Consider the following 54,769-nt stretch of genomic DNA (forward strand, 5'->3'; position numbering starts at 1 on the left):
GAATTCCAGCTGCGGTTGTGCAGTAGCTGCTGCATCGACACGCACTTCCTGTACCGTCGCCGTGGACGGGGTGGCCAGCAGCTTGCCCAGTGCGGGCTCGCTGTTTGCCGATGCGCGGCTGATGACCGTCACCGGCTCGAACAACGGTGCCGCATGCGCGGCCGCTGCCACCGACAAACCCAACACCAGGCCACCTGCCGCTTTGCCAATCGATCTGGACAACATTGCGTCGCTCCTTGAATGATGTGAACAGCGTTGATGCAGCACGACCCGGTGTGCCGGGTCTGACCATATGGCCTGCGCGGGGCGTGTGAATTCAATAGGCGAGAGAAGTGAAAATCAGGATTTGTGATCGACCGCATCTGGATTAAGTAAGGTCAAAAGCGTTGCTACACGTCGCGAATACGCCGCTTTCGCGCTACCGTGACGCAGCCACGACGGGGAATGCACATGGCACCATCGCAGGACACGGACGAAGATGTCGGCTTGCTGCGGATCGGGCTGTTCTTCGATGGCACCCGCAACAACGCACACAACCTGGCCCGTGGCAGGCCCCAGCTGCCGCAGCCGCGCCCGGCGCAGCTGCGTGCGGATGACGATTCGACCTACCAGAGCCGGTTGACCAGCAGCTACGACAATGGCCTGACCAACATCGCCCGCCTGCAGCAGCTGTACCCGGACAGCCGCAGCGGGACATCGGCGCCCCCGTCCCTGTCGATCTACGTGGAAGGTGTCGGTACCCGCGATGACGCCGACGACGACCTGATCGGACTGGCGTTCGGCATTGGCGCCAGCGGTGTGCGCGCCAAAGTGCAGCGTGCGCTGCAGGTGCTGCTGCCGGCGGCACTGGGTGCACTTGCTGCACGCTGGCAGCGACCACTGCGTGGCGTGCAGCTGGATCTGTTCGGCTTTTCACGGGGCGCGGCCGCCGCGCGCGATGTGGCCAACCAGTTGCAGGCCTGGGATCGCACCCGCTGGCGGCAGCTGTTGCAGGCCGCTGGCCTGTCCTGCACAACGGACTTCGCCCCGGCCGATCCGCCGCTGCGCTTCATCGGCCTGTTCGACACGGTGGTTGCGGTCAGCGGTGGCCGCACCGACGAACAACCTCACCTCGCGCTGCATGCAGGCGTTGCCAGGCAGGTGCTGCAACTGAGCGCGCGTGACGAGCATCGCCAGCACTATCCATTGACCAGCGTGGCGCCAGCGTTCACCGAGATCGCACTGCCCGGCGTGCACGCCAACATCGGCGGCGGCTACAACCAGCTCGAAGAAGGGCCCAAGCTGCTCAGTCGCCCGCGCCGGCAGCTGCTGCGCCGCCCGAGCGTGGCCGAGTACCAGACGCCACCGCTGGCGATCCTGCAGGCGACCACGGCCTACGCCGAGGCACAGGCCGACGCCGAGCGCTGGCGGCAGCAGCTGGGCCTGGACGAAAAGGAAGTCTGGGTGGATGTCTGGCACCAGTGGCAGCAACAGCGTCGCGCCGGCAGCCGCAGCGTACTGCTGTCACCGGTGCTGTACGTGACGGCGGCCGTGGTATTGCGCCGGCGCATCGACTGGCGCTACCAGCTGATCGCGCTTCAGGTGATGCAGCAGCATGCCATTGATGCCGGCGTGCGATGGACGGCCAATGCCAACGCAGTCCCCGGCTGGGAGCTGCCGTCCGCCCTGCAACCCATCGCACGACGACTGGTGGCCGGACAGCCACTGACGCAAACCCAGGAGGCGCTGTTGCGGCGGCGTTACCTGATGCAGTCGGCGCACTGGAACTTCGACGCGCTGGGCGACACCGCACTGACCTACGCCGCCGATGCCGGCGTCAGCGAGCTGCCGTACCGGCCGGGCCCGGGCCTGTTCTACATCAACCGTCCAACGGTGGATGGCAAGCGCGTGGTTCTGCCGAACGCATGAAAAAAAGGGACGGAGGGAATTAAGTCGTTTTGGCACAAACGACTTAATTCCCTCCGTCCCCTTTTTTCAAACGGCCTGCTCGACCAGGTTGGCGAGTTCGTCCGCATCGAATCCAGCCAGCAGGCGCGCTTCCATGTTGAACGGCCCATGCAGGTAGCCGCCGGCGTACTCCACCAGCAGCTCCTTGAAACGCGCGCGCGGCTCGACACCGGCGCGGTCGCAGTACCAGCGATACCAGCGCGAACCGGCGGCAACATGCGCCACTTCCTCGCGCAGGATCACCTCCAGCACATCGGCGGTTTCGCCATCACCGACATTGCGCAGCTTCTCGATCATGCCCGGGGTGACGTCCAGGCCACGCGCTTCCAGCACGCGCGGCACCAGCGCCATGCGCGCCAGGCCGTCATGCGCGGTCTTTTCGCACATTTCCCACAGACCGTTGTGTGCGGGGAAATCAGCATAGTCGTGGCCATGCACCTGCAGGCGCTCGTGCAGCAGCATGAAATGCCGCGATTCGTCATCGGCACAGCTGACCCAATCAGCATGGAACGCCGACGGCAGGCCCCGGAACCGGTACACCGCGTCCCAGGCCAGGTCGATCGCGTTGAGCTCGATATGGGCGATGGCGTGGATGAAGGCAGCCCGCCCTTCCACGCCGCCCAGTCCACGCCGTGGTACCTCGCGCGGATGCACCAGCACCAGTCGTCCCGGACGACCCGGCATGCAGATCGGATCCGGCGGCGGCGCATCCGCGGCCACCTTCAGGCGACCGGCACGGAACGCGGCCGCATACGCCTGGGTCAATGCGACCTTGCGCAGCGGATCGGCTTCAGCCAGGCACTGCTGCGCAGCGCGCAGCAGGTCGCCACCAACGTCGGGCACATCCACCACGCCTGATCCTCAGGCGCGGCGCTTGTGCTTGGCATCGTCCGAACGCAACTGCTGGATGCGCTCGAAGTAGCCCGGCTCGATACCGGTCGGGTAGTGGCCGTTGAAGCAGGACGAATCGAAGCTGCGCAGCGCCGGGTTGCCTTCGCTCACCGCCGCTTCCATGTCTTCCAGGTCCTGGTAGATCAGCCAGTCGCAGCCCAGGTGGGCCTCGATCTCTTCCACCGTGCGGTTGTGCGCGACCAGCTCTTCGGCCGCCGGCATGTCGATGCCGTAGATGTTCGGGTAGCGCACCGGCGGCGCGGCGCTGGCCAGGTAGACCTTGCGCGCGCCGGCATCACGGGCCATCTGCACGATCTGCTGGCTGGTGGTGCCACGCACGATCGAATCGTCCACCAGCAGCACCACGCGGTTGCGGAACTCCAGGTGGATCGGGTTGAGCTTGCGGCGCACCGACTTCACGCGTTCCCCCTGCCCCGGCATGATGAAGGTGCGGCCGATGTAGCGGTTCTTGATGAAGCCTTCGCGGTACTTCACCCCGAGCACATTGGAGATCTCCAGCGCGGCATCGCGCGAGGTATCCGGGATCGGGATGATGGTGTCGATGTCGTGGTCCGGGCGCAGGCGCAGGATCTTCTCGCCCAGCTTGATGCCCATGCGCATGCGTGCCTTGTGCACCGAGACGTTGTCGATCATCGAATCCGGTCGCGCGAAGTACACGTATTCGAAGATGCACGGGGTGTGCTCGGCCGGCTCGGCGCAGATTTCCGAGAACAGCTCGCCGCGCGCGGTGATCACCAGCGCTTCGCCCGGCTGCACGTCACGCACGCGCTGGAAACCCAGTACGTCCAGTGCGGCCGACTCGGACGCCACGATGTACTCGTCGCCTTCTGCGTGGCTGCGCTTGCCCAGCACCAGCGGGCGGATGCCATGCGGGTCGCGGAAGGCCACCAGGCCCAGGCCCAGCACCACGCTGACCACTGCATAGCCGCCCTTGCAGCGGCGATGCACGCCGGCCACCGCGCGGATCGCGGCTTCCGGGCTGAGCTGGCGCTGCTGCTCCAGTTCGTAGGCAAACACGTTCAACAGCACTTCGCTGTCCGAATCGGTGTTGACGTTGCGCCGGTCCTGTTCGAACACCTGCTGGCGCAGCGCCTCGGTGTTGATCAGGTTGCCGTTGTGGGCCAGCGCGATGCCGTAAGGCGAATTCACGTAGAACGGCTGTGCCTCGTCCATGCCTTCCGAACCTGCCGTCGGATAGCGCACGTGCGCGATGCCGACGCTGCCTTCCAGCGTGGACATGGTGCGGGCGTCGAACACATCGCGGACCAGGCCGGTGGCCTTCTGCACCCGCAGGCGGCTGCCATTGGCGGTGGCGATACCTGCCGCGTCCTGGCCGCGATGCTGGAGAACGGTCAAGCCGTCATACAACTGCCCGGCGACGTTCTGGTTGCCGACGATTCCGACGATGCCACACATGGTGCGAGGTCTCCGCTGGGCTGTGCCCAGTTACAAGGAAGGTGGCCGTACCTGGCCGCGGTGGTCGCCGCGCCTGCGGTCGACATTGGCCGGATCGTCCGGCTCGATACTGTCCGGCAGTGCTGGGGCGTCCGGGCGCACTTCGGCCGGATCGTATGCATCGCCCTGTTCCGCTTTCGCGGGCCGCAGCCATCCGCCGCCCGCCACTACCTGGTTGAGGATGCCATTATCGCCTGCCGCGCCCGGCTTTCCCAACCCGGCGCCTGCGTTCTTCCCCAATTCCATCAATGCAGATGGGGACAGCATGTCGGTCGGCAAGGCCTTGGGCAGCATGTCGGCGCCGGGTACCTGCCAGTGCGGCAGCTTCCCGTTCATCCAGGCCACGGCCGGATTCAGCACCGGGCGAACCGCCGAGCGCTTCCAGGAGGGCTCGGCGGTCAGCGGGGTGAAGCCGGCCAGCAGCACCAGGATCGCCGCGATCAGGCCACCGCGCACGGCCCCCAGTACACCGCCCAGCAACCGGTCCAGGCTGGTCAGCATGCTGCGGTGGATCATCGCCTTGATGACCATGCCGATCACCGCGACCACGATCATCACGCCAATACCCACGCCCAGGTAGCCGCCGACGAAATGTTCGCCGCCAGGTGCCGCGGGTGCCGCCCACCAGCGCGCGGCATCGTTGCCGAAGGCGAAGGCCGCCCACGCGGCCAGCAGCCACGACAACGTGCCGATGACGATTCCCACGAAGCCACGCAGCATCCCGAGCAGGGTCGAGGCAGCGATCACGATCAGCAGCACCACGTCGATCATGGCGCCCCGCTCCTTCGGCGGCGCTGGCAACGGGCCTGCACGTCGGTCATGGGTGCGGTCGGACCATGCCGGCGACGCCAACCTTGGCGGCGACCTGCGCCTTCAGCTGTTCGGCGTCAGCCCGGTTGGCCACCGGTCCGACACGGACGCGATGCAGGGTGCCCTTTTCGGTACGCACCTGCTCGACGAAGGCGCTGAAGCCGGCAGCACGGACCTTGTCACGCAGCGCATTGGCATCGCTGGCCTGGCCGAACGCGCCCAGCTGCACGGCGAAGCCGACGCCGCTGGCCGCCGGTGCAGCCGGCGTGGCCGGTGCCGTCGCCGGCTTGCTGGCGGTGGCCTCCGGCTTCGGCTCGGGCTTCGGGGTTTCGGGCTTCGGCGCCGGCTTCGGCGGCTCGGGCTTGGCCGCCGGAGTGGCCGTCGCAGTCGGCGTACTCGGCGGCAGGCTTTCGCTGCGCACCGGGTTGCTGCTGGCGGACGGCGAGGTGGCTGCGGACGGGGTACTGGCGCTTGGCGTAGCCGGTGCCGGGGTAGCTGCCACCGGGGCGCTGCTGCCCGTTGCGGCATCCAGAGTGATCACTTCGGCCTTCACATCGGCGCGGATCTTCACCGCCTGCAGCCGGGCCGCCTCGGCCTGTGCACGGTCGGCATACGGCCCCACGCGCACACGCCATGCCTGACGGCCGTTGATGGTAGTCGCTTCTGCGAAGCCCGGCAGCTGCGAGCGCTGCAGGTAGGCGATCACGGCATCGGCGTCGGCCTTGCTGCCGTATGCGCCGAAAGTGACGGCGTAGTTGCCGGCGGCAACCGCCGGGGACGTGTCCACGGTCGGCGGCGTGGCCGGCGTGGCGGCCTCCTGCAGCGGCTTGGCCTGCCCGGTCTGCAGGCCGGTAGCCCCACCGGCCGGGGCCACCAGCGGCAGTTCACGGGTTTCGAACTGGCCATCGGCCGGTGCATCCGGCGCGGCGATCGGCACCGAGGCCACGCCGCTGTCCGGTGCAGGCCCCTTGACCAGCATCGGCAGGAAAATCACGGCCAGTGCAACCAGCACGATGGCACCAATCAGACGCTGTTTCAGAGGCGTATCCACGTGAGGCGGCAACTGTCCGGAGGTTGCGGTCGATTATACGGGTGCCGGACCGGACGGCGTCGGGATTGGCTGAACGTGGCTCAGGCGCTGCCCTGCAACCACTGCAACGCGGCGGCAGCGGTATGGAAGGAGCCAAACACCAGTACGCGGTCACCGCGCTCGGCCCGGGCCAGTACCTGCGCCAGCGCCTGTTCGACCGAAGCGGCCAGCTGCGCGCTGCCAGCAGCGGTCTCGGCCAGGCGCGCCTGCAACTGGGCGGCACTCTGGCCACGCGGGCCGTCCAGGCCGGCAAGGGTCCACTCGCCAACCACGCCCTGCAATGCCTGCACCACACCCGCCGCGTCCTTGTCCTGCAATGCGGCATACACCGCCAAGGTGCGCCCGGCCGACGCCTCGGCCTTCAGCGCGCGCGCCAGCTGGCCCGCCGCCTGCGGGTTGTGCCCGACGTCGACGCGGATCTGCACACCGCCACGCTCGAACGCCTGCAGGCGGCCCGGAATGCGCGCCGCCGCGATACCGGCGGCCCACGCCGCGCGCGGCACCGGCTTGTCCAGCGCGCGCAGCGCGGCGATGGCCGCACCGGCATTGGCCAGCTGGATCGGGCCGGCCAGCGCCGGGGTCGGCAGCTCCATGCGCAGGCCGACATCGCGCCAGCGCCAGCGCTGGGCGTCGATCGGCTCGTAGAAGTAATCACTGCCGCCGCGGATCGCGTTGGCACCGACCAGGTAGGCACGCGCGAGCACGCTCGAGGGCGGGTCGGTCTCGCCCAGGATCACCGGCTTCCAGCCGCGGATGATGCCGGCCTTCTCGGTGCCGATCGCCTCGCGGTCCTCGCCCAGCCATTCGGCGTGGTCGATGTCCACGGTGGTGATCACCGCCACGTCGGCATCGACGATGTTGACCGCATCCAGGCGGCCGCCCAGGCCCACTTCCAGCACCGCCAGGTCCAGCCCGGCGTCGGCGAACAGCTGCAGCGCAGCCAGCGTGCCGTACTCGAAATAGGTCAGCGTGGTCTCGCCACGCGCGGCCTCGACCGCACTGAACGCAGCGACCAGCGCGGCATCGTCCACGTCCTGGCCGTCGATGCGCACGCGCTCGTTGTAGCGCAGCAGGTGCGGCGAGGTGTACGCGCCGACCTTCCAGCCGGCGGCACGTGCAATGGCTTCGATGAAGGCCACGGTGGAGCCCTTGCCGTTGGTGCCACCGACCACGATGGTGCGCTTGGCCGGCGCCCCCAGGCCCATCGCCGTGGCCACGGCGCGCACGCGCTCCAGGCCCATGTCGATGCTCGCCGGATGCTGGCGTTCAATGTAGTCCAGCCAGTCGGCCAGGGTGGTCGGGGTGTTCGTCACGGCAGCGGTTCCAGCAGAAGCAGTTGGTGCGAGGGGATCGATCAGAGTGCGCGGTGCTTGGCTTCGCCGAAGAACGGCGTGTGGTGGGCGCAGTCGTTCAGGCGCACCACTTCCAGGCTGTCAAGGTCTGCGCCTTCGAGCAGGTTGAGCGTGGTCGGTGCCTGGCGGAAGGTCCACAGGCGGGAGATCGGCAGGCCCAGCACCTTGCACAGGATCACGCGGTTCACCGCGTCATGGGCAACCACCAGCAGGGTGTCGTGCTCGCCGAGGCCGTCGGTGGCGCGGGCCAGGCCGCGCCAGCTGCGCTCCAGCACCAGGCGCAGCGATTCGCCGCCGGGCATCAGCACGGTATCCGGCTCCTCGCGCCAGGCCTGCAGGCGCGACGGATCCTTCTCGTGGATCTCGCTGGCCAGCAGCCCTTCCCATTCGCCGTGGGCGATTTCCTGCAGTTCCGGCTCGGTCAGCAGCATGTCGGCACGGGCGGCGCCAAGCGCCAGCTGCGCGGTGCGCTGCGCGCGCGACAGCGGCGAGGCGACGGCACGGGTGATGTCGACCGAGGCCAGGCGGGCACCCAGTGCCTGGGCCTGGGCTTCGCCGATCGGCGACAGCGGGATGTCGATCTGGCCCTGATAGCGGCCTTCGGCGTTCCACGGCGTTTCACCGTGGCGGGCAAGCAGGATGCGCATGCGTGCAAGGGGTCCTGGGGGGAGGAGGTTCCCGCGTTTCGTTCACATCCTGTGAAGTGCGCGGAACACGGATGATACCTGTTCGGCGCGCCGGGTCGGGGCGGGCATGAAAAAACCCCGCGACGTGGGTCGCGGGGTTTCGGAATTCCCGGCCATCGGGTCGGGTTTGCCGGCCAGCGGCCGGCACTACCGCAACCGGTTTATTTCGCCAGGTTCAGTTCCTTCAGCAGCTGCGGCGCCGGCGCCACTTCCTGCATGATCCACTGCATGTAGCGGCTGTCGACGGCGATCATGCGGGTCATCACCGGGTCGAACACCCAGTTGGAGCTGACCGATTCCCAGTTGCCATCGAATGCCAGGCCGACCAGCTTGCCGTTGGCGTCCAGCACCGGCGAACCCGAATTGCCGCCGGTGATGTCCAGGTTGGACAGGAAGTTCACCGGCACCGAACCGATGCGCTTGTCTTCCAGGCCGCCATAACGCTTGGCCTTGACCGCATCGAGCAGCGCCTTCGGCGAATCGAACGGATCTTCACCGGTTTCCTTCGCCGCCACGCCTTCCAGGGTGGTGAACGGGGTGTACTTCACGCCGTCCTTGCCGTAGCCCATGACGTTGCCGAAGGTGATGCGCAGCGACAGGTTGGCGTCCGGGTAGACGAACTCGCCCTGGCTCTTCTTGTAGTCGGCCACGGCCTGCAGGTACAGCGGACGCGCGGTCAGCGATTCACCTTCGCGGATCTTCTTCTGCTCTTCCTGCTTCAGCAGTGCCGGCATGACAGCCACGGCGTACTGGATGGCCGGATCGCTGCTGGCTTCGAATGCGGCACGGTCGGCCTTGAACCATTTCAGGCGTGCGTCCAGGCTGCCGAGCTCGGTGCCCGACAGCTTGCCCACCAGCGCCTTGACTGCGTTGGCATCGCTACCGGCCAGCCACTTGTTCAGCACTTCATTGTCGCGCTGCGCGGCCGGCAGGGCCACGTACTGCTCCAGCCAGTAGGCCTGCAGCTGCTGGTCCATCTTCGCCACATAGCGGCGGTCCATCTGCTTGAGGCCACCTTCGATGGTGGTCAGGTCGCGTTCCTGGTAACCGGCTTCGCGCTCGGCATCCGGCTTGCTGCGCTCGATCGACAGGCGGTACAGGGTGATTGCCGCACCAACGGCCGAGGTGTTGTTGAACTGGCCGACGAACAGGTCGCGCTCGCGGGTCGCCTTGCTGGTATCCAGGTGCTTGACCAGCTGCGCGTGCGCCGCCAGGGCCGGCTTGCCGGCGGCACCCTGCTTCTTCAGCCAGGCCAGCACGGCAGCTTCTTCAGCCTGCTTCTGGCCGGCGGCGTCGATGCGCTTGAAGCCTTCCAGCTGGCCCAGGTAGTTCTTGGCCACGTTGTTCATGCTGGCGGCGGTGGCGGCGTACTTCACCTTGACGTCGGCGTCGGCCTTGCCGGCGTCGGCGATCATCTTCAGCACGGCGTTGTAGTGCTTGGCGATGGTCGGGTAGGTGAAGCTGGCGGTTTCGTTGAACTCACCGGCCAGCGCGTAGCGGTTGGTGCGGCCCGGGTAGCCGGCAACCATCACGAAGTCGTCGGCGCCCAGCGGCTGGTCGGCGAACTTCAGGAAGTGCTTGGGCTGGTACGGCACGTTGTCGGCGGCGAAGGCGGCCGGCTTGCCGTCCTTGCCGACGTAGGCGCGGTAGAACGAGAAATCGCCGGTGTGGCGCGGCCACATCCAGTTGTCGACGTCGCCGCCGAACTTGCCGACGCTGCCCGGGGGCGCGTAGACCAGGCGCACGTCCTTGATTTCCATGTTGCGGAACAGGCGATAGGTGTTGCCGCCGGAGAAGCTGTACAGGCGGCAGCGGAAGCCGGCATCGGCTTCACAGGCGGCAACCTGGGCCTTGTCGAAGGCGTCCAGCGCGCGACTGCGGGCCAGCGGGTCGTTGCCGGCGGCGGCGATGGCGGCCTTGGCCTGGGCGGTGACGTCGGTGATCTGGTCGAGCACGAACACGCGGGCGTTCGGGCCGGCGCTCAGTTCGTCCTTCAGGGTCGGCGCGTTGAAGCCGTCCTTGATCAGGTTCTTCTGCGCGGTCGAATTCAGCTGGATGGCGCCATACGCGCAGTGGTGGTTGGTGACCACCAGGCCCTGCGGCGAGACGAAGCTGGCAGTGCAGCCCCCCAGCGCAACCACCGCACCCATCGGGTCACCGGTCAGGTCGGCCAGCTGCTCCGGGGACAGCTTCAGGCCGGCCTTCTGCAGCGGCCCGGCAATTTCCGGCAGCTGCTGCGGCACCCACATGCCTTCTGCGGCGTGGGCGACCTGGACCAGCCCAAGGCTGGCGACGATGGAGAATGCAAGCAGGTTCGAGCGCATGGAGCGGCCCCTGGTAGTGGAACCCTCGATTGTAGCCCGCCGCCCTGCCCCGGCCCGAACCCCGGAAGTCATGCAATCAGGTGCGCCCACCGTTCAGCGTCTCCATTGCGATCGGTCAGAGACGAGAGGCCAGGCCGATGCAGGACACGCCGTAAACCCCGCTCCGCGGCCCGGCCCAGCCGCTGGCGGCTGTGCGTTCGGGCGCTTGCGAAGCAGTGCTTCGCAAGCAAAGCGCCCTCACCCATGGGGGCTCGGTCGCGCCATCCATGGCGCTCACGGTCCTGCATCGGCCTTGCCTCTCGCCTCCCCACAGTCCCTTGGCCTCGGACGGTAGCGCCGGGCCATGCCCGGCGAGCGAAGCGGCGCCGCTGTTCGCAGTACGTTCGAAACGCCCGCCGGCGCACGCCTTTCGTTCCGCCACTGCACCCGCAGCGCAACATGGGAAATCCGCGCGGCACCCTATAATCCGCGCTTTCCCCCCTGATGAGTTCCACCCCGATGGCGCAGCAAACGATGAAGGCCCTGGTCAAGCGCGAAGCAGCCAAGGGCATCTGGATGGAAGAGGTTCCGGTGCCGACTCCGGGCCCCAACCAGGTGTTGATCAAGCTCGAGAAGACCGCGATCTGCGGTACCGACCTGCACATCTACCTGTGGGACGAGTGGAGCCAGCGCACGATCAAGCCGGGCCTGACCATCGGCCATGAATTTGTCGGCCGCATTGCCGAAATCGGCCCGGGCGTGACCGGCTACGAGATCGGCCAGCGCGTCTCGGCCGAAGGCCACATCGTCTGCGGCCACTGCCGCAACTGCCGCGGCGGCCGCCCGCACCTGTGCCCGAACACCGTCGGCATCGGCGTCAACGTCAATGGCGCCTTTGCCGAATACATGGTGATGCCGGCCAGCAACCTGTGGCCGATCCCGGACCAGATCCCGTCGGAGCTGGCCGCGTTCTTCGACCCGTACGGCAACGCAGCGCACTGCGCACTGGAATTCGACGTGATCGGTGAGGACGTGCTGATCACCGGCGCGGGCCCGATCGGCATCATCGCTGCCGGCATCTGCAAGCACATCGGTGCGCGCAACGTGGTGGTGACCGACGTCAACGACTTCCGCCTGAAGCTGGCCGCCGACATGGGCGCCACCCGGGTGGTCAACGTCGCCAACCAGTCGCTGAAGGACGTGATGAAGGAACTGCACATGGAGGGCTTCGATGTGGGCCTGGAAATGAGCGGCAACCCTCGTGCGTTCAACGACATGCTCGACTGCATGTACCACGGTGGCAAGATCGCCATGCTGGGCATCATGCCCAAGGGTGCCGGCTGCGACTGGGACAAGATCATCTTCAAGGGCCTGACCGTGCAGGGCATCTACGGCCGCAAGATGTACGAGACCTGGTACAAGATGACCCAGCTGGTGCTGTCCGGCTTCCCGCTCGGCAAGGTGATGACCCACCAGCTGCCGATCGACGACTTCCAGAAGGGTTTCGACCTGATGGAAGAAGGCAAGGCCGGCAAGGTGGTATTGAGCTGGAATTGACCAACGCCGCACGCGATGGGTGGGTGCCGAGCTTGCTCGGCACACCTTGAAATTGAAAAAGGCGCCCGATGGGCGCCTTTTTCGCAAAGCGTGCCAGGCAAGCCTGGCACCTACCGAAGCACGGGTTATTGGCCGATCGCCACGGTCAGCAGCACGCGGCTGTGTGCCAGCTTGCCCGAGTTGTCACGGCCATTGCCGTCGGTACCGTAGTAGCCCAGGCCGACGTTGAACAGGCCGAACTGGCGGCTGACGCCGACGTTCCAGTCGGTGTAGTCCTTGGCCAGGCCCTTCTCGAAGCTGCTGCGGCCGACATTGGCGTTGAGGGTGAAGTCACGCGGCAGGCCCCACTGGCCGCCGACACCGTAGTACCAACCGTCGGTGCCGCTGTTCCACTGGTCATTGGTGTAGGCCACGGTCAGCTTGTAGGTCTCATCCAGCGTGGTGGTGGTCACCAGCTCGTTGTAGTTCTGGTTGCTGGCACCGATGTAGGTATAGCGGTTCAGCAGCACATCGAAGTTGACGCGCGGGGTGACGTCCACGCCGTAACCGATCTGGTAGTCGACCTCGGTGTTCGGGTCGCCCGGACCAAAGTCCACGCCCGACCCCCAGACACCGGCATACAGGCCTACCGGCGAGGTGTAGGTGAAACCGGCCTGCAGGGTCGGCTTTTCGTCGGTCTGCGAGACACCACGGAACAGGTAGTCCGACACAGCGGTGACGTTCCAGCTGTACGGCGATTCGTTTTCCTGGGCACTGGCGGCGAACGGGGCAGCCAGGGTCAAGGCAGCGGCAATGGCGAGGCAGGCACGGGCGTGCTTCATGAGCGTCTCCGGTGGGGGCGGTGGCGTGGAAGGCCGAGGGCGGGCGTATCGGCCGGAACGGGACAGCTCCGGTTCACGAATTTTTAACCACTTTGCTATTGCGATGCAACATGTGCCGGCCGTGGCGATGCCCCGCCCGGGCCGGTCGGCACGCGGCGATGCCCGGTAGAATCAGCGGTTTCCCGTTCAGAGCCGTGCCCACGCCATGACCGACGCCTCCTCCGCCCTGACCCGCCACTACGCCGAGGAACTGGACGCCATCCGCGCCCAGGGCCTGTTCAAGTCCGAGCGGATCATCACCAGCCCGCAGTCGGCCGAGATCACCCTCGACGACGGCCGCAAGGTGCTGAATTTCTGTGCCAACAACTACCTGGGACTGGCCGACCATCCGGACCTGATCCAGGCCGCCAAGGACGCACTCGATACCCACGGCTTCGGCATGGCCTCGGTGCGCTTCATCTGCGGCACGCAGGACCTGCACAAGCAGCTGGAAAAGCAGATCGCCGACTTCTTCGGCAAGCAGGACACCATCCTGTACGCGGCCTGCTTCGACGCCAACGGCGGCCTGTTCGAGCCGCTGCTTGGCGAGAACGACGCGATCATTTCCGATGCACTGAACCATGCTTCGATCATCGACGGCGTGCGCCTGTGCAAGGCCAAGCGCTTCCGCTACGCCAACTGTGACATGGCCGATCTGGAAGCCCAGCTGCAGGCCGCCGATGCCGCCGGCTGCAAGACCAAGCTGATCACCACCGACGGCGTTTTCTCGATGGATGGCTTCATCGCGCCGCTGGACGAGATCACCGCGCTGGCAAAGAAGTACAACGCCCTGGTGCACATCGACGAATGCCACGCCACCGGCTTCCTTGGCGCCACCGGCCGCGGCTCGGCCGAAGTGAAGGGGGTGCTGGAGAAGATCGACATCATCACCGGCACTCTGGGCAAGGCCATGGGCGGCGCACTGGGCGGCTTCACCTGCGCCAGCGCCGAGGTGATCGAACTGCTGCGCCAGCGCTCGCGCCCGTACCTGTTCTCCAACTCGCTGCCGCCGCACGTGGTGGCCGCCGGCATCAAGGCGTTCGAAATGCTGGCTGCCGCTGACGACCTGCGCAGCACCCTGGCCGAGAACACCGCCTACTTCCGCGAGAAGATGACCGCCGCCGGTTTCGACGTGAAGCCGGGCGTGCATCCGATCAGCCCGGTGATGCTGTATGACGCACCGTTGGCGCAGAAGTTCGCCGAGCGCCTGCTGGAAGAAGGCATCTACGCGATCGGCTTCTTCTTCCCGGTGGTGCCCAAGGGCCAGGCCCGCATCCGTACCCAGATCAGCGCCGCGCACAGCCGCGAGCACCTGGACCGGGCGATTGATGCGTTCACCCGCATCGGTGTCGAACTGGGCGTGGTCAAGGGATGATCCCAGCGGTCAAAGCGTGCCGACCAAGGTCGGCACCTACCGCAGCTTGATGGCGTGCCGACCGAGGTCGGCACCCACTGGCGTCACTTCTTTTTCTTCTTGCCCTTCGGCTCTTCCTTGCTGGCCACCACTACCGGCTTGGCGGCAGCGTCCTGGCCATTGCCCTTGGCAACGCGGATTCCGTTGGCCTTCATCCAGGCATCGAACTCATCGGCGGTCATCTTCTTGTCGCCGTTGCTCATCAGGAAGCGGTAACTGCCGCGACCATCCAGCTCCGGGGTCTTCACTTCCACCACCGGGGTCTCGGCAGGCGTTTCCGCCTTGGCCACCTTCTTGTGGCCGCCGCAGGCGGCCAGCAGCACCATCGGCAGCAGCAGGCCTGCACAGCGCAGGGTTTGATTGAGGGTCAGGTGGTACATGGCAGGCTCCGTTCGGGAATGTCGACAGCCAGGCGCCCCCTACGCCTGGAACGGCGGCCGGCAACTGCCGGCCACGGGCGATGATCAGCCCGGTGCAGCGGCCCCCAGCCGCTGCTGGTCGCTGACCTGCAGAACCCGCCACTGGCCCTTGCCGAGATCGCCGAGCACCAGCCCACCGATCGCGACCCGGACCAGGCGCAGCACCTGCAGGTCGAAGGCCGCCAACAGGCGGCGGATATGGCGGTTGCGGCCCTCGTCGAGGACCACCTCCAGCCATGCGGTCTTGTCGCCACTGCGCAGTACGCGCACGGCACGGGCGGCGAGGAGCTCGCCCGCGTCTTCGACACCGGCGCGCAGCGCGGCCAGGGTGTCCTCATCGGGCAGACGATCCACCTGCACGTGATAGGTCTTCTGCGGGCCGGTATCCGGATCGGTCAGGTGCGCCGCCCACTGCGGATCATTGCTGAACAACAGCAAGCCTTCGCTGGCCTTGTCCAGGCGCCCGACCGGCGCGATCCACGGCAGGCCGGCACCATCGAAGCAGCGATACACGGTGTCGCGACCACGCTCGTCCTGCGCCGTGGTGACCACCCCGCGCGGCTTGTTGAGCATCAGGTACAGGCGCTGCGGCGCCCCCATCGGCTGGCCGTCGACCTCGATCGGCGGGGGCGGACTGGCAATCGGGAATTCGGGATCACGGACGATGCGGCCGGACACGCGCACGCGGCCCTCGGCAATCCAGCGCGCGGCCTCGCTGCGCGAGCACACACCCGCCTTGGACAGCACCCGCGCCAGGCCATGGCGCACGCCACTGGAGACATTCGGAGTCGCACGCCCACGCGATGCGCGGGAGCGGGCGGCGGGGGCGGCAGGTGGGCGGCGCGTGCGCAAGCCTCTGCTCCCCGCGGCGCTTACTTCTTGTCGACCGGCTTGGTCTCAGCCGGTGCTTCGGCCGGGGCCGGAGTGGCGGCCGGAGCCGGACGCGCCTTGACCACGCGAACGCCGCGCGCCTTCATCCAGGCGTCGAACTCTTCGGCGGTCATGCGCTTGCCGTTCTGGCTCATGTCGAAGCGCCAGGGCGTGTTGTCGAATTCGGTCTGCGGCTTGTAGGCCGCCGGATCGTTCGGCTTCACCGCCGGTGCGCTCGGAATGGCCTTGGCGATGTTCTGGCAGCCGTCGATGCGCAGGCGCTGCAGCACCTGGTCCAGCGACTGCGACGGATCGTAGTTGCTGCTCAGCACACCGGCCGGCATGCCCAGCTGGTTGCCACGGATGTACAGCTCGTCGGCCACTGGCGCGATGGTCGTGGCCGGCAACGGCAGCGGCGAGGCGCTGGTGTTGACCGAGCAATCGACCGCAGCGTGGGCGGCGGGAACCAGGGCCAGCGCCAGGACGGCGGCCGATGCAGAGCGCAGCATGAGGGGCATCCACGGAAGGAAGTGACGCGGCGAGTTTAGCAATGCCGCGTCAGCTTTCAAGCGCCACTTTCAATGAATACGACAACTTATTGGTTTTACGGAGAAAAGACCGACGAACGGTTGCCTTGCCCCGTCACAGGCGAGCGTCCTGCCCGCAGAAACAACAAGACCCGGCCGAAGCCGGGTCCTGCTGTGTCCTACGGGCAGAGCGTCAGAACTTAGTTCTGGACGTTCAGCTCGGTACGACGGTTCTTGGCGCGACCTTCCGGGTTGTCCGAACCATCCGGGTTGGTGTTCGGAGCAATCGGACGGCTCTCGCCGTAGCCGATCGGGCCGACCAGGCGACCGGCGTCAACGCCGTTCTTGGTCAGGTAGTTGTACACGGCGGTAGCACGACGCTCCGACAGCTTCTGGTTGTAAGCGTCGGTACCCTTCGAGTCGGTGTGACCGGCAACTTCAACGCGCAGATCCGGGTAACGCTTCAGGATCTCGGTGGCTTCGCTCAGGATCGCCACGGCGTCCGGACGCAGGTTCGACTTGTCGAAGTCGAAGTTGACGCCCTTCAGGTCGATGGAGACCGGAACCGGGCAACCGTCCGGACCGATGGTCTGACCCGGCTGCGAGTTCGGGCACTTGTCGTCGCAGTTGTTGACGCCGTCACCGTCGTCGTCCAGGTCGGCGCAGCTCGGGGCAACCGGAGCCGGAGCCGGAGCAGCCGCGACCGGAGCCGGGCCCAGCGGGATCACGACGCCGACCGAAGCCAGCACGTCGCCGAACCAGCTTTCGTCACGTGCGGCGATGCTCTGGTCGTCGAAGTCAGCGCGGTAGGCCACTTCGGCGCGGACAGCAACACGCTTCTCGAAGGTGGTCTGCAGGCCGACGCCCAGCTTGGCAGCAACATTGCCGTCCTTACGCTGGCGCGGGCCGTTGTTGTCGAGCGCAGCGTACTCTTCTTCCGACTTCTGGTAGCCCAGGCCACCGACGATGTACGGGTTCCAGCCGCGGCCTTCCTTGATGAAGTGGCGACGCAGGTCCAGCGAGACGCCGTACTGCGACCAGTTCAGGTCCTGGTTGCTGTCGAAGTTCGGGTTCTGGTAGTTCAGCTCACCGTCCAGCGACCAGTTCGGGCTGATGAACTTACCCAGGCCCAGGGTCACGAACGGAGCGTCATTGGTCAGACGGTCGCTGTCCTGGAAGTTGAAGCCGGCCGAACCGGTCAGGTACCAGCGGTCATCGAACTCCTGCGCAGAAGCTGCCTGGGCGAAAGCCAGGCCGCCCAGCAGCGCGGCAGTAAGGATCTTCTTGTTCATTGAGTACAGCTCCTATTTCGGGGGTATGAAACCGGTAGAGGCATGGGCCAGCACTAGTGCGTCGATGTTCGACAGCCGATTCAGCACGCCACCGCCGCGAACATTATGCTCAGGCGGGTGAAGGCCATGTTAACAGTCCCGTAACATGTGAAGTGTTGCGCCCGACCGTCCACCGGTCCGACGTTGAAACCCTATACAGGATGATGAAAATCCGCAAGACCCACACGCTGCAAGGGTTTGACGGGGTTTAGGTGCGAGAAGCGACATATTGCGCAACGTGCTGCATCACACGGTTCAGCGCGTCTGAGGAAACGTGAGGAACCTTATGATGGGATCACGAACCCAGCCGGAGCCGTGATGAAAGCCGTCGCCCTGAGTCGTGAATACGCGCCCGCCCTGCGTGATGTCCTCCTGCCACCGCCGCTGCCTCCTCGCGGCCGCGATCTGCTGGTGCGGATCGAAGCGGTTTCGGTCAACCCCGTCGATGGCAAGCAGCGGGCCGCCACCGATCCGGCCACCCTTGAGGTTCCCCGGGTGCTCGGCTGGGACGCAGCCGGCGTGGTCGAAGCCATCGGTGACGAGGCCAGCCTGTTCGCCTCCGGTGACGAGGTCTACTTCGCCGGTGACGTGACCCGACCGGGCTGCAACGCCCAGTACCAGTGGGTTGATGAGCGCCTGGTCGCCCGCAAGCCGACCACGCTCGATTTCGCTGAAGCGGCCGCGCTGCCGCTGACCACTCTCACAGCCTGGGAACTGCTGTTCCAGCGCATGCCGCTGCAGCTCGATGGCCGCCGCCACGTGGGCCAGCACCTGCTGGTGATCGGCGGCGCCGGCGGCGTCGGCTCGATGGCGATCCAGCTGGCGCGCCATGCCGGTTTCGAGGTGATCGCCACCGCCTCGCGCGAGGCCTCGATCGACTGGTGCCGACAGATGGGGGCCGCGCATGTGATCGACCATCGGCAGCCACTGCAGCCCCAGTTGCAGGCGCTGGGCATCGATGCGGTGCAGGTCGCGCTCAATCTGGCCGACACCGACCACTACTGGGATGAACTGGGCCAGCTGCTGGCACCGCAGGGCCACGTCGGCCTGATCGTCGAGCCGCGGGGTGCACTGCGCATCGGCGATCCCTACAAGGCCAAATGCATCGGCATCCACTGGGAATTCATGTTCGCGCGTTCGCGCTTCGCCACCGCCGACTGCATCGAACAGCACCGCATCCTCAGCCGTGCGGCCAGCATGATCGATGCCGGCCAGCTGCGCGGTACGCTCAATGAGACGCTGGGCACGATCAATGCGGCCAACCTGGACATCGCGCATCAGCGCCTGGCCAGCGGGCGCACGGTGGGCAAGCTGGCGCTGGTCGGCTGGGACGACTGACGCCGCGGTGCGGAGCCGATCAGGGGCTCGGCTCTACACCACAGCCTCTACGCGGGATCGACGCTGCCTGTAGCGGCGGATTGGCCGGCATCTGTATCTATGGATGGTGCAGAAACGGCGATACGGTGGAAACAGATCCCCGCCCCCCGGACCGCCATGCCCACCGCCCTGCCCTTGCGCCTGCTGCAATTGATCACCGGCCTGTTCCTGTACGGCTTCGGCGCCTCGCTGATGATCCGCGCCGCCATCGGCGTGGCACCCTGGGATGTGCTGTCGCAGGGCATCGCCGCGCAGACGCCGCTGTCATTCGGCCTGGCAACCAATGCCATCGGTGCATTGGTGCTCCTGCTGTGGTGGCCCCTGCGGCAGAAGCCGGGCCTCGGCACCGTGCTCAACGTGATGCTGATCGGCCCCTCCGCACAGTTCGGGCTGTGGCTGCTGCCGCCGGCCGTCGGCCTTGGCTGGCAGGTGGCGATGTTCTGTGCCGGCATGCTGCTGGTGGCGCTGGCCACCGGCCTGTACATCGGTGCCCGCCTTGGCCCGGGGCCACGCGATGGCCTGATGACCGGTCTGCATGCCCGTACCGGCTGGCCGATCTGGAAGGTGCGCAGCCTGATCGAAGGCAGCGTACTGCTGCTGGGCTGGTGCCTGGGCGGCAATGTCGGCCTCGGCACCCTCGCCTTCGCCCTGCTGATCGGGCCGCTGTGCGGAGTGACGCTGGGCTGGTTCGGGATCGGTCGGCCTGCTCCGGTAGTGCCGGCCGCTGGCCGGCAACCGCAATCGCCCTGAGTTGACCGCAATGCCGGCCAGCGGCCGGCACTACCGCCCCCGGAGTTCGGGGGCAGCGCCGCAGGCGCGGGGGTTGGAGGCCGGTGAGTGGGGCCCGCGATTCGCGCAGCGAAACGCGGGAGCGACAGCACGCATGTGCCGAGCGCACCCGGCCAGCGGCCGGCACTACCGCCCCCGCAGTTCGGGGGCAGCGCCGCAGGCGCGGGGGTTGGAGGCCGGTGAGTGGGGCCCGCGATTCGCGCAGCGAAACGCGGGAGCGACAGCACGCATGTGCCGAGCGCACCCGGCCAGCGGCCGGCACTACCAAACCGTCAGACAGCGGCCAGCCCTCCCAAAGAAGCGGCCCTTGCCCCGGCCGCCGTTTCGCGGCACGCTTCGCGCTTCCGTACGCAAGCGTATCGACCATGTCGCCAGCCAACGAAAGCGCCTATCCCCACCTGTTCGCCCCGCTGGATCTGGGCTTCACCCAGCTGCGCAACCGCGTCCTGATGGGTTCGATGCACACCGGCCTGGAAGATCGCGCCCGCGACTTCCCACGGCTGGCGGCCTACTTCGCCGAGCGCGCCGAGGGCGGCGTCGGCCTGATCGTCACCGGCGGCTTCGCGCCCAATGTGGTCGGTTGGCTGAAGCCATTCGGTGGCAAGCTGTCCTGGCCCTGGGAAGTGCGGCCGCACCGCCAGCTCACCGCCGCCGCGCACCAGCACGGCGCGAAGATCTGCCTGCAGTTGCTGCATGCCGGCCGCTATGCCTACCACCCGTTGTCGGTGGCACCGTCGAAGCTGAAGGCACCGATCAACCCGTTCACCCCGCGCGCATTGTCGGCCAGCGGCGTAGAGCGCCATATCGCCGACTACGCTCGCAGCGCGAAGCTGGCCCGCGAGGCCGGCTACGACGGCGTGGAAGTGATGGGCTCGGAGGGCTACCTCATCAACGAGTTCATCGCCCCGCGCACCAACAAGCGCGCCGATGCCTGGGGCGGCGACGCGCGCCAGCGCATGCGCTTCGCGGTCGAGATCGTGCGCCGCATCCGCGAGGCCTGTGGCCCGGACTTCATCATCATCTACCGCCTGTCACTGGTGGATCTGGTCGACGACGGCAGCGACTGGGACGAGATCGTTCAACAGGCGCAGGCGATCGAGGCGGCTGGCGCAACGATCATCAATTCCGGCATCGGCTGGCACGAAGCACGCATTCCGACCATCGCCACCTCGGTGCCGCGCGCGGCCTTTGCCGGCGTCACCGCCAAGCTCAAGCCGCATGTGAAGGTACCGCTGGTGGCGACCAACCGCATCAACATGCCCGACGTTGCCGAACGCATCCTGGCCGGTGGCGGCGCCGACATGGTGTCGCTGGCACGCCCGCTGCTGGCCGACCCGCAGTGGCCGAACAAGGCCCGTGCCGGCCGCGCGGAGGCGATCAACACCTGCATCGCCTGCAACCAGGCTTGCCTGGACCACGTGTTCGAGAACAAGCTGGCCAGCTGCCTGGTCAATCCGCGCGCCGCCCACGAGACCGAGCTGGTCTATCGTCCCACTGCTACGCCGAAGAAGGTTGCGGTGGTCGGCGCCGGCCCCGCCGGCCTGGCCTGCGCCATTGTCGCTGCCCAGCGTGGCCACCAGGTCACCCTGTTCGATGCCAATGATGAGATCGGCGGCCAGTTCAACGTGGCCAAGCGCATCCCCGGCAAGGAAGAGTTCCACGAGACCCTGCGCTACTTCCGCCACGCGCTGCAGGAGACCGGCGTACAGCTGCGCCTGGGCACCCGCGTCGACGCTTCCCAACTGGCTGGCTTCGACGAGGTGGTGCTGGCCACCGGCATCACCCCGCGCAAGGTCGATTTCCCCGGTGCCGATCACGCCAAGGTGGTGAGCTACCTGGACGTGCTGCTGGGACGGGTCGAAGTGGGCGCCAATGCGGCGATCATCGGCGCCGGCGGCATCGGCTTCGATGTCGGCGAATTCCTCAGCCACGCCGGTGAATCCCCCTCGCTGGATCCGCAGCGCTGGATGGCCGAATGGGGCGTGGACCCCAGCTTCGAGGCACGCGGCTCGCTGGGTCGGCCCGAGGTCGAGCCGTCACCGCGGCGCTTGTGGCTGCTGCAGCGCAGCCCGGGCAAGCCGGGCGCGCGGCTGGGCAAGACCACCGGCTGGATCCATCGCGCCACGCTGAAGGCCAAGGGCGTGCGCATGCTCGGTGGCGTCGAGTACCTGGGGGTGGACGACGAGGGCCTGCGCATCCGCGTGGACGGCAGCGAACAGCTGCTGCCGGTCGACCATGTGGTGATCTGCGCCGGGCAGGAACCGAACCGCACGCTGCAGGCCGAACTGCAGGCGGCCGGCATCAACGCGCAGCTGATCGGCGGTGCCGACGTGGCCGCCGAACTCGATGCGAAACGCGCCATCGACCAGGGCAGCCGGGTCGCCGCCGCGCTCTGATGAGCGCCTGAATGGGGGACGGAATGTGATTTCCGTCACCCCGGTTGAACCTGAATGTCAAGCCGAGCGGTTCACGATGCGTTCGGCTATGCCCCCCTACCTTGCGCCATCTTTCCGCTCACCAGCCAGTTTCCGGTGAGCCGGCGCAGTCCCCACGATCGGTACTGATCGTTTCTTTTGGGGCTGCCCACGGGGCGGCCCCGATGGCCGCCTCCCCATGACGCCAAGTCGTCCCCCACCTCCTGTCGCCCCGCGGCCGGAACCGGAGGGTGCGGCCCATACGGAGCAAGGAGTTATATGAAACTGGCCTGGATTCTCTGGCTGTCGCAGTTGTTGCCTCAGCCGGCCGCTGATTCACTGTGTTTGAGCACCACCGTCTACCTGGAAGCCCGCGACCAGACCCTGCGCGGCCAGCAGGCTGTTGCCGAGGTCGCCCTGCGCCGTCTCGACAGTGGCCTGTGGGGCGACTCGATGTGCCAGGTGGTCACCGCGCGCAAGCAGTTCGCACCGACCATCGTCTCCCCCGGCACCCAGCTGGGCAATGACGCGGCGTGGAGCGAAGCGATGAACGTGGCTTTCGACGCCGAGCGCAACTGGGCGCTGCCGGCCGGCGAACGCCGCGAGATCGTGCCCGGTGCCAGCCACTTCGCCGCGCTGTCCATCGCCAGCCCGAACTGGCGCAACGCCTACCAGGTGGCGACCATCGGCGATCACACCTTCTACAAGGTGCAGAACCTCAAGCCGCGGCAATCGTAACGATCCGTGCTGGCGGCAGCGTTGCCGGCCGCCGCCGGGCTCTGGGATAGTGGGCGTTTCCCGCCCGCATCACCTGGAGTTCCCATGAAGCTGTACAGCAAGCCCGGTGCCTGTTCCACCGCCGACCACATCGCCCTGCAGTGGACCGGCCAGCCGTTCGAGGTTGAACTGCTGAACAAGGACACCCTGAAGGGTCCGGAATTCCTGAAGATCAATCCGGCCGGTGCCGTTCCCGCACTGGTCGACGGCGACTTCGTGCTGCTGCAGAACGCCGCGATCATGGGCTACATCGCCGACAGCTTCCCGCAGGCCGGCCTCGCCGGTGATGGCAGCCCGCGCCAGCGCGCCGAAGCCACCCGCTGGCTGGCCTTCGTCAATTCCGACGTGCACCCGGCCTTCTCGCCGCTGTTCGCGCCGGGCAAGTTCATCGCCGACGAGAGCCAGTACGACGCGATCCGCGCCGCCGCGCACAAGCGCCTGCGTGGCCTGTTCGAGACCGCTGACAAGCAGCTGGCCGACAAGCCCTGGCTGGCCGGCTTCCGCAGCTTCGCCGACCCGTACTTCTACATCACCCTGCGCTGGGCCGCCGGTACCAAGGTTGATCTGTCCGGCCTGGACAACCTGGCCGCCTACAAGGCACGCATGGACGCCGATGCCGGCGTGCAGGCCGCGCTGAAGGCCGAAGGCCTGGCCTGACCTTGGTCAGGGGTCAGAGCCGTTCGCGTGGCGAACGGATCTGACCCCATCGGCTACCAGGCGGCTCCGCCCCCCCTCGATTTCATTGGCGCGATCAGCCGATCTGGCGGATCACTTCCCCCTTGGCATCGCGCAGGTAGGTCGGCACCACCTCGATACGCAACCTTCCTGCCAGCGGGTAGACCCCGCGCTCGGCGTGCACCCCTGCCAGGGCCTGCAGGCCCGCCTCGTCCAGTGACCAGCGCGCGCTGTCGGCGGATACGTCCGCCACTTCACCGCCCCCGTCCGAGATGAACTCCCACTGCCGCTCGCGGCTGACCAGTTCCAGCGATCTGCCGTGGCGCAGGCGCAGCGGCAGCAGTTCGCACACGCTCGCCACCTGGCCGGCGCCAAGCACCAGCGTGGTCATGCCCGCCTCCTGGCGCCAGTCCAGTGTCTCGATGAACAACATGCCGGTGCTGGAGCCTTCGCGCTCGCTGCCGGCCCGCACCTCTGCCGCCAGCGCAGGGTCCTCCAGCAGGTTGCCGCGGTGCAGGTCGCTGACCCACAGCGGCATTGCCGGCTGCAGCGCCTGCAGCACGCCGCGCGTAGACCAGCGCTTGACTGCCTCCATTTCCTCATCGGTCAATCCGACCAGCTGCAGGAACTGCAGGTGGCCATTGGCGGTGTCGCGTGCCGGCAACTGCGGGTCGGCAATGAAGGCCAGGTGGCACAACCGCGTGTCGGTCTCCAGTGCGATCGGGCCGTTGGCATTCAGATGGTGGCCATCCTCGAACACGTTGCCGCTGCCGAACACATAGCGCGCCAGGTTCTGCAGCAGGTTCATCGGCCACACCGGCGGCGTGCTGTCGGCGTTCTCAGCGGCTTCGGCAGCGAGACGGAACGTCAGCTCGAAACCATAGCCGCTGGCGGCAGCATCACTGCTCTCCTTGGCATACAGCTCGGAGAAACCGTAGGTGATGTAGTGCCAATGCGGAACCGGCGCATCCGCCCAGTACACGCTGATGCCATCCAGCGGATCCTGGCCGCCGAGCGTGTAGGGAAGCGCGGTGCCGTAGTGTCGCGGCTCCTGCCCGGCATACAGCGGCGAAAGCGCCGCATTGATCGCGTCCCAGCCGGGGGTGTCGGTGTCATCGTGGTCGTCCTGCACGCGGGACTCCTTGTGGGGAAGTGAACCGATCACTTTACGCGGTGGCTCAGGCCTGCACGACCTCTTTGCCAGCGTTTACTACGGCGGACTGGGTTTCCTGCCACCAGCGCTGGGCCAGCGCCGGGCTGCGCGCCTTGCCCACCGCCGCCAGCAGTTCCGGGCAAAGGCGTTCCAACGCCAGCGCATCGGTGCAGCGTTCGATCTTCAACTGCATGAAGTAGCCCTTCAGCCCCAGATGGCGCCGCACCGCCTCGCTCATCGCGTCGTACAACTGCTGGTACAGCGCCGGGTCCTGTTCGCGGCCGGTGCTGATGCCACGCGTCGGAGCGGCCTCTACGCTCCCGCCGATCACCTCGATCAGTCCCTGTGCGGCCAGCTGCTCCAGTGCATCCGGAGGTGCGCGCAGGCCATCGAACAAGCCGCGCAGTTCGGTGTCATCGCGATGGCCATCGACCATCAGCAGGATTGAACGCAGTGCCGCCGGCAGGCGCCGGCCACGGTCTTCGATTTCCTGACGGCCAGCAGCCGTCTTGGCGTGCAGCAATGCCATTGCATCCCCCTCCCTTGATGCGCCATGCCGGCGCACCCTCACGGGCACGCCCCCCTGTGTGCCACCCCTGGGCGGCGCGCGCATTCCCCGGCGCGCACCGCGTGTTGCAGGTCGATGACAGGGCGAGCTTAGCGCAAGTGCAGCGGGTAGTGCCGGCCGCTGGCCGGCAACCTCGGGATTGATGGGGGGCCGGCCAGCGGCCGGCACCACCGGATCAACGGCCCAGCGCGCGGCGGATCTCCTCCAGCGCGCTGGGGTCGTCCAGCGTCGACAGGTCGCCCGGGTCACGCTGCTCGGCCAACGCCTGCAACGAGCGCCGCAGCAGCTTGCCCGAACGGGTCTTGGGCAGCGCGTTGACCACGTGCACATGCGCCGGGCGCGCGACCGCACCAAGCGAAGTCGTCACCGTCGCCATCATCTCGGCCACCACCGGCGCCGGATCCTCGCCTTCAAGCCCCTGCTTGAGGGTGACGAACACCAGCGGCACCTGCCCCTTCAGCTCGTCCTTGACCCCGATCACGGCAGCCTCGGCCACGCGCGGATGGCTGGAGATGGCCTCCTCGATCTCGCGCGTGCCCAGACGATGCCCGGCCACGTTGATCACATCGTCGGTACGGCCGAGGATGAAGGTATAGCCATCGTCATCGCGGATCGCCCAGTCCAGCGAGCTGTACAGCAGTTCCTTGAAGTGGCTGAAGTAGCTCTGCAGGAAACGGCTGTCGTCGTTCCACACCGTGCTCATGCAACCCGGCGGCAAGGGCGGCGACACCACCAGCACGCCCTTCTGCCCCGGCGCCACTTCCTCGCCGGTGTTCTCGTCGATCACCTTCATCCGGTAGCCGAGATTGGGGAAGCCCGGTGAACCGAAGCGCACCGGCTTCATCTCCAGGCCCGGCAGCAGGGTCAGTGCCGGCCAGCCGGTTTCGGTCTGCCAGTAGTTGTCGATGATCGGCTTGCCCAGCGCTTCGCTGATCCAGTGCGCGGTGGGTTCGTCCAGCGGCTCTCCGGCCAGGAACAGATACTTCAGGGCGCGCAGGTCGTGGCGATGGATGAAGTCCGCGTCATGCTTCTTCAGCACGCGGATGGCGGTGGGTGAGGAGAACATGGTGCGCACGTTGTACTGTTCGCACAGCGCCCACCAGATACCCGGGTCCGGATTCGTCGGCAGCCCCTCGTACAGCAACGAGGTGCAGCCACCGATCAGCGGGCCGTACACGTTGTACGAGTGGCCTACCGCCCAGCCGACGTCGGAAGTGGAGAACATCACCTGGCCCGGCTTGCAGTCGAACACGGTCTCCATCGACTGCGCCATCGCCACCGCGTAACCACCGACATCGCGCTGCACGCCCTTCGGCTTGCCGGTAGTACCGGAGGTGTACAGCAGGTAGCTCGGCTCGCTCGCTTCCAGCCACTGTACCGGCACATCGACCTCACCAACCTGTGCACGCAGCGCGGCGTAGTCCACGTCGCGACCCGGCACGCGGGGTTCGGCGGCATCCAGCCCGCGCGACACGATCAGCACGTGCGGTGGCGGCGACGCCGCTTCGGCGCAGGCCGCGTCGACCATCGGCTTGTACGGAATCAGCTTGCCACCGCGCATGCCGGCGTCCGCTGCGATCAGCAACTTCGGCTTCGCATCGTCGATGCGCAGCGCCAGGTTGTGCGCGGCGAAGCCACCGAACACCACCGAGTGCACCGCACCGATGCGCGCGCAGGCCAGCATCGCGAACACGGCTTCGGCCATGTTCGGCATGTATATCACCACGCGGTCACCGTGGCCGACGCCGAGATGCTTGAGCACGGCGGCGAAGTCGTTCACTTCGCGATACAGCTGGCGATAGGTGATCTCGCGGGTGCTGTTGGTTTCGGTGGAAATCGCAACCAGCGCGAGCTGGTCGGCGCGCGTTGCCAGGTGGCGGTCGACGGCGTTGTAGCAGAGATTGGTTTCGCCGCCGACGAACCAGCGCCGGAACGGCGGGTTGCTGTAGTCGAGCACCTGCTGCGGCGGTTTGTGCCAATGGATGCGCTTGGCTTCCTCGCCCCAGAAGGCCTCCGGCTCGTCGATCGAGCGACGGTAGGTTTCCTCGTAGTTCATGACGCAGCCCTCCCAGACAAAGTCATGGGTTCGAGGATAGTCCGGCGCTGGCGCGCGGGCCGCCCTACCTTGGTAGGGGGTGGGTTTGTTCTGCAGGGCTTTGCAGCCCTGCACCCGCAGAAGCCGAAGCCAAAGCCAAAGCAACAGCAGAAGCTGGCTTACTGGGGGATGGCGGGGTGGATCCGGTGGCGGGAGACGCCGTAAACCCGTCCTTGGGGGCTTGGCCGCGGCATCCATGCCGCGGACACTCCCGCCACCGGACCCACCCCGCCTTCGACAGTTTCCTGCCATCTGTCGGAACGGCGGATTGCGCTGGTAGGTGTCGACCTTGGTCGACACGGTAAATCCACGCCATGCGTGGATGATTCATTCGATATCTGACAGAAAAATCGTGTCGACCAAGGCCGACACCTACCAACAGCTGCGCGGAACAACGGCCACCGTTACCAACAGCCGAGTGAACCTGTCGAAGGTGGGGCGGTGTCGGAGTGCGGGGTGTCAGCCGCATGGATGCGGCTGCCAAGCCTACACGGACGTACTTGCGGCGTCCCCGCACTCCGACACCGTCCCGCCAACCCACGGATAGCCCGCTTTTGACGTTGACGTTGACGTTGATTCTGCAGGTGCAGGGCTGCAAGCCCTGCCGAATCCCTAGAACGGAGTCGCGGACTCGAACGCGAGCGCTTCGCCCGTCGCCGGATGGGTGAGCCGGAGGCTGCGCGCATGCAGGTGCACGCGTGGCGCCGGTGCGGCGTCGTACAGCACGTCACCAACGATGGGATGGCCGAGACTGGCCATGTGCAGGCGCAACTGATGGCTGCGGCCAGTGATCGGCTCCAGCGCCACGCGCGTACGCTGCGCTTCAACATCACGCGCCAGCACGCGCCAACGCGTCAGCGCCGGCTTGCCGCGCTCATGGTCGATCATCTGCTTCGGCCGGTTCGGCCAGTCCACGATCAGCGGCAGATCCACGTCGCCGGCATCGCCTTCAAGCAGCCCCTCGACGACCGCTTCATAGCGCTTGCCAACCCGGCGCTGCTCGAACTGCATCGACAACGCCGCCTGCATGTCCTTGCCACGCGCATGCAGCAGCAGCCCGGAAGTTACCTGGTCCAGGCGGTGCACGGTCAACGCATCCGGGTACAGCGCCTGCAGGCGCGCGACGACGCAGTCCTGGTTCTCGGCGCTGCGGCCGGGCACGGACAGCAGGCCGGGGGGCTTTTCAGCCACCAGCAGCGCGTCGTCGATGTAGTGCAGATGGATCATCCGGCTCTGTATCCGTCCAAACAGAAACGGGGAAGCCGAAGCTTCCCCGCTTTCTGCGTACCGACCGGAGCCGGTACCGCCTGCATCAGCCCAGCAGGTGGGCGACGCCGGCGCGCTCTTCTTCCAGCTCGGCCAGGGTCTTGTCGATGTACTTCTGGCTGAAGTCGTCGATCGGCAGATCCTTGACCAGGGTGTACTTGCCGTTCTCGGTGGTCACCGCGAAACCGAAGATCACGCCTTCCGGAATGCCGTAGGAACCGTCGGACGGCACGCCCATCGTGACCCACTTGCCGTTGCTGCCCAGCACCCAGTCACGCACGTGGTCGATGGCGGCATTGGCGGCCGAAGCGGCCGAGGACGAGCCACGGGCTTCGATGATCGCCGCGCCGCGCTTGCCGACGGTCGGGATGAACGTGTTGGCGTTCCACTCCTGGTCGTTGATCGCATCGGCGATCGAGGCGCCGTCGGCGGTGGCGAAACGGTAGTCCGGGTACATGGTCGGGCTGTGGTTGCCCCACACGACCAGCTTCTCCATGCCGCCGACCGGCTTGCCGAGCTTGGCCGACAGCTGGCTCAGCGCGCGGTTGTGGTCCAGGCGCAGCATGGCGGTGAAGTTTTCCGGCTTCAGGTCCGGGGCCGACTTCATCGCGATGTAGGCGTTGGTGTTGGCCGGGTTGCCGACCACCAGCACCTTCACGTCGCGGCTGGCGACCTTGTTCAGCGCCGCGCCCTGGGCGGTGAAGATCTTGGCGTTTTCCAGCAGCAGGTCCTTGCGCTCCATGCCCGGGCCACGCGGACGTGCGCCGACCAGCAGAGCGATGTCGGCGTCCTTGAACGCGACTTCGGCGTCATCGGTGCCAACCATGCCGGCCAGCAGCGGGAACGCGCAGTCTTCCAGCTCCATCATCACGCCCTTCAGGGCGGCCTGGGCCTTGTCGACCGGCAGTTCCAGCAGCTGCAGGATGACCGGCTGGTCCTTGCCCAGCATTTCGCCGGAGGCGATGCGGAACAGCAGGGCATAACCGATCTGGCCGGCGGCGCCGGTCACGGCAACACGAACGGGTGCTTTCATGGGGGTTTCCTCTTGCTTGCAAGCGTTTGATGGGACGCCGCGGGCATGGCCACGCAGGCCGGGCAGGCGGCGGGGAACAGGGAAACGGCCACCCGTGGGTGGCCGTTTCGAAGGGGGTCAGGCGGCGAGGTGCTTGTTCCACTCCGCGACGCGGTCGGCCTGGGCGGCCAGCACGGCGTCGACGTCGCCTTCAAGGGTGATCGAATGGATCACGTCGCCCTGCTTGACCGAATCGACGATGGCCTGGCCTTCCAGGACCTTGCCGAAGACGGTGTGGCGGCCGTCCAGCCAATCGGTCTTGATGTGGGTGATGAAGAACTGGCTGCCGTTGGTGTTCGGGCCGGCGTTGGCCATCGACAGCGAGCCGACCTCGTGCTTCACGCCATTCTTCTCGTCTTCGAACTTGTAGCCCGGGCCGCCGGTGCCACGACCCTGCGGGCAGCCGCCCTGGATCATGAAGTCGGCGATCACGCGGTGGAAGATCAGGCCGTCATAGAAGCCGTGCTTGACCAGGTTCACGAAGTTGGCCACGGTCAGCGGCGCCTTGTCGGCGAACAGCTCGACCTTGATCGGGCCCTGGGTGGTGTCGAAAGTGGCGATGAGGGACATGAAGATCCTTGGTGCAAAGGGGAATGCGTCTAGCCACCTAGTTTACACCTGCCTCGTGGCGGCGGTGCCTTCGACCATCGGTGGAGCCCCCGCCTTCAGCCAGCGGAAGGTGAGCCGGGGGCCCCGTCCTGGCGACCTCGGCCGAAGCGGCGGACAGCCAGCTGAATGGGCCGCTGGGCCGGCGTGAAATCCACCTTTTCGCGAATCGTCAAGTTCGACGTATAATGTTGGACTTCTTTTTCCAAATCCGGCGCCGACTGGCCCCCTTTCGTATGTCCATCGAAAATCTTCGCAACATCGCCATCGTCGCCCACGTCGACCATGGCAAGACCACCCTGGTCGACCAGCTGCTGAAGCAGTCCGGCACCCTGTCCGAGCGCACCGTCCTCGCCGAGCGCGTGATGGACAGCAACGACCAGGAAAAGGAACGCGGCATCACCATCCTGGCCAAGAACACCGCCATCACCTGGGAAGACAAGAAGACCGGCATCAAGAACCGGATCAACATCGTCGATACCCCCGGCCACGCCGACTTCGGCGGTGAGGTCGAGCGCGTGCTGTCGATGGTCGACACCGTGCTGATCCTGGTTGATGCGATGGACGGCCCGATGCCGCAGACCCGCTTCGTGACCCAGAAGGCCTTCGCGATGGGCTTCAAGCCGATCGTCGTGGTCAACAAGGTCGACCGTCCGGGCGCCCGTCCGGAGTGGGTGATCGACCAGGTCTTCGACCTGTTCGACAAGCTCGGTGCCACCAACGAGCAGCTGGATTTCCCGATCGTCTACGCCTCGGGCCTGAACGGCTACGCGGGCCTGGAAGACACCGTGCGCGACGGCGACATGACCCCGCTGTACGAAGCGATCATGCAGCACGCGCCGAAGCCGGAAGTCGACCCGGAAGGCCCGTTCCAGATGCGCATCAGCCAGCTGGACTACAACAACTTCGTGGGCGTGATCGGCATCGGCCGCATCCAGCGCGGCACCCTGAAGAAGAACATGCAGGTCGCGGTCATTGACCGTGAAGGCAAGAAGCGCAACGGCAAGGTGCTGCAGGTGCTGGGCTTCATGGGCCTGGAGCGCATCGAGCAGGATTCGGCCGAGGCCGGCGACATCGTGGCCATCTCCGGCATCCAGGAGCTGACCATCTCCGACACCATCTGCGCACCGGACTTCCCGGAAGCCCTGCCTGCGCTGACCGTCGACGAGCCGACCATCTCGATGACCTTCCAGGTGAACAATTCGCCGTTCGCCGGCAACAAGGACCTGTCCGGTGGCAAGTTCCTGACCAGCCGCCAGATCAAGGACCGCCTGGACCGTGAAAAGGTCCACAACGTGGCCCTGAAGGTCGAGCAGCTGGAAGACGCCGACAAGTTCCTGGTCTCCGGCCGTGGCGAACTGCACCTGTCGGTGCTGATCGAGAACATGCGCCGCGAAGGCTACGAGCTGGCTGTGTCGCGCCCGGAAGTGATCATCAAGGAAATCGACGGCCAGCTGATGGAGCCGATCGAGCAGCTGGTGGTGGACATCGAAGAAATCCACCAGGGCGGCGTGATGGAAAAGCTGGGCACCCGCAAGGGCCAGTTGAAGAACATGGAATCGGACGGCAAGGGCCGCGTGCGCCTGGAGTACCAGATCCCGGCCCGTGGCCTGATCGGCTTCCAGAACGAGTTCAAGACCCTGACCCAGGGTTCGGGCCTGCTGTTCCACGTGTTCGACCACTACGGCCCGAAGGAACAGGGCGCCATCGCCAAGCGCATCAACGGCGTGATGATCGCCAATGCGCCGGGCGTCACCCCGGCCTACTCGCTGGGTCCGCTGCAGGAACGCGGCAAGCTCTTCGCTGCCGAAGGCGACAACGTGTATGAAGGTCAGCTGGTCGGCATCCACTCCAAGGACAACGACCTGACCGTCAACGCGATCAAGACCAAGCCGCTGACCAACATGCGCGCTTCGGGCAAGGACGATGCGATCCAGCTGACCCCGGCGATCAAGTACTCGCTGGAACAGGCCCTGGACTTCATCGAAGACGATGAGCTGGTCGAGATCACCCCGAAGGAGATCCGCCTGCGCAAGAAGTTCCTGACCGAAAGCGATCGCAAGAAGGCTTCGCGCGGCGGCTGAGCCTGCACCCCGTGAACCAGAGCGGCTACAACCCGGATCCACACCGGCATCCGGGCCTGCACGTCATCGCCCTGCTCGAAGCGAGCAAGGCGTTGCTGGCGCTGTTGGCCGCCACCGGGCTGGAAGTGCTCGGACCGCAGCCGCTTCGGCACGGCATCATGGTCCTGATCCGGCGTTTCAGCCTGGATCCGGACCATGGCACCCTGCCCTCGCTGCTGCATATGATCAGCCCCGACGCGGTCCACCTGGCCGCGGCGGGGATGATCGGCTACGGCCTGCTGCACCTGGTCGAAGCCTGGGGCCTGTGGCGGGCCAAGGCCTGGGCCTCCTGGCTGGGCTGCCTGACTGCCTCGCTGTACCTGCCCTTCGACATCTTCGCGATCATCCGCCACCCCGGCTGGCCGTCGTGGACGATCCTGGCGATCAACCTGATCGTGGTCTACGTCCTCGCCCGCGATCTGCGCAAGCGCCACCGCTGAGCAGCGGCTACACTGGGGATTGGAGCCGACCAAGCCGCCCCATGCGCCCGTCCTTGCCGCCTCTGCTGACCTGCCTGCTTGCCACGCTGCCTGTGCTGCTTTCGGCTGGCTGCAGCCCGGCCACGCCCAGCGCGCATGCGGCCGAACCCGCGAGCCGCAACGTGCCCTTCCCGTACGCCGAAACCGATGTCACCGACCTGCAGGCGCAGATGACCGCCGGCGAGCTGGACAGCGCCACCCTGGTCCAGGCCTACCTGCAGCGGATCGCCGCCCTGGATCGGGCCGGCCCCCGCCTGCGCGCGGTGATCGAGCTCAACCCCGATGCCCTGAAGGAAGCCGCCGAACGCGACCGCGAGCGCCGCGATGGGCACCTGCGCGGCCCGCTGCATGGCATCCCGGTATTGCTGAAGGACAACATCAACGCCGCACCGATGGCCACCAGTGCCGGCTCGCTGGCCCTGCAGGGGTTCCGCCCTGACGATGCGTATCTGGTGCGGCGCCTGCGCGAGGCCGGGGCCGTGGTGCTGGGCAAGACCAATCTCAGCGAATGGGCCAATTTCCGCGGCAACGATTCGGTGTCCGGCTGGAGCGCGCGCGGTGGCCAGACCCGCAATCCCTATCGCCTCAGCCACTCGCCTTGCGGCTCCAGCAGCGGCAGCGCGGTAGCGGTGGCCGCCAACCTGGCCAGCGTGGCGATCGGCACCGAAACCGACGGCAGCATCGTCTGCCCTGCGGCGATCAATGGCATCGTCGGCCTCAAGCCGACCGTCGGCCTGGTCAGCCGCGATGGCATCATCCCGATTTCCTTCAGCCAGGACACTGCGGGGCCGATGACACGCAGCGTCGCCGACGCTGCGGCCGTACTGACCGCAATTGCCGGCCGCGATGATGCCGACCCGGCCACCGCAACCATGCCCGGCCGTGCGGTGTACGACTACACCGCGCGGCTGGATCCGCAGGGACTGCGTGGCAAGCGCATCGGCCTGCTGCAGACGCCGCTGCTGAAATACCGCGGCATGCCGCCACTGATCGAACACGCCGCCACCGAGCTGCGTCGGGCCGGTGCCGTCGTGGTGCCGGTGGAGCTGCCCAACCAGGGCGCCTGGGCCGACGCCGAACGCAAGGTACTGCTGTACGAGTTCAAGGCCGGGCTGGAGCGTTACTTCAGCACCCACCGCGCTCCCCTCCACAGCCTGGCCGAATTGATCGCCTTCAACCAGGCGCACAGCAAGCAGGAGCTTGGCCTGTTCGGCCAGGAACTGCTGGTGGAGGCCGACGCCACCGCCGGCCTGGCTGACCCCGCCTACATCCGCGCACGCAGCGATGCGCGCCGGTTGGCGGGCCCGGAAGGCATCGATGCGGCCCTCGCCGCCCACCAGCTCGACGCCCTGGTCGCGCCGACCACCGGCGTTGCGTGGCCGATCCGCAGCGAAGGCGACGACTTCCCCGGCGAGAGCTACAGTGCCGCCGCCGTCGCCGGCTATCCCAGCCTCAGCGTGCCGATGGGCCAGATCGATGGCCTGCCGGTCGGCCTGCTGTTCATGGGCACCGCCTGGAGCGAACCGAAGCTGATCGAAATGGCGTACGCCTACGAACAGCGCACCCGCGCGCGGCGGCCACCGCACTTCGGCACCGACACGCTGATCGACGCCGGCGAGCCTTGATCCGGTAGTGCCGGCCGCTGGCCGGCGCTACCGTTCGGGTTCCGGCTCCATCGGCACGATTGCCGCCTCACCGTCTTCAGCCCCCGGCGAACGCACATCTGCAGTGCGTGCACGAGGACCTCGCGGCATGTCCAGCTCGTCTGCATGCTGCAGCCGCGCACGCAGCTGCGGCAGCGAGTGCGGATGCTCACGCGCGAGGAAATCGAGCATGCGCTCGCGTACCAGGCAACGCAGGTCGAACGCGTCGCCGGAGCTGCGCGCACTCACCAGCAGGCGCACCTGGATCGCACGCTCGCTGGTTTCGGTCACCTGGGTCACGCAGACCCGGCCATCCCACAACGCTTCGCCCCGGCAGATGCGCTCCAGTTCAGCACGGATCGCCGCAATCGGGGCACGATAATCCAGCCACAGGAAGGCTGTGCCGAGCAGGTCAGCGCTACGCCGCGTCCAGTTCTGGAAGGGGTTCTCGATGAACCAGGTCAACGGCACCACCATCCTCCGCTCGTCCCAGATGCGTACCACCACGTAGCTGCTGCCGATCTCCTCGATGCGTCCCCACTCGCCCTCGACGATCACCACATCGTCCAGCCGGATCGGCTGGGTCACTGCAATCTGCAGGCCAGCGATCAGGTTGCCGAACACTGGCTTTGCGGCGATACCGGCCACCAGGCCGATGAGGCCCGCCGAGGCCAGCAGCGCGGTGCCGATCTTCTGCACCATGGGGAAGGTCAGCAGCACCAGCGAAGTGCCCAGCACGATGATGCCGCCCATCAGCACGCGGCTGAGCACCCGCGTCTGGGTCTGGATGCGGCGCGCTTCCAGATTATCGGAGACATCGATGGGATGGCTGCGCAGGATGGCCCGCTCACCCGCTGCCACTGCGCGTACCAGCAACCAGATGAAGCAGGCGGTCAGTGCGATATGCAGCACCCGTTGCAGGTTGCCCAGAAGGGGATCCTGCAGCGGCGTGGCCTGCAACGCAGGAATCAACAGCAGCAGCGGCCATGCGGTGGCCATTGGCAGCCCGAGCACACGCCCGATGCGCGCGCGCCGCCGATCACGCCCTTTCAGCCGATGATAGATCCACAGGATCAGCCACGCGCCGATACCGCCCACCACCACGGCCAATCCCAACGGCCATGCGTAGGCCTGTGCGCTCTGCCAGTGCACCCTTGTCACCTCCAGTCGAACCGCCAAGTGGACAGCCTCGCGCATGGCACATGAGCGTCACGTCAGCCGTTCGTAAGAAGGGTGTTGGTCGGCAGGGCTCGCAGCCCTGCACCTGCCAGAAGCCGAAGCAACGGCAACAGCAATAGCAACAGCCGAAGCTGGCATTCCGTGGGATCGCGAGGTGGGTCCGGTTGCGGGAGACGCCGTAAACCCATCCTTGGGGGCTTGGCCGCGGCATCCATGCCGCGGACACTCCCGCAACCGGACCCACCCCGCCTTCGACAGATTCTTGCAACCTGCCGGGTACTGCTTTCTGTAGAGCCGAGCCATGCCAGGCTCAAATCTCACAGATATCGAAATATTCGATTCCATTGGAAATTCATCCACGCATCGCGTGGATCTACCGTGTCGACCAAGGTCGACACCTACCAGCAGCCGAGTGAACCTGTCGAAGGTGGGGCGGTGTCGGGGTGCGGGGTGTCAGCCGCATGGATGCGGCTGCCAAGCCTACAAGGACGTACTTGCGGCGTCCCCGCACTCCGACACCGTTCCGCCAACCCACGGATAGCCCGCTTTTGACGTTGACGCTGACGTTGACGTTGCTCTGGCTCGTAGCAGGTGCAGGGCTGCAAGCCCTGCCGAAAAATCCTTACCGCACCAGCTCCTGCTTGCGCACGATCGCCATCGCGATCTCCAGCGACTGCTCGTAGTTCAACCGCGGGTCCACCGTCGAACGATACGCACGCTCCAGGTCGCGCTCGGTCAGTTCGCGCGCGCCGCCGATACACTCGGTCACGTCCTCGCCGGTCAGTTCCAGATGCACACCGCCCAGGCGCGTACCGGCGGCCGCATGCAGATCGAACGACATCTCCACCTCGCCACGCACGTTGTCGAAGCGGCGTGTCTTGAAACCGTTGGCGGTGCTTTCGGTATTGCCATGCATCGCATCGCACACCCACAGCACGCGGCGACCATCACGCTTGACCGCGTCCAGCAGCGGCGGCAGTTTCTCGGCGATCTGCGTTGCGCCCATCCGATGGATGAAGCTCAGGCGGCCCGGCTCGTCATGGGGGTTGAGCACATCGATCAGGCGCAGCAGCTGGTCCGGTGTCACCGACGGGCCCACCTTGATCGCAATCGGATTGCGCACGCCACGCAGGTACTCCACGTGCGCGCCATCGAGCGCGGCCGTGCGCATGCCGATCCACGGGTAATGCGTGCTCAGGTTCAACCAGCCCTGCTGGCGCGGCACCTGGCGGGTCAACGCCTGCTCGTAGGGCAGCAGCAGCGCTTCGTGCGAAGTGTAGAAATCGATGCGGTTGAGGTTGTGCACGCGGGCCCCGGCCAGGGTCTCCATGAAGTGCACCGCATCGCCGATCGAGGCCACCATCTTCTGGTACTCGGCCGCCAGCGGCGAGTGGCTTACCCACTCCAGGTTCCAGTATTCGGGGTGGTGCAGGTCGGCGAAACCGCCGTCGATCAGCGCACGCACGAAGTTCATCGTCATCGCCGAATGCGCGTGGGCCTGCAGCATCCGCTTCGGGTCCGGCAGGCGTGCTGCCTCGGTGAAGGCCGGCGCGTTGATCACATCGCCGCGGTAGCTGGGCAGGGTCACGCCATCGCGGGTCTCGGTGTCGGCCGAGCGCGGCTTGGCGTACTGGCCGGCGAAGCGGCCCACGCGGATCACCGGCTGGCGCAGGCCGTGCACCAGCACCAGGCTCATCTGCAGCAACACCTTCAATCGGTTGGAAATGGTGCCCGATTCGCAGTCGCTGAAATTCTCGGCACAGTCGCCGCCCTGCAGCAGGAAGCGCTTGCCTTCCTGGGCCTCGGCCAGCTGCTGCTTCAACGCCAGGATCTCCCACGAGGTGACCAGCGGCGGCAGCCGCTTCAGCTCGTGCAGAGCGGCGTCCAACGCCACCGGGTCCGGGTAGGTCGGCATCTGCAGCGCGGTCTTGCCACGCCAGCTCTCCGGCGACCAGGCAGCGCCAGCGGTGGTCGCGTCGGAATCGGAGGCGGGCGGAACGGCGGACAGGCTCATTGCAGACTTCCGGGGTGGGGGGCGGCCATGGTCGCAGAGCCAGCCGCTGACGCAAAGGCCCACCCCCACCGCCCCGGCCACCTGAACGGCAGGGAAAGGCCAACGCCAGCAGCCAGATCCGGCATGGCCGGCCGCACGGGACAGGCGCATGATTTGTTACGGAGTAACACTTGCACGTCATGGACCGGCCCCTTCCACGCCCAGCCGCCCCCTCTCTCACCATGAAGCCCTCGCCCCTCGCTACCGGTATTACCTTCGCCCTGGCCTTGGCCAGCCTGCCCGCCTTCGCCGCAACGGCCGACGACACTTCTTCCTCCGTCAAGGATCTGGACGCGGTCACCGTCCACGCCCAGCTCGACCAGGCCCGCAACGCGCTGTCGCCGGACATCGGCAGCAGCCAGTACCAGATCACCGCCGAGGACATCCAGAAGCAGCCGCTGGGTGCCTCCGCGCCGCTCAGCCAGGTACTGCTGCAGGCCCCGGGCGTGGTCCAGGATTCCTATGGCGGCGTGCACGTGCGCGGCGACCACGCCAACCTGCAGTACCGCATCAATGGCGTGCTGCTGCCCGAATCGATCTCCGGCTTCGGCCAGACACTGGATGCACGCACCATCAAGAGCATCCGCCTGATGGATGGCGCGCTGCCGGCGCAGTTCGGCGAGCGCACCGCTGCAGTGGTCGACATCACCACCCGCAATGGTGCCGAGCTCGGCAATGGCGGCAGCGCCGGACTGACCGCAGGCTCGTTCGGCAAGATCAATCCGAATGCCTCGTGGTGGGGCAACCAGGGGCGATGGAGCTGGTTCCTGACTGGCAACTACGACCAGAACGAGGTTGGCCTGGAAAACCCGACCCGCTCGCGCACGCCGCTGCACGACGACACCCACCAGGGCAAAGCGTTCGCTGACCTCACCTACCTGGTCAACGAGAACACCCGCCTGAGCGTGTTCGCCGGCTTCGCCAACAACCGCTTCCAGATCCCGGTCAACCCCGGGCAGACCCCGCAGTTCGGTTACCTGGACACCACCACCTTCGACTCCAGCCAGCTGGATGAAACCCAGCGCGAAACCACCCGCTTCGGCATGCTGGTGCTGCAGGGCGCGCTGGGCAGCACCGCCTACCAGCTGTCCGCCGGGCAGCGCTACAGCGATGTGGCGTTCAACCCGGATGTCATCGGCGACCTGGTATTCAGTGGCGTCGCCTCGCAGGTGCAGCGCAGCAACCGCGCCAACACGCTGCAGGCCGATTTCTCCACCCCACTGGGCAGCGACCACACGCTGCGCTATGGCCTGTACGGCAACTACGAGAACGCGCGGGCCAGCAACAGCAGCTGGGTGTTCCCGGTCGATGACGCCGGCCAGCAGTCCAGCACCACGCCGCTGCTGATACCTGACCACAGTGCCTTCCATGCCAGCACGCTGGCGTTGTACGTGCAGGATGAATGGAAGATCGGCGACGACTGGACCGTCAACTACGGCCTGCGCGGAGATCGCTACAAGGCCTTTGGCCACACCGAGGGCCAGCTCAGCCCCCGCGTGGGCGTGGCCTGGAATGCCAGCGACAGCACCACCGTGCATGCCGGCTATTCGCGTTACTTCACGCCGCCGGCCAGTGAGCTGATCGCCAGCAGCGATATCGCGCTGTACGACGGCACCACCAACCAGCAGCCGAGCGGCGGCAACAACACGCCACTGGCCGAGCGCAGTGACTACTACGACATCGGCGTATCGCATCAGCTGGGCGAACACCTGACCCTGGGCTTGGACGCGTACGACCGCCGTGTTGCGCGCCTGCAGGACGAAGGCCAGTTTGGTGCCGCCTACATCTATTCGACGTTCAACTACCGCCGCGGCCATATCCGTGGCCTGGAGTTCAGTGCCGACTACAGCAACGGTCCGTTCAGCGCTTACGTCAACGCGGCGTACAACAAGGCCATCGGCACCCAGGTCATCACCAGCCAGTACAACCTCGATCCAGAGGCGCTGGCCTATGTGGCCAACCACTGGATCCACCTCGACCACGACCAGAAGCTGACCTCATCGGGCGGCTTCAGCTACGCCTTCGCCGGCCACAACCGGGTCGGCGCCAACTACGTGTTCGGTAGCGGCCTGCGTTCGGACATCGAGGGCGTGCCCAACGGCGGCGAGCTGCCATCCTACCTGCAGGTGAACCTCAGCGCCGGGCACGATTTCAATGCCGACAGCGGGCATCCGCTGCACGTGCAACTGGCCGTGATCAACGCATTGGATCGCAGCTACCAGCTGCGCGATGGCGGCGGTGTTGGCGTGTTCGCGCCGCAGTGGGGGCCGCGCCGTGGCACCTACCTGAGCCTGCAGCAGGATTTCTGAGAACGGACCGTGGTAGTGCCGGCCGCTGGCCGGCATCTACGGGAACGCTGCCATCGTTCATGGGGTTGCCGGCCAGCGGCCGGCACTACCCTGCGTTCAGCGCTTGACCTTGCGCAGCGACACCACCAGCGACCACAGCGCCAGCAGCACGAACCACACGCCCGACCACATCGGCATGGTCAGGCCCAGGAACGTCCAGTCGATATTGCCGCAGTTGCCGGTACCGGTCAGCACCGTGCGGAACACTTCCAGCGGCCCCATGGTCTCGCGCAGGAAGCTCAGCGGCGGGCCGCAGGTCGCCCCCATCTCCGGTGGCAGCATCTGCACGTAGACGTGGCGCGCAGCGATGCCTACGCCGACCGCGGCGGCAATGAAGGCGAGCACGCCGTAGGTTGCCCGGCCAGGACGGTTGGAGGGCCCGTGCAGTGCACCGATCAGGAACAGCAGGCCCAGCGCAGCGAACGCCAGCCGCTGGAAGATGCACAGCGGGCACGGCTCCAGGCCCATCTTCAGCTGCAGGAAGATCGCGTAGCCCAGCAGGCCGGCGCAGATCAGGAAGCCCAGGAAGAACTGGGCGCGGAAGGGCCAGCGCAGTGGATTCATCGTCAACGCTCGAATGGATCAGGCGCCAAGCGTAACCGAGAGTGCATGCCATTCGAACCGCCACAGGTGACGCCTGTCGGAACGGTGCGGGTCAGATCCCCCAGAAACGCAAAAGCCCGGCAGAGGCCGGGCTTTCGCTGTGTCGCATTGGAACGGTCCGATTACTCGGCCACTTCCTCGGCCACGACCGGACGGTCAACCAGCTCGACGTAGGCCATCGGCGCGTTGTCGCCAGCGCGGAAGCCGCACTTCAGCAGGCGCAGGTAGCCGCCCGGACGGTTCGCGTAGCGCGGGCCCAGGATGGTGAACAGGTTGCCCACGGCTTCGTTGTCGCGCAGGCGGGCGAAAGCCAGACGGCGGTTGGCGACGGAGTCGACCTTGGCCAGGGTGATCAGCGGCTCGGCAACGCGGCGCAGTTCCTTGGCCTTCGGCAGGGTGGTCTTGATCAGCTCGTGCTTGAACAGCGAGGCGGCCATGTTCTTGAACATCGCTTCGCGGTGGGCGCTGGTACGGCTGAACTTACGGCCAGACTTCTGGTGACGCATGGTGATATTCCTTGGTTAATGATGAGGCTGTGCGGATCGTTGTCGCCATCCTGGCGTTGCTGCGCGGACTGCGGATGGTCCTGGCCGCCCATCCTGGACGACCTGCCCGCGAACCTGCGGTTCGTCGTGGCATGGTGTGGTGCGTTGAAGGCCCCACCGCGAACGGTGGAGCCTTCAGGTATTACCGATATCAGCCCAGCATGCCGTGGCTGGCGACGCCGGCCGGCGGCCAGTTCTCCAGCTTCATGCCGAGCGACAGGCCGCGCTGAGCCAGCACTTCCTTGATCTCGGTGAGCGACTTCTTGCCCAGGTTCGGGGTCTTCAGCAGCTCCACTTCGGTCTTCTGGATCAGATCGCCGATGTAGTAGATGCTTTCAGCCTTCAGGCAGTTGGCCGAACGCACGGTCAGCTCCAGATCGTCGATCGGGCGCAGCAGCACCGGATCCACGCCGTTGTTGGCCGGCTTGGCCGCACCGCGGTCGCGGTGGGTGAAGTCACCGAACACCGACAGCTGGTCGCTGAGGATGTCGGCGGCGGTGCGCACGGCTTCCTCGGCATCGATGGTGCCGTTGGTCTCGATATCGATGACCAGCTTGTCCAGGTCGGTGCGCTGTTCGACACGCGCCGCTTCCACGGCATAGGCGACACGGCGGACCGGCGAGAACGAGGCATCCAGGACCAGGCGGCCGATGGCACGGGTTTCTTCGTCCGGACGACGACGCGCGGCAGCCGGCTGGTAGCCGAAACCACGTTCGATCTTCAGACGCATGTTGATCGCCGTATCCTTGGTCAGGTGGCAGATCACATGGTCGCCGTTCAGGATCTCCACATTGTGGTCGACCTTGATGTCGGCAGCGGTGACAACGCCCGGGCCCTGCTTGGACAGGGACAGGGTGGCGCTGTCGCCGGAGTGCATACGGATGGCCACATCCTTAAGGTTGAGCAGGACTTCGAGGACGTCCTCCTGCAGACCTTCGACCGTGGTGTACTCATGCAACACGCCGTCGATTTCGACTTCCGTGATGGCGAAGCCCGGGATGGACGACAGCAGCACGCGACGCAGGGCGTTGCCCAGCGTATGCCCGTAACCCCGCTCCAAAGGTTCGATAACGACCTTTGCACGGGTGTCGGTAAGGCGTTCGATCTGCGGACCGCGAGGACGCAGAACCTGGTTGGCGGTAACCGTCATGTTGCGGGTTCTCCTAGTGAACCCCCGGCCGTCGCCGGGGGCTCTCCAATGTGAATTACTTCGAATACAGCTCGACGATCAGCGCTTCGTTGATGTCCGCAGGCAGATCCGAACGATCCGGAACAGCCTTGAAGATGCCGGTGAACTTGCCGGAATCCACTTCAACCCACGACGGGCTCAGGTCATGCTGGGCGGCGACGGTCAGGGCTTCCTGGACGCGCAGCTGCTTGGCAGCCTTTTCGGACAGAGCGATGGCGTCGCCAGCCTTGACCTGGTACGAAGCCAGGTTGACCGACTTGCCATTCACGGTGACGCCGCGGTGCGACACCAGCTGACGGGCAGCCGGACGGGTCACGGCGAAGCCCATGCGGTAGACGACGTTGTCCAGGCGGGTTTCCAGCAGCTGCAGCAGGTTCTCGCCGGTGTTGCCCTTCTTGGTCGAGGCCTTCTTGTAGTAGTTGCGGAACTGACGCTCCAGCAGGCCGTAGATACGCTTGACCTTCTGCTTTTCACGCAGCTGGGTGGCGTAGTCGGACAGCTTGCCCTTGCGGGCAGTGGCGCCGTGCTGGCCGGGCTTCTGCTCCAGCTTGCACTTGGAGTCCAGCGCACGCGCCGGGCTCTTCAGGGACAGGTCGGCGCCTTCGCGGCGGGCGAGCTTACAGGTAGGACCGATATAACGAGCCATTTCTTATCGCTCCCTTTAGACGCGACGCTTCTTCGGCGGACGGCACCCGTTGTGCGGGATGGGCGTCACGTCGATGATGTTGGTGATCTTGTAGCCGACGTTGTTCAGCGAACGCACGGCCGACTCACGGCCCGGACCCGGGCCCTTGATGCGAACTTCCAGCGACTTCACGCCGTAGTCCAGCGCAGCACGACCGGCCTTCTCAGCAGCCACCTGGGCAGCGAACGGGGTCGACTTGCGCGAACCGCGGAAGCCAGCGCCACCGGAGGTCGCCCACGACAGAGCGTTGCCCTGGCGGTCGGTGATGGTGACGATGGTGTTGTTGAACGAAGCGTGGACGTGGGCAACGCCGTCGGTGACGACGCGCTTGATCTTCTTCTTGGTCTTAGCAGCGGGCTTAGCCATTTCTCAGTCCCTTACTTCTTGATCGCCTTGCGCGGACCCTTGCGGGTGCGGGCGTTGGTACGGGTGCGCTGGCCACGCAGCGGGAGGCCACGACGGTGACGCAGGCCGCGGTAGCAGCCCAGGTCCATCAGGCGCTTGATCGCGATGCCGATCTCACGGCGCAGATCGCCTTCCACGATGTACTTGCCGACTTCGGCGCGCAGGCGCTCGATTTCCGGCTCCGACAGATCGCGGATCTTGGTGGTCGAAGCAACGCCTGCGACTTCGCAGACCTTCTTCGAACGGGTACGGCCGATGCCGTAAATGCTTTGCAACCCGACCCAGACGTGCTTCTGGGCTGGCAGGTTGACGCCTGCAATACGCGCCATGACGCGGTTCTCCAGCTGAGTGATGGCCGACAGCGCGCCTCGGGCACGCCAATCCGGCAGGATGGATCAAAAAAGTGAACTAGCGATACTAACAAGGTTCCGGTTTACATGGAAGCCCGTGAAACCATTGGTTTCATGAACCCGGCCTGGGGAGTGTGCCCAGGCTCCGGCGCCGGATGGGGTTGGACCTGGGGTTTCCCCCGGGGCCGCCCGCGCTACTCCAGCGCGGGACCACCTCATCACACCCCCACCCGGAACCGCTGCGGGGGCCGCCCTTCGTTTGTGTGGCCGGAGTCCGCGAAGCGGAGGGACCATCACGTCAGGAAGACGAAAGTATAACAGGCCTATCAGCCGCGGGCAAAACCGCCGCGGTTGCCGCCCTTCAGGTTGGCCTTCTTCAGCAGGCTCTCGTACTGGTGGGACATCAGGTGTGCCTGCACCTGGGCGATGAAGTCCATCACCACCACCACCACGATCAGCAGCGACGTGCCACCGAAGTAGAACGAGGCATTCAGCTGCGTGCGCATCAGTTCCGGCAGCAGGCAGACGATCACCAGGTAGGCCGAGCCGGCCGCGGTCAGGCGGGTCAGCACGCCGTCGATGTAGTCGGCGGTGGCCTTGCCCGGACGGATGCCCGGAATCAAAGCGCCCGACTTCTTCAGGTTGTCGGCGGTTTCCTGCGAATTGAACACCAGCGCGGTATAGAAGAACGCGAAACCGGTGATCAGCGCAGCGAACACGATCATGTGCAGCGGCTCGCCCGGGCCCAGGGCATTGGCGACCTTCTGCAGGACCTGGCCGAAGCTGCTCTGGTTGGCAGCCTGGCCGGACCACATGGCCAGGGTGGCCGGGAAGGCCAGCAGGCTCGAGGCGAAGATCGCCGGGATGACGCCGGCCATGTTGAGCTTCAGCGGCAGGAACGAGGTCTGGTTCATGTACGCGTTGCGACCGCCCTGGCGGCGCGCGTAATTGACCGTGATCCGGCGCTGGCCACGCTCCACGAACACCACGAAGAAGGTGAAGGCGAGTACGACGATGGCGATCAGCAGGAGCTGGATGAACTGGATGTTGCCGTCGCGGTAGGCGTCGAAGGTGTGGATGACCGCACCCGGCAGACCGGCGACGATACCGGCGAAGATGATCAGCGACACGCCGTTGCCGATACCGCGTTCGGTGACCTGCTCACCGACCCACATCAGGAACATGGTGCCGGCAGTCAGTGCGACCACCGCCGTGAGCACGAAGCCCATGCCGGGGGCGTACACGACCGGAGCGCCCGACGGCGAAACCTGGCCCTGCAGGGCCAGTGCGATCGAACCGCCCTGCACCACTGCCAGCAGCACGGCGCCGATGCGCGAATACTGGGTGATCTTGCGGCGGCCGGACTCACCTTCCTTCTGCATCGCCTTCAGGGCGGGGAAGATGTGCACGGCCAGCTGCATCACGATCGATGCCGAGATGTACGGCATCACGTTCAGCGCAAAGATGCTGAAACGGTGCAGGGCGCCGCCCGAGAACATGTTGAACATGTCCACGATGCCGCCGCCCTGCTGTTGCATCATGGCAAGCATGGCATCGGGATTGACGCCCGGCACCGGCACGTAGCAGCCGATGCGATAGACGATCAAAGCCCCGACGACGAACAGCAAACGTTGGCGAAGTTCAGTGAACTTGCCCATTCCGCCCGCGAGGTTACCGATGCCAGCTTGCGCCATGATTTTCTTACTCCGTTACGCTGCCGCCGGCAGCTTCGATCGCAGCCTTGGCACCAGCCGTGGCAGCAATACCCTTCAGGGTGAACGCCTTGGTCACTTCGCCCTTGACGACGACCTTGGCCTTCTTGGCAGTGCTCGGGACCAGCTTGGCAGCACGCAGGGCGGCGAAGTCGATCTCACCGGCCGGCAGCTTGTCCAGCGCGTACAGCAGCACTTCAGCGGTGTCCTTGGCGATCGGCGAACGGAAGCCGATCTTCGGCAGACGACGCTGCATGGGGGTCTGGCCGCCTTCGAAGCCAGCCTTGATCTTGCCGCCACCCTTGCGGGCGAACGAACCCTTGTGGCCGCGGCCGGCAGTCTTGCCCAGGCCCGAGCCGATACCGCGGCCGACGCGGGTGCGCTCGGTGCGGGCGCCCGGTGCCGGGCTCAGTTCATTGAGACGCAGAGTCATGGTCGATTACTCCTCAACCTGGACGAGGTACTGAACCTTGTTGATCAGGCCGCGCACCTGCGGGCTGTCCTTCAGTTCACGCACATCGTTGAGCTTGTTCAGGCCCAGGGCACGCACCGACAAGCGGTGACGCGACTGGGTGCCACGCAGGCCACGCACCAGGCGGACCTTCACAGTCTTGTTGGACTCATTAGCCATGGTTGAGTTCCTCCACCTTCTTGCCACGCTTGGCCGCGATGCGGGCCGGCGACTGCGCAGCAGTCAGGCCCTTCACGGTGGCGCGCACCAGATTGATCGGGTTGCGCGAACCGGTGGCCTTGGCCAGCACGTTCTTCACGCCAACGGCTTCCAGCACGGCGCGCATCGCACCGCCGGCGATGACGCCAGTACCTTCCGAAGCCGGCTGCATGAACACGCGGGCTGCGCCGTGACCATCCTTGATGGTGTGCCACAGGGTGCCGTTGTTCAGGTCAACGCTGACCAGGTTCTTGCGGGCCTGTTCCATCGACTTCTGGATGGCGACCGGCACTTCGCGGGCCTTGCCATAACCGAAACCGACCTTGCCTTCGCCGTCGCCGACCACGGTCAGGGCGGTGAAGGTGAACTGGCGGCCACCCTTGACGGTCTTGCTGACGCGGTTGACCGCGACCAGCTTTTCGATCATGCCGTCGTCGATCTTCTCTTCGCGGTTACGGTCGCGATCGCGACCCCGCTGCTGACGCTCTTCTGCCATGTTGATTCCTTGGTTGTTTGGGTATGTACGGCTCGAGGCCGCTTATGGTTGTGAAGTGACGCGTTGTTCCGGTGGACCGCTGCAGAAGAGCGGCGCCGTCCAGCCTCACTCAGGCTGGCGAGCAGGCAGGCAGGAGGCCATCGGCCCCCTGCCCTTGTCCCTTAGAACTGCAGGCCGGCTTCGCGGGCGGCTTCTGCCAGGGCCTTGATGCGGCCGTGGTAGCGGTAGCCCGAACGATCGAAGGCAACCTTCTCGATGCCGGCGGCCTTGGCGCGCTCGGCAACGATGCGGCCGACCTTGGCAGCGGCATCGGCGTTCTTGCCGTTCTTCAGGCCTTCCTTGACGTCGGTCTGGGTGGTGTTGGCGGCAGCCAGCACCTTCGAACCGTCAGCGGTGAAGACCTGGGCGTACAGGTGCTGGCCGGTGCGCAGCACCGACAGGCGGGCGACGCCGAGCTCACGGATGTGGGCACGGGTCGACTTGGCGCGACGCAGGCGGGCGATGTTCTTGTTCATGATGTGTTTTCCTTGAAAGCGGAAGCGCCTAATTAGGCCTTCTTGGCTTCCTTACGGATGATGACTTCGTCGGAGTACTTCACGCCCTTGCCCTTGTACGGCTCCGGCTTGCGGAACGCACGGATCTTGGCGGCGACTTCACCGACGACCTGCTTGTCAGCGCCCTGGACCAGGATCTCGGTCTGGGTCGGGGTGGAGATGGTGATGCCTTCCGGCGCCACGAACACGACCGGATGCGAGAAACCGAGCGACAGGCTCAGGTCCTTGCCCTGCATGGCAGCACGGTAACCCACGCCGACCAGCTCCAGCTTGCGCTCGAAGCCTTCGGACACGCCCTTGACCATGTTGGCCAGGATCGCGCGCACGGTACCGGTCAGCGCGACCAGGTCGGCGTTCTCGGTGCTCAGGGTGGCAACGCCGCTGTCGACGTTGATGGCAATACCGGCCGGCTTGACCAGCGACAGGGTGCCCTTCGGGCCCTTGACGGTGACGCTTTCCGACTGGACGTTCAGTTCGACCTTACCCAGGGTGACGGGCTTCTTGGCTACGCGGGACATAGTTCTACTCCTTTCGCCTTAGGCCACGAAGCACAGGACTTCGCCGCCGACGCCCAGCTGGCGCGCCTGCGCATCAGTCATGATGCCCTTGGAGGTGGAAATGATGGAGATGCCCAGGCCATTCATGACCTTCGGCAGCTCGCTCTTGCCGCGGTACTGGCGCAGGCCCGAACGCGAGAAGCGCTTCAGGGTCGCGATGACCGGCTTGCCTTCGAAATACTTCAGCACGATTTCCAGCTCGGCCTTGTTGTTTTCCAGCTGGGTCACGCGCAGGTCGGTGATGTAACCCTCGTCCTTCAGGACCTGGGCGATCGCAACCTTGATCTTGGACGACGGGGCTTTCACCGTCTGCTTGCCAACCGCAGCCGCATTCTTGATGCGGACCAGCAGGTCGGCGATGGGATCAGTCATGCTCATATGAGTACCTTTGAGTGCACCGATATCCGCTTTCGCGAAAATCTGTTGTCTCCTGGAAACGGGCCAGGTCCCTTGATGCAGCGGGCCGGGGCCCACTCCTACAACCCCGTTTGCGCAGGGCAAGACGCGGGAGTATACGCCAAAAGAGCCCGACTTGCGCCGGGCTCTTCGGGTTTTTTCGCAGAAAGGAAGCTGAACGCCTCCCTCCCCGGTTCAGAAGCCCCCGAGGGGGCTCCTGATCGCAGGGCCGGCTGGAATTACCAGCTGGCCTTGCGCAGGCCCGGGACGTCGCCACGCATGGTGGCTTCGCGCAGCTTGTTGCGGCCGAGGCCGAACTTGCTGTACACGCCACGCGGACGACCCGACAGCTCGCAACGGTTGCGCTGGCGGCTCGGCGACGAATCGCGCGGCAGCTTGGCCAGCTTGGTTGCGGCGTCGATCTTCTCTTCGTAGGTCGCGTCCACGGAGGACACGATCTTCTTCAGAGCTGCACGCTTCTCAGCGTACTTCTTGGCCAGCTTTTCCCGCTTGATGTCGCGGTTGACCATGGAGGTCTTTGCCATTTCGGTTTCCTCGACAGATCAGTTACGGAACGGGAACTTGAACGCTGCCAGCAGCGCCTTCGCTTCCGCGTCGGTCTTCGCAGTGGTGGTGATGGCGATATCCATACCGCGGATCGCGTCGACGGCGTCGAAGTCGATTTCCGGGAAGATGATCTGTTCCTTCACACCCATGTTGAAGTTGCCGCGGCCGTCAAAGGAACGACCGGAAACACCACGGAAGTCGCGCACGCGCGGCAGCGAGATGTTGATCAGGCGGTCCAGGAACTCGTACATCTTGTGGCGACGCAGCGTGGTCTTGCAGCCGATCGGCCAACCATCACGGATCTTGAACGACGCAACCGAGATACGCGACTTGGTGACAACCGGCTTCTGGCCGGAAATCTTGGTCATGTCCGCGACGGCATTTTCCAGGATCTTCTTGTTGGTGGCAGCCTCGCCGACACCCATGTTCAGGGTGACCTTGACGAGCTTCGGTACTTCCATCGGATTGGTGTAGCCGAACTGCTTCATCAGCGCCGGCACCACTTCTTCCTTGTAGATCTTTTCGAGACGGGAAGTCATCTTCACATTCCTCAGGCGTCGAGCGCCTCACCGCTGGAGCGGAACACACGCAGTTTGCGTCCATCCTCCAGCACCTTGAAGCCAACGCGTTCGCCCTTGCCCGAAGCCGGGTTCAGCACGTTCACGTTGGAGATATGGATCGAAGCTTCGCGCTCGACCACGCCGCCGGCAACACCTGCCTGCGGGTTCGGCTTGGTGTGGCGCTTGACGATGTTCACGTTGGCGACGACCACGCGGTCGCCGTCGACGCGGACGACTTCGCCCTGCTTGCCCTTGTCCTTGCCAGCGTTGACGACAACCTGGTCGCCCTTCTTGATACGGTTAGCCATGATTATCTCCTGTCGCTCACAGCACTTCGGGAGCGAGCGAGACGATCTTCATGAACTTCTCCGAACGAAGTTCACGGGTCACCGGCCCGAAGATACGGGTACCGATCGGCTCCTGCTTGTTGTTCAGCAGGACGGCAGCGTTGCCGTCGAAGCGGATCAGCGAACCGTCGGCGCGACGCACACCCTTGCGGGTACGCACCACGACGGCGTCATACACTTCACCCTTCTTGACCTTGCCGCGCGGAATCGCATCCTTCACGGTGACCTTGATGATGTCGCCGATACCGGCGTAACGGCGCTTGGAACCACCCAGCACCTTGAAGCACATCACCTGCTTGGCACCCGAATTGTCCGCGACGTCAAGGTAGCTCTGCATCTGGATCATGATTCAGACTCCTTATTCAGCCGCACGCGTGATGACTTCCACCACGCGCCAGTTCTTGGTCTTGGACATCGGAGCAATCTCGGTCACGCGGACGACGTCGCCTTCCTTGCAGGCGTTGTCGGCATCGTGGGCGTGCAGCTTGGTCGAGCGCTTGATGTACTTGCCGTACAGCGCGTGCTTGACCTGACGCTCAACCAGGACGGTAACCGTCTTGTCCATCTTGTTGCTGACGACACGGCCTTCGACCGTGCGCAGCGTCTTCTTTTCAGTATTGTCGCTCATAGCGGCCATCCTTACTTCGTGCTGCCGAGCAGGGTCTTGACGCGAGCAATCTCGCGACGGACCCGGCGAATGTCGTGGGTCTTCGGCAGCTGGCCGGTGACCTGCTGCATACGGACAGAGAACTGTTCCTTACGCAGGTCGATCAGGTGGGCCTTGAGTTCGTCAGCCGACTTTTCACGGAGAGTTTTGATATCCATCAGCGCACCGTACGGGTCACGAAAGTGGTGGTGACCGAGAGCTTGGCGGCGGCCAGGCGGAACGCCTCGCGAGCCACTTCCTCGGAAACACCCTCGATTTCATAGATCATGCGGCCGGGCTGGATCTGGGCCACCCAGTATTCCACGTTACCCTTACCCGAACCCATTCGGACTTCGATGGGCTTCTTGGTGATGGGCTTGTCGGGGAACACGCGGATCCACATCTTGCCGCCGCGCTTGACGTAGCGGCTGATCGAGCGGCGGGCCGCTTCGATCTGGCGCGCGGTCAGCTGACCGTGTGCGGTTGCCTTCAGGCCGTATTCGCCGAAGCTGACAGCGTTGGCGCTCCAGCTCAGGCCATCGTTACGGCCCTTGTGTACCTTGCGGTACTTGGTTCGCTTGGGTTGCAACATTGTCGTTACCTCGCTTCACGGGCCGGGCGCTGACGATCACCGCGGTCGCCGCGATCGTGACGATCGTTGCGCGACGGGGTGTCGTCCTGCTTTTCCTGGCCAACCTGGGAGAAATCGAAGACCTCGCCCTTGTAGATCCAGACCTTGATGCCGATGATGCCGTAGGTCGTCTTGGCTTCAGCGAAGCCATAGTCGATGTCGGCACGCAGGGTGTGCAGCGGCACGCGGCCTTCGCGGTACCACTCCGAACGGGCGATTTCTGCACCGTTGAGGCGGCCACCGACGTTGACCTTGATGCCCAGGGCACCCAGGCGCATCGCGTTGCCGACCGAGCGCTTCATTGCACGGCGGAACATGATGCGACGCTCCAGCTGCTGGGCGATCGACTCGGCAACGAGCTGCGCGTCCAGTTCCGGCTTGCGCACTTCGGTGACGTTGATGTGCGCCGGGACGCCCATCATCTCGCTCACTTCCTTGCGCAGCTTCTCGATGTCCTCACCGCGCTTGCCGATCACCACGCCCGGACGGGCGGTGTGGATCGTCACGCGAGCGGTCTTGGCCGGACGCTCGATCAGGATCTTGCTGATGCCGGCCTGAGCCAGCTTCTTGCGCAGCATGTCGCGCACTTTCAGGTCGGCTGCCAGGTAACCGGCGAACTCGGCCTTGTTGGCGTACCACTTGGAGTTCCAGTCCTTGGAAATGCCGAGGCGGATACCAATCGGATGAACTTTATGACCCATGGTCTTTTCCTTATCCGCTTACTTGGCGGCGCCCACAACCACAGTGATGTGGCTGGTGCGCTTGAGGATGCGGGTACCGCGGCCTTTCGCCCGCGCCATGAAACGCTTCAGGGTCGGACCTTCATCAACCATGATGGTCTGAACCTTCAGCTCGTCGACGTCGGCGCCCTGGTTGTTCTCGGCGTTGGCAATTGCCGACTCCACCACCTTCTTGATCAGGTGGGCAGCCTTCTTGTCCGAGAACTTCAGCAGGTTGACCGCACGTTCGGCCGGCAGACCGCGCACCTGGTCAGCGACCAGACGAGCCTTCTGCGGGGAGATGCGCGCAGTGCGCAGGATGGCTTTCGCTTCCATTGTCATCTCTCCTTACTTGCCCGACTTCTTGTCACCACCGTGACCCTTGAAGGTCCGGGTGATGGCAAATTCGCCGAGCTTGTGGCCGACCATGTTCTCGTTGACGAGAACCGGGATGTGGTTCTTGCCGTTATGCACGGCAATGGTGATGCCTACCATGTCAGGCAGGATCATCGAACGGCGCGACCAGGTCTTGATCGGCTTCTTGCTGCCCGCAGCGGCCTCCACCTTCTTGACGAGGTGGTGATCGACGAACGGGCCCTTCTTGAGTGAACGTGCCATGGTCGATTAGCCCCTACGATCGCGGACGATGAACTGCTGAGTGCGCTTGTTATGGCGCGTCTTGTAACCCTTGGTCGGGACACCCCACGGGGTGACCGGATGCGGGTTACCCTGGCCGGCCTTGGCCTCACCACCACCGTGCGGGTGGTCAACCGGGTTCATGGCAGCACCACGAACGGTCGGGCGGACGCCGCGCCAACGCTTGGCACCGGCCTTGCCCAGCTTTTCCAGGCTGTGCTCGTCGTTGCCGACTTCGCCGATGGTGGCGCAGCACTCGACCGGAACCTTGCGCATTTCACCCGAGCGCAGGCGCAGGGTGGCGTAGATGCCTTCACGAGCCACCAGCTGCACGGCCGCACCAGCGGCGCGAGCGATCTGAGCGCCCTTGCCCGGCTTCAGTTCGATGCAGTGGATGGTGGTACCGACCGGGATGTTGCGCAGCGGCAGGGTATTGCCGGCCTTGATCGGGGCGTCCGAACCAGCGATCACCTGATCACCAGCCTTCAGGCCCTTCGGGGCGATGATGTAGCGACGCTCACCGTCGACGTAGCACAGCAGAGCGATGTGGGCGGTGCGGTTCGGATCGTATTCGATGCGTTCCACGCGCGCCGGGATGCCCAGCTTGTTGCGCTTGAAGTCGATGATGCGGTAGTGCTGCTTGGCACCACCACCGACGTGACGCACGGTGATGCGACCGTGGTGGTTACGACCACCCGAGCGGCTCTGCGACTCGACCAGCGCGGCGTGCGGAGCACCCTTGTGCAGGTCGGGGGTGACCACGCGCACGGCCGAACGGCGGCCGGGGGAGGTGGGCTTGAATTTCATCAATGGCATGGGATGTACCTCAGGCCTTGGCCGTTACATCGATCGACTGGCCGTCGGCCAGGCGAACGTACGCCTTGCGCCAATCGCCGCGGCGGCCAGCACGGTTACGGAAGGACTTGTTCTTGCCCTTGACGTTGACCACGTTGACGGCTTCGACCTTGACGTCGAACAGCTGCTCAACCGCGGCCTTTACATCGGCCTTGGTGGCTTCGTTCGAAACTTCGAAGACATACTGATTGGAGAGTTCCTGCAGGCGCGCGGTCTTTTCCGAGACACGCGGGGCACGCAGCACGCTGAAGATTTTTTCGTTGCTGTTCATGCCAGCCACTCCTCGACCTTCTTGACCGCGTCAGCGGTGATGACGACCGTGTCGGCACCCACCAGCGAGACCGGGTCCAGACCCTGCACGTCACGCACCTGCACGTACGGCAGATTGCGGGCGGACAGGTACAGGTGCTCGGACGCTTCCTCGGTGACGATCAGCGGGCGCTTGCCCACTTCCAGGCCGGCCAGCTTGGCGATCAGACCCTTCGTGCTGGTGGCTTCGACGTCGAAGGCCTCCACGATGGTCAGACGGCCCTGACGGTTCAGCTCGGACAGGATCGCGCACATGGCGGCACGGTACTGCTTGCGATTGACCTTCTGCTCGAAGCTGCGCGGCTTGGCCGCGAAGGTGACACCGCCGCCGACGAAGATCGGAGCCGTCAGTGCGCCATGACGCGCGCCGCCGCCCTTCTGCTTCTTCGACTTCTTGGTGGTACCAGCCACTTCGGAGCGAGTCTTCTGTGCCTTGGTGCCGGCGCGACCGGCGTTGCGGTAAGCAACGACGACCTGGTGGACCAGATCTTCGCTGAAATCGCGACCGAACACGGCTTCGGAGACCGAGACCTTGTTGTTGCTACCCGTGATAACGAGTTCCATCGTCATCTCTCCTTATGCCTTGCTCGCCGGACGGACGATCACATCGCCACCCGCCGCGCCCGGAACGGCGCCGCGAACCGCGATCAGACCGCGCTCGACGTCGACCTTGACCACTTCCAGGTTCTGGGTGCTCTGCTGCACCGCGCCCATGTGGCCCGACATCTTCTTGCCCGGGAAAACGCGACCCGGGGTCTGGCGCTGACCCAGCGAACCCGGCGCGCGATGCGACAGCGAGTTACCGTGGGTTGCATCGCCCATACGGAAGTTGTGGCGCTTGATGGTGCCCTGGAAGCCCTTACCCTTGGTGACACCCTGGACGTCGACGATCTGGCCGACTTCGAAGATGTCCGCCTTGACTTCGCCGCCAACGGCGAAATCGCCGAGCTGCGCGTCTTCAACGCGGAATTCCCACAGGCCACGACCCGCTTCCACCTTCGCCTTGGCGAAGTGGCCGGCTTCCGGCTTGTTGACCAGGGCAGCGCGACGCGCGCCGACGGTCACCTGCACGGCGCTGTAGCCGTCGGTTTCGACGGTCTTGATCTGCGCGATGCGGTTCGGGGTTGCTTCGATCAGGGTCACCGGGATGGAGCGGCCATCTTCAGTGAACACGCGGCTCATGCCGG

At 65.7% G+C, this 54,769-nt stretch carries 60 protein-coding genes (2 of these 60 running past the window's edge); 12 read left to right on the forward strand and 48 right to left on the reverse strand.

The genetic code is table 11. From position 1 onward, the window contains the following. Positions 1–225, reverse strand: the 5' end (the start) of a protein-coding gene (locus AC5P74_RS16215) for a M12 family metallo-peptidase (protein ID WP_053500129.1). It extends 1,029 nt beyond the left edge of the window; the window shows 225 of its 1,254 coding nt (coding positions 1–225); its start codon is at positions 223–225; the stop codon falls past the left edge of the window. A gap of 225 nt (positions 226–450) precedes the next feature. Here AC5P74_RS16215 and AC5P74_RS16220 point away from each other — a divergent pair, with 225 nt between their 5' ends. Further along, positions 451–1,908 carry a T6SS phospholipase effector Tle1-like catalytic domain-containing protein gene (locus AC5P74_RS16220; protein WP_329841354.1) on the forward strand — a complete coding sequence of 486 codons (1,458 nt, stop codon included), beginning with the start codon at positions 451–453 and terminating at the stop codon, positions 1,906–1,908. A 66-nt stretch (positions 1,909–1,974) separates the two neighbouring features. Here the strand turns inward: AC5P74_RS16220 and AC5P74_RS16225 are convergent, their stop codons facing one another. The 7 genes from AC5P74_RS16225 to AC5P74_RS16255 form a co-directional block, all read right to left on the reverse strand. Then, entirely contained in the window at positions 1,975–2,799 is an 825-nt protein-coding gene (locus AC5P74_RS16225; protein ID WP_065185786.1) for a ferritin-like domain-containing protein, read from the reverse strand. A gap of 9 nt (positions 2,800–2,808) precedes the next feature. After that, positions 2,809–4,275: an amidophosphoribosyltransferase gene (purF, locus tag AC5P74_RS16230; RefSeq protein WP_049414284.1), complete on the reverse strand. Its 1,467-nt coding sequence runs from the start codon at positions 4,273–4,275 to the stop codon at positions 2,809–2,811. Positions 4,276–4,305: 30 nt separating this feature from the next. Further along, complete coding sequence (locus tag AC5P74_RS16235; RefSeq protein WP_005415448.1) at positions 4,306–5,085, reverse strand: CvpA family protein; 780 nt, start codon at positions 5,083–5,085, stop codon at positions 4,306–4,308. Positions 5,086–5,131: 46 nt separating this feature from the next. Continuing rightward, positions 5,132–6,175 carry an SPOR domain-containing protein gene (locus tag AC5P74_RS16240; protein ID WP_069138935.1) on the reverse strand — a complete coding sequence of 348 codons (1,044 nt, stop codon included), beginning with the start codon at positions 6,173–6,175 and terminating at the stop codon, positions 5,132–5,134. Between the two features lie 80 nt (positions 6,176–6,255). Continuing rightward, on the reverse strand, positions 6,256–7,527 hold the full coding sequence (gene folC / locus AC5P74_RS16245; protein WP_070490517.1) for a bifunctional tetrahydrofolate synthase/dihydrofolate synthase: 1,272 nt from the start codon (positions 7,525–7,527) through the stop codon (positions 6,256–6,258). Positions 7,528–7,568: 41 nt separating this feature from the next. Continuing rightward, entirely contained in the window at positions 7,569–8,213 is a 645-nt protein-coding gene (locus AC5P74_RS16250) for a histidine phosphatase family protein (RefSeq protein ID WP_005415444.1), read from the reverse strand. A 200-nt stretch (positions 8,214–8,413) separates the two neighbouring features. Further along, positions 8,414–10,576, reverse strand: coding sequence for a S46 family peptidase (locus AC5P74_RS16255; RefSeq protein WP_053500141.1), 2,163 nt, complete (start codon positions 10,574–10,576; stop codon positions 8,414–8,416). Between the two features lie 513 nt (positions 10,577–11,089). On the opposite strand from AC5P74_RS16255, the gene tdh reads away from it, so the two are divergent. Next, entirely contained in the window at positions 11,090–12,112 is a 1,023-nt protein-coding gene (tdh, locus tag AC5P74_RS16260; protein ID WP_005415442.1) for an L-threonine 3-dehydrogenase, read from the forward strand. Positions 12,113–12,237: 125 nt separating this feature from the next. On the opposite strand, the gene AC5P74_RS16265 is transcribed toward tdh, so the two are convergent. Beyond that, positions 12,238–12,933: a TorF family putative porin gene (locus AC5P74_RS16265; RefSeq protein ID WP_171957858.1), complete on the reverse strand. Its 696-nt coding sequence runs from the start codon at positions 12,931–12,933 to the stop codon at positions 12,238–12,240. A gap of 205 nt (positions 12,934–13,138) precedes the next feature. Here AC5P74_RS16265 and kbl point away from each other — a divergent pair, with 205 nt between their 5' ends. Further along, entirely contained in the window at positions 13,139–14,347 is a 1,209-nt protein-coding gene (gene kbl, locus AC5P74_RS16270; protein ID WP_005415440.1) for a glycine C-acetyltransferase, read from the forward strand. An 83-nt stretch (positions 14,348–14,430) separates the two neighbouring features. Here the strand turns inward: kbl and AC5P74_RS16275 are convergent, their stop codons facing one another. The 4 genes from AC5P74_RS16275 to AC5P74_RS16290 form a co-directional block, all read right to left on the reverse strand. After that, positions 14,431–14,766 carry a hypothetical protein gene (locus AC5P74_RS16275; protein WP_053501208.1) on the reverse strand — a complete coding sequence of 112 codons (336 nt, stop codon included), beginning with the start codon at positions 14,764–14,766 and terminating at the stop codon, positions 14,431–14,433. Positions 14,767–14,850: 84 nt separating this feature from the next. Beyond that, positions 14,851–15,657, reverse strand: a complete 807-nt coding sequence (locus AC5P74_RS16280) for a pseudouridine synthase (protein ID WP_495204988.1) — start codon at positions 15,655–15,657, stop codon at positions 14,851–14,853. A 20-nt stretch (positions 15,658–15,677) separates the two neighbouring features. After that, positions 15,678–16,184, reverse strand: a complete 507-nt coding sequence (locus tag AC5P74_RS16285) for a hypothetical protein (RefSeq protein ID WP_005408235.1) — start codon at positions 16,182–16,184, stop codon at positions 15,678–15,680. A 218-nt stretch (positions 16,185–16,402) separates the two neighbouring features. After that, positions 16,403–17,494 (reverse strand): OmpA family protein, encoded by a 1,092-nt coding sequence (locus tag AC5P74_RS16290; RefSeq protein WP_049416163.1) that lies wholly within the window; start codon positions 17,492–17,494, stop codon positions 16,403–16,405. A gap of 357 nt (positions 17,495–17,851) precedes the next feature. On the opposite strand from AC5P74_RS16290, the gene AC5P74_RS16295 reads away from it, so the two are divergent. The 5 genes from AC5P74_RS16295 (at position 17,852) to AC5P74_RS16315 (ending at position 23,547) form a co-directional block, all read left to right on the forward strand. Beyond that, positions 17,852–18,871 carry a zinc-binding alcohol dehydrogenase family protein gene (locus tag AC5P74_RS16295; RefSeq protein WP_053501218.1) on the forward strand — a complete coding sequence of 340 codons (1,020 nt, stop codon included), beginning with the start codon at positions 17,852–17,854 and terminating at the stop codon, positions 18,869–18,871. A 156-nt stretch (positions 18,872–19,027) separates the two neighbouring features. Next, positions 19,028–19,660: a membrane protein YczE gene (yczE, locus tag AC5P74_RS16300; protein ID WP_005415435.1), complete on the forward strand. Its 633-nt coding sequence runs from the start codon at positions 19,028–19,030 to the stop codon at positions 19,658–19,660. A 404-nt stretch (positions 19,661–20,064) separates the two neighbouring features. Continuing rightward, the gene (locus AC5P74_RS16305; RefSeq protein WP_329841340.1) at positions 20,065–22,095 is read left to right on the forward strand and encodes an NADPH-dependent 2,4-dienoyl-CoA reductase; all 2,031 of its coding nucleotides are present in this window, start codon (positions 20,065–20,067) and stop codon (positions 22,093–22,095) included. Between the two features lie 297 nt (positions 22,096–22,392). Next, entirely contained in the window at positions 22,393–22,851 is a 459-nt protein-coding gene (locus tag AC5P74_RS16310) for a cell wall hydrolase (protein WP_004154513.1), read from the forward strand. Between the two features lie 84 nt (positions 22,852–22,935). Then, positions 22,936–23,547 (forward strand): glutathione S-transferase N-terminal domain-containing protein, encoded by a 612-nt coding sequence (locus AC5P74_RS16315; RefSeq protein ID WP_053501065.1) that lies wholly within the window; start codon positions 22,936–22,938, stop codon positions 23,545–23,547. 94 nt (positions 23,548–23,641) lie between these two features. Here the strand turns inward: AC5P74_RS16315 and AC5P74_RS16320 are convergent, their stop codons facing one another. The 6 genes from AC5P74_RS16320 to AC5P74_RS16345 all read right to left on the reverse strand — a co-directional run bounded on the left by AC5P74_RS16320 (position 23,642) and on the right by AC5P74_RS16345 (position 30,289). Further along, the gene (locus AC5P74_RS16320; RefSeq protein WP_053501063.1) at positions 23,642–24,697 is read right to left on the reverse strand and encodes a suppressor of fused domain protein; all 1,056 of its coding nucleotides are present in this window, start codon (positions 24,695–24,697) and stop codon (positions 23,642–23,644) included. A gap of 46 nt (positions 24,698–24,743) precedes the next feature. Further along, positions 24,744–25,247 (reverse strand): hypothetical protein, encoded by a 504-nt coding sequence (locus AC5P74_RS16325; RefSeq protein WP_070490513.1) that lies wholly within the window; start codon positions 25,245–25,247, stop codon positions 24,744–24,746. A gap of 214 nt (positions 25,248–25,461) precedes the next feature. Further along, the gene (prpE, locus tag AC5P74_RS16330) at positions 25,462–27,342 is read right to left on the reverse strand and encodes a propionate--CoA ligase (protein ID WP_005415430.1); all 1,881 of its coding nucleotides are present in this window, start codon (positions 27,340–27,342) and stop codon (positions 25,462–25,464) included. 651 nt (positions 27,343–27,993) lie between these two features. Next, positions 27,994–28,608 carry an RluA family pseudouridine synthase gene (locus AC5P74_RS16335; RefSeq protein ID WP_053501051.1) on the reverse strand — a complete coding sequence of 205 codons (615 nt, stop codon included), beginning with the start codon at positions 28,606–28,608 and terminating at the stop codon, positions 27,994–27,996. Positions 28,609–28,693: 85 nt separating this feature from the next. Continuing rightward, complete coding sequence (locus AC5P74_RS16340; protein ID WP_005415428.1) at positions 28,694–29,680, reverse strand: malate dehydrogenase; 987 nt, start codon at positions 29,678–29,680, stop codon at positions 28,694–28,696. Positions 29,681–29,797: 117 nt separating this feature from the next. Then, positions 29,798–30,289, reverse strand: a complete 492-nt coding sequence (locus tag AC5P74_RS16345; RefSeq protein ID WP_005408225.1) for a peptidylprolyl isomerase — start codon at positions 30,287–30,289, stop codon at positions 29,798–29,800. Between the two features lie 272 nt (positions 30,290–30,561). Here AC5P74_RS16345 and typA point away from each other — a divergent pair, with 272 nt between their 5' ends. The 3 genes from typA to AC5P74_RS16360 are packed head-to-tail and all read left to right on the forward strand — an operon-like array spanning position 30,562 to position 34,552. Next, positions 30,562–32,409: a translational GTPase TypA gene (gene typA / locus AC5P74_RS16350; RefSeq protein WP_005415427.1), complete on the forward strand. Its 1,848-nt coding sequence runs from the start codon at positions 30,562–30,564 to the stop codon at positions 32,407–32,409. Between the two features lie 11 nt (positions 32,410–32,420). After that, entirely contained in the window at positions 32,421–32,888 is a 468-nt protein-coding gene (locus tag AC5P74_RS16355; RefSeq protein ID WP_049414692.1) for a DUF2127 domain-containing protein, read from the forward strand. A 41-nt stretch (positions 32,889–32,929) separates the two neighbouring features. Further along, on the forward strand, positions 32,930–34,552 hold the full coding sequence (locus tag AC5P74_RS16360; protein ID WP_069138926.1) for an amidase: 1,623 nt from the start codon (positions 32,930–32,932) through the stop codon (positions 34,550–34,552). A gap of 27 nt (positions 34,553–34,579) precedes the next feature. On the opposite strand, the gene AC5P74_RS16365 is transcribed toward AC5P74_RS16360, so the two are convergent. Together AC5P74_RS16365 and AC5P74_RS16370 are read right to left on the reverse strand one after the other, a co-directional pair. Continuing rightward, positions 34,580–35,767: a mechanosensitive ion channel family protein gene (locus tag AC5P74_RS16365; protein ID WP_216653255.1), complete on the reverse strand. Its 1,188-nt coding sequence runs from the start codon at positions 35,765–35,767 to the stop codon at positions 34,580–34,582. Between the two features lie 604 nt (positions 35,768–36,371). After that, on the reverse strand, positions 36,372–37,763 hold the full coding sequence (locus AC5P74_RS16370) for a class II 3-deoxy-7-phosphoheptulonate synthase (RefSeq protein ID WP_005415423.1): 1,392 nt from the start codon (positions 37,761–37,763) through the stop codon (positions 36,372–36,374). A 221-nt stretch (positions 37,764–37,984) separates the two neighbouring features. Between AC5P74_RS16370 and AC5P74_RS16375 the strand changes: the two genes are divergently transcribed. Continuing rightward, positions 37,985–40,111: a TonB-dependent receptor gene (locus AC5P74_RS16375; protein WP_495204989.1), complete on the forward strand. Its 2,127-nt coding sequence runs from the start codon at positions 37,985–37,987 to the stop codon at positions 40,109–40,111. 96 nt (positions 40,112–40,207) lie between these two features. Here the strand turns inward: AC5P74_RS16375 and AC5P74_RS16380 are convergent, their stop codons facing one another. The 27 genes from AC5P74_RS16380 to rplC all read right to left on the reverse strand — a co-directional run. Further along, the gene (locus tag AC5P74_RS16380) at positions 40,208–40,714 is read right to left on the reverse strand and encodes a disulfide bond formation protein B (protein ID WP_053500146.1); all 507 of its coding nucleotides are present in this window, start codon (positions 40,712–40,714) and stop codon (positions 40,208–40,210) included. Positions 40,715–40,875: 161 nt separating this feature from the next. Next, positions 40,876–41,259, reverse strand: a complete 384-nt coding sequence (gene rplQ, locus AC5P74_RS16385) for a 50S ribosomal protein L17 (RefSeq protein ID WP_005408217.1) — start codon at positions 41,257–41,259, stop codon at positions 40,876–40,878. Between the two features lie 190 nt (positions 41,260–41,449). Next, on the reverse strand, positions 41,450–42,448 hold the full coding sequence (locus AC5P74_RS16390) for a DNA-directed RNA polymerase subunit alpha (RefSeq protein ID WP_005408216.1): 999 nt from the start codon (positions 42,446–42,448) through the stop codon (positions 41,450–41,452). A gap of 55 nt (positions 42,449–42,503) precedes the next feature. Then, positions 42,504–43,133 carry a 30S ribosomal protein S4 gene (gene rpsD, locus AC5P74_RS16395; RefSeq protein WP_004145446.1) on the reverse strand — a complete coding sequence of 210 codons (630 nt, stop codon included), beginning with the start codon at positions 43,131–43,133 and terminating at the stop codon, positions 42,504–42,506. A 15-nt stretch (positions 43,134–43,148) separates the two neighbouring features. Next, positions 43,149–43,538 carry a 30S ribosomal protein S11 gene (gene rpsK, locus AC5P74_RS16400; protein WP_004145443.1) on the reverse strand — a complete coding sequence of 130 codons (390 nt, stop codon included), beginning with the start codon at positions 43,536–43,538 and terminating at the stop codon, positions 43,149–43,151. Between the two features lie 11 nt (positions 43,539–43,549). Beyond that, positions 43,550–43,906: a 30S ribosomal protein S13 gene (gene rpsM / locus AC5P74_RS16405; RefSeq protein ID WP_004154500.1), complete on the reverse strand. Its 357-nt coding sequence runs from the start codon at positions 43,904–43,906 to the stop codon at positions 43,550–43,552. Between the two features lie 347 nt (positions 43,907–44,253). Next, entirely contained in the window at positions 44,254–45,621 is a 1,368-nt protein-coding gene (secY, locus tag AC5P74_RS16410) for a preprotein translocase subunit SecY (protein ID WP_005415420.1), read from the reverse strand. A 7-nt stretch (positions 45,622–45,628) separates the two neighbouring features. Beyond that, the gene (gene rplO, locus AC5P74_RS16415) at positions 45,629–46,072 is read right to left on the reverse strand and encodes a 50S ribosomal protein L15 (RefSeq protein ID WP_004154498.1); all 444 of its coding nucleotides are present in this window, start codon (positions 46,070–46,072) and stop codon (positions 45,629–45,631) included. Between the two features lie 6 nt (positions 46,073–46,078). Continuing rightward, positions 46,079–46,270, reverse strand: a complete 192-nt coding sequence (rpmD, locus tag AC5P74_RS16420) for a 50S ribosomal protein L30 (RefSeq protein WP_005408214.1) — start codon at positions 46,268–46,270, stop codon at positions 46,079–46,081. Beyond that, on the reverse strand, positions 46,263–46,805 hold the full coding sequence (gene rpsE, locus AC5P74_RS16425; protein ID WP_005415419.1) for a 30S ribosomal protein S5: 543 nt from the start codon (positions 46,803–46,805) through the stop codon (positions 46,263–46,265). The genes rpmD and rpsE overlap by 8 nt, the downstream gene beginning before the upstream one ends. A 161-nt stretch (positions 46,806–46,966) precedes the next feature. Continuing rightward, positions 46,967–47,320 carry a 50S ribosomal protein L18 gene (gene rplR, locus AC5P74_RS16430; RefSeq protein ID WP_004154495.1) on the reverse strand — a complete coding sequence of 118 codons (354 nt, stop codon included), beginning with the start codon at positions 47,318–47,320 and terminating at the stop codon, positions 46,967–46,969. 32 nt (positions 47,321–47,352) lie between these two features. After that, entirely contained in the window at positions 47,353–47,877 is a 525-nt protein-coding gene (gene rplF / locus AC5P74_RS16435) for a 50S ribosomal protein L6 (protein WP_053500143.1), read from the reverse strand. A gap of 18 nt (positions 47,878–47,895) precedes the next feature. Then, the gene (rpsH, locus tag AC5P74_RS16440) at positions 47,896–48,294 is read right to left on the reverse strand and encodes a 30S ribosomal protein S8 (RefSeq protein WP_005415417.1); all 399 of its coding nucleotides are present in this window, start codon (positions 48,292–48,294) and stop codon (positions 47,896–47,898) included. 257 nt (positions 48,295–48,551) lie between these two features. Continuing rightward, positions 48,552–48,857: a 30S ribosomal protein S14 gene (rpsN, locus tag AC5P74_RS16445; RefSeq protein ID WP_005408209.1), complete on the reverse strand. Its 306-nt coding sequence runs from the start codon at positions 48,855–48,857 to the stop codon at positions 48,552–48,554. Between the two features lie 18 nt (positions 48,858–48,875). Continuing rightward, positions 48,876–49,418, reverse strand: coding sequence for a 50S ribosomal protein L5 (gene rplE, locus AC5P74_RS16450; RefSeq protein WP_005415416.1), 543 nt, complete (start codon positions 49,416–49,418; stop codon positions 48,876–48,878). Between the two features lie 11 nt (positions 49,419–49,429). Beyond that, positions 49,430–49,747: a 50S ribosomal protein L24 gene (gene rplX / locus AC5P74_RS16455; protein WP_004154490.1), complete on the reverse strand. Its 318-nt coding sequence runs from the start codon at positions 49,745–49,747 to the stop codon at positions 49,430–49,432. A 16-nt stretch (positions 49,748–49,763) separates the two neighbouring features. Then, positions 49,764–50,132 (reverse strand): 50S ribosomal protein L14, encoded by a 369-nt coding sequence (gene rplN / locus AC5P74_RS16460; RefSeq protein WP_010483978.1) that lies wholly within the window; start codon positions 50,130–50,132, stop codon positions 49,764–49,766. Positions 50,133–50,144: 12 nt separating this feature from the next. Then, entirely contained in the window at positions 50,145–50,414 is a 270-nt protein-coding gene (rpsQ, locus tag AC5P74_RS16465) for a 30S ribosomal protein S17 (protein ID WP_004154489.1), read from the reverse strand. An 11-nt stretch (positions 50,415–50,425) separates the two neighbouring features. Beyond that, entirely contained in the window at positions 50,426–50,611 is a 186-nt protein-coding gene (rpmC, locus tag AC5P74_RS16470; protein WP_004154487.1) for a 50S ribosomal protein L29, read from the reverse strand. After that, positions 50,611–51,024 carry a 50S ribosomal protein L16 gene (gene rplP, locus AC5P74_RS16475; RefSeq protein WP_004154486.1) on the reverse strand — a complete coding sequence of 138 codons (414 nt, stop codon included), beginning with the start codon at positions 51,022–51,024 and terminating at the stop codon, positions 50,611–50,613. The genes rpmC and rplP overlap by 1 nt, the downstream gene beginning before the upstream one ends. A 5-nt stretch (positions 51,025–51,029) precedes the next feature. Next, on the reverse strand, positions 51,030–51,764 hold the full coding sequence (gene rpsC, locus AC5P74_RS16480) for a 30S ribosomal protein S3 (protein ID WP_005415414.1): 735 nt from the start codon (positions 51,762–51,764) through the stop codon (positions 51,030–51,032). A gap of 18 nt (positions 51,765–51,782) precedes the next feature. After that, complete coding sequence (gene rplV, locus AC5P74_RS16485; protein ID WP_004145348.1) at positions 51,783–52,118, reverse strand: 50S ribosomal protein L22; 336 nt, start codon at positions 52,116–52,118, stop codon at positions 51,783–51,785. A gap of 12 nt (positions 52,119–52,130) precedes the next feature. After that, positions 52,131–52,400, reverse strand: a complete 270-nt coding sequence (rpsS, locus tag AC5P74_RS16490) for a 30S ribosomal protein S19 (RefSeq protein WP_005415413.1) — start codon at positions 52,398–52,400, stop codon at positions 52,131–52,133. A 6-nt stretch (positions 52,401–52,406) separates the two neighbouring features. Further along, the gene (rplB, locus tag AC5P74_RS16495) at positions 52,407–53,234 is read right to left on the reverse strand and encodes a 50S ribosomal protein L2 (RefSeq protein WP_004145339.1); all 828 of its coding nucleotides are present in this window, start codon (positions 53,232–53,234) and stop codon (positions 52,407–52,409) included. 10 nt (positions 53,235–53,244) lie between these two features. Continuing rightward, positions 53,245–53,544 (reverse strand): 50S ribosomal protein L23, encoded by a 300-nt coding sequence (gene rplW, locus AC5P74_RS16500; RefSeq protein WP_004145338.1) that lies wholly within the window; start codon positions 53,542–53,544, stop codon positions 53,245–53,247. Then, a complete protein-coding gene (gene rplD, locus AC5P74_RS16505; RefSeq protein WP_005415412.1) occupies positions 53,541–54,146 on the reverse strand; it encodes a 50S ribosomal protein L4 in 606 nt (201 codons plus the stop codon). Before rplD ends, rplW begins: the two co-directional genes overlap by 4 nt. Before the next feature lie 12 nt (positions 54,147–54,158). Next, positions 54,159–54,769: the 3' portion of a 50S ribosomal protein L3 gene (gene rplC / locus AC5P74_RS16510; protein WP_004145336.1), read on the reverse strand. 40 nt of this gene lie beyond the right edge of the window; only the last 611 of its 651 coding nucleotides appear in the window; the start codon falls outside the window, past its right edge — the gene reads right to left on this strand; its stop codon occupies positions 54,159–54,161.

The sequence above is a fragment of the Stenotrophomonas sp. YJH_SMC_94-11 genome (assembly GCF_059370435.1).

What these genes read in the sequence shown, in the direction of transcription:
- prpE (WP_005415430.1), bottom strand. Translation starts at nt 27,342, where the DNA reads ATGAACTACGAGGAAACCTACCGTCGCTCGATCGACGAGCCGGAGGCC.
- rpsH (WP_005415417.1), bottom strand. Translation starts at nt 48,294, where the DNA reads ATGAGCATGACTGATCCCATCGCCGACCTGCTGGTCCGCATCAAGAAT.
- rplE (WP_005415416.1), bottom strand. Translation starts at nt 49,418, where the DNA reads ATGACTTCCCGTCTCGAAAAGATCTACAAGGAAGAAGTGGTGCCGGCG.
- rpsE (WP_005415419.1), bottom strand. Translation starts at nt 46,805, where the DNA reads ATGGCAGAAGAGCGTCAGCAGCGGGGTCGCGATCGCGACCGTAACCGC.
- rpsS (WP_005415413.1), bottom strand. Translation starts at nt 52,400, where the DNA reads ATGGCACGTTCACTCAAGAAGGGCCCGTTCGTCGATCACCACCTCGTC.
- AC5P74_RS16295 (WP_053501218.1), top strand. Translation starts at nt 17,852, where the DNA reads ATGAAAGCCGTCGCCCTGAGTCGTGAATACGCGCCCGCCCTGCGTGAT.
- AC5P74_RS16345 (WP_005408225.1), bottom strand. Translation starts at nt 30,289, where the DNA reads ATGTCCCTCATCGCCACTTTCGACACCACCCAGGGCCCGATCAAGGTC.
- rplB (WP_004145339.1), bottom strand. Translation starts at nt 53,234, where the DNA reads ATGCCATTGATGAAATTCAAGCCCACCTCCCCCGGCCGCCGTTCGGCC.
- AC5P74_RS16370 (WP_005415423.1), bottom strand. Translation starts at nt 37,763, where the DNA reads ATGAGCCTGTCCGCCGTTCCGCCCGCCTCCGATTCCGACGCGACCACC.
- AC5P74_RS16265 (WP_171957858.1), bottom strand. Translation starts at nt 12,933, where the DNA reads ATGAAGCACGCCCGTGCCTGCCTCGCCATTGCCGCTGCCTTGACCCTG.
- rplV (WP_004145348.1), bottom strand. Translation starts at nt 52,118, where the DNA reads ATGGAAGCGAAAGCCATCCTGCGCACTGCGCGCATCTCCCCGCAGAAG.
- AC5P74_RS16305 (WP_329841340.1), top strand. Translation starts at nt 20,065, where the DNA reads ATGTCGCCAGCCAACGAAAGCGCCTATCCCCACCTGTTCGCCCCGCTG.
- rpsD (WP_004145446.1), bottom strand. Translation starts at nt 43,133, where the DNA reads ATGGCTCGTTATATCGGTCCTACCTGTAAGCTCGCCCGCCGCGAAGGC.
- rpsN (WP_005408209.1), bottom strand. Translation starts at nt 48,857, where the DNA reads ATGGCAAAGACCTCCATGGTCAACCGCGACATCAAGCGGGAAAAGCTG.
- AC5P74_RS16290 (WP_049416163.1), bottom strand. Translation starts at nt 17,494, where the DNA reads ATGAACAAGAAGATCCTTACTGCCGCGCTGCTGGGCGGCCTGGCTTTC.
- rplP (WP_004154486.1), bottom strand. Translation starts at nt 51,024, where the DNA reads ATGTTGCAACCCAAGCGAACCAAGTACCGCAAGGTACACAAGGGCCGT.
- AC5P74_RS16220 (WP_329841354.1), top strand. Translation starts at nt 451, where the DNA reads ATGGCACCATCGCAGGACACGGACGAAGATGTCGGCTTGCTGCGGATC.
- AC5P74_RS16365 (WP_216653255.1), bottom strand. Translation starts at nt 35,767, where the DNA reads ATGCGCGAGGCTGTCCACTTGGCGGTTCGACTGGAGGTGACAAGGGTG.
- typA (WP_005415427.1), top strand. Translation starts at nt 30,562, where the DNA reads ATGTCCATCGAAAATCTTCGCAACATCGCCATCGTCGCCCACGTCGAC.
- AC5P74_RS16390 (WP_005408216.1), bottom strand. Translation starts at nt 42,448, where the DNA reads ATGACGGTTACCGCCAACCAGGTTCTGCGTCCTCGCGGTCCGCAGATC.
- AC5P74_RS16375 (WP_495204989.1), top strand. Translation starts at nt 37,985, where the DNA reads ATGAAGCCCTCGCCCCTCGCTACCGGTATTACCTTCGCCCTGGCCTTG.
- rplR (WP_004154495.1), bottom strand. Translation starts at nt 47,320, where the DNA reads ATGAACAAGAACATCGCCCGCCTGCGTCGCGCCAAGTCGACCCGTGCC.
- AC5P74_RS16335 (WP_053501051.1), bottom strand. Translation starts at nt 28,608, where the DNA reads ATGATCCATCTGCACTACATCGACGACGCGCTGCTGGTGGCTGAAAAG.
- kbl (WP_005415440.1), top strand. Translation starts at nt 13,139, where the DNA reads ATGACCGACGCCTCCTCCGCCCTGACCCGCCACTACGCCGAGGAACTG.
- AC5P74_RS16250 (WP_005415444.1), bottom strand. Translation starts at nt 8,213, where the DNA reads ATGCGCATCCTGCTTGCCCGCCACGGTGAAACGCCGTGGAACGCCGAA.
- rplN (WP_010483978.1), bottom strand. Translation starts at nt 50,132, where the DNA reads ATGATCCAGATGCAGAGCTACCTTGACGTCGCGGACAATTCGGGTGCC.
- secY (WP_005415420.1), bottom strand. Translation starts at nt 45,621, where the DNA reads ATGGCGCAAGCTGGCATCGGTAACCTCGCGGGCGGAATGGGCAAGTTC.
- rplQ (WP_005408217.1), bottom strand. Translation starts at nt 41,259, where the DNA reads ATGCGTCACCAGAAGTCTGGCCGTAAGTTCAGCCGTACCAGCGCCCAC.
- AC5P74_RS16325 (WP_070490513.1), bottom strand. Translation starts at nt 25,247, where the DNA reads ATGGCATTGCTGCACGCCAAGACGGCTGCTGGCCGTCAGGAAATCGAA.
- rpsK (WP_004145443.1), bottom strand. Translation starts at nt 43,538, where the DNA reads ATGGCTAAGCCCGCTGCTAAGACCAAGAAGAAGATCAAGCGCGTCGTC.
- AC5P74_RS16275 (WP_053501208.1), bottom strand. Translation starts at nt 14,766, where the DNA reads ATGTACCACCTGACCCTCAATCAAACCCTGCGCTGTGCAGGCCTGCTG.
- rplO (WP_004154498.1), bottom strand. Translation starts at nt 46,072, where the DNA reads ATGACTCTGCGTCTCAATGAACTGAGCCCGGCACCGGGCGCCCGCACC.
- rpmD (WP_005408214.1), bottom strand. Translation starts at nt 46,270, where the DNA reads ATGGCTAATGAGTCCAACAAGACTGTGAAGGTCCGCCTGGTGCGTGGC.
- AC5P74_RS16340 (WP_005415428.1), bottom strand. Translation starts at nt 29,680, where the DNA reads ATGAAAGCACCCGTTCGTGTTGCCGTGACCGGCGCCGCCGGCCAGATC.
- yczE (WP_005415435.1), top strand. Translation starts at nt 19,028, where the DNA reads ATGCCCACCGCCCTGCCCTTGCGCCTGCTGCAATTGATCACCGGCCTG.
- AC5P74_RS16380 (WP_053500146.1), bottom strand. Translation starts at nt 40,714, where the DNA reads ATGAATCCACTGCGCTGGCCCTTCCGCGCCCAGTTCTTCCTGGGCTTC.
- AC5P74_RS16255 (WP_053500141.1), bottom strand. Translation starts at nt 10,576, where the DNA reads ATGCGCTCGAACCTGCTTGCATTCTCCATCGTCGCCAGCCTTGGGCTG.
- purF (WP_049414284.1), bottom strand. Translation starts at nt 4,275, where the DNA reads ATGTGTGGCATCGTCGGAATCGTCGGCAACCAGAACGTCGCCGGGCAG.
- AC5P74_RS16235 (WP_005415448.1), bottom strand. Translation starts at nt 5,085, where the DNA reads ATGATCGACGTGGTGCTGCTGATCGTGATCGCTGCCTCGACCCTGCTC.
- tdh (WP_005415442.1), top strand. Translation starts at nt 11,090, where the DNA reads ATGAAGGCCCTGGTCAAGCGCGAAGCAGCCAAGGGCATCTGGATGGAA.
- rpsC (WP_005415414.1), bottom strand. Translation starts at nt 51,764, where the DNA reads ATGGGTCATAAAGTTCATCCGATTGGTATCCGCCTCGGCATTTCCAAG.
- AC5P74_RS16315 (WP_053501065.1), top strand. Translation starts at nt 22,936, where the DNA reads ATGAAGCTGTACAGCAAGCCCGGTGCCTGTTCCACCGCCGACCACATC.
- rplF (WP_053500143.1), bottom strand. Translation starts at nt 47,877, where the DNA reads ATGTCCCGCGTAGCCAAGAAGCCCGTCACCCTGGGTAAGGTCGAACTG.
- rplX (WP_004154490.1), bottom strand. Translation starts at nt 49,747, where the DNA reads ATGGCTAACCGTATCAAGAAGGGCGACCAGGTTGTCGTCAACGCTGGC.
- rplD (WP_005415412.1), bottom strand. Translation starts at nt 54,146, where the DNA reads ATGGAACTCGTTATCACGGGTAGCAACAACAAGGTCTCGGTCTCCGAA.
- rplW (WP_004145338.1), bottom strand. Translation starts at nt 53,544, where the DNA reads ATGAACAGCAACGAAAAAATCTTCAGCGTGCTGCGTGCCCCGCGTGTC.
- rpsQ (WP_004154489.1), bottom strand. Translation starts at nt 50,414, where the DNA reads ATGAGCGACAATACTGAAAAGAAGACGCTGCGCACGGTCGAAGGCCGT.
- AC5P74_RS16285 (WP_005408235.1), bottom strand. Translation starts at nt 16,184, where the DNA reads ATGCTGCGCTCTGCATCGGCCGCCGTCCTGGCGCTGGCCCTGGTTCCC.
- rpsM (WP_004154500.1), bottom strand. Translation starts at nt 43,906, where the DNA reads ATGGCGCGTATTGCAGGCGTCAACCTGCCAGCCCAGAAGCACGTCTGG.
- AC5P74_RS16310 (WP_004154513.1), top strand. Translation starts at nt 22,393, where the DNA reads ATGAAACTGGCCTGGATTCTCTGGCTGTCGCAGTTGTTGCCTCAGCCG.
- rpmC (WP_004154487.1), bottom strand. Translation starts at nt 50,611, where the DNA reads ATGGATATCAAAACTCTCCGTGAAAAGTCGGCTGACGAACTCAAGGCC.
- AC5P74_RS16360 (WP_069138926.1), top strand. Translation starts at nt 32,930, where the DNA reads ATGCGCCCGTCCTTGCCGCCTCTGCTGACCTGCCTGCTTGCCACGCTG.